At 48.8% G+C, this 57671-nt stretch carries 54 protein-coding genes (2 of these 54 cut by a window edge); all 54 read left to right on the top strand.

What is annotated here, in order from left to right; all coding sequences use genetic code 11:
* Positions 1-467, top strand: partial view of a flagellar type III secretion system pore protein FliP gene (gene fliP, locus ACFSUC_RS00535; protein ID WP_379927433.1) — the 3' portion only. 205 nt of this gene lie to the left of the window's left edge; only the last 467 of its 672 coding nucleotides appear in the window; its start codon lies off the left edge, out of view; the stop codon is at positions 465-467.
* Positions 468-598: 131 nt separating this feature from the next.
* Positions 599-868 (top strand): flagellar biosynthesis protein FliQ, encoded by a 270-nt coding sequence (gene fliQ, locus ACFSUC_RS00530; RefSeq protein ID WP_379927432.1) that lies wholly within the window; start codon positions 599-601, stop codon positions 866-868.
* A 15-nt stretch (positions 869-883) separates the two neighbouring features.
* On the top strand, positions 884-1666 hold the full coding sequence (gene fliR, locus ACFSUC_RS00525) for a flagellar biosynthetic protein FliR (RefSeq protein ID WP_379927645.1): 783 nt from the start codon (positions 884-886) through the stop codon (positions 1664-1666).
* Positions 1667-1688: 22 nt separating this feature from the next.
* Positions 1689-2774 carry a flagellar biosynthesis protein FlhB gene (gene flhB / locus ACFSUC_RS00520; protein WP_379927431.1) on the top strand — a complete coding sequence of 362 codons (1086 nt, stop codon included), beginning with the start codon at positions 1689-1691 and terminating at the stop codon, positions 2772-2774.
* A gap of 60 nt (positions 2775-2834) precedes the next feature.
* On the top strand, positions 2835-4868 hold the full coding sequence (gene flhA / locus ACFSUC_RS00515) for a flagellar biosynthesis protein FlhA (protein WP_379927430.1): 2034 nt from the start codon (positions 2835-2837) through the stop codon (positions 4866-4868).
* The gene (gene flhF, locus ACFSUC_RS00510) at positions 4865-6202 is read left to right on the top strand and encodes a flagellar biosynthesis protein FlhF (RefSeq protein WP_379927429.1); all 1338 of its coding nucleotides are present in this window, start codon (positions 4865-4867) and stop codon (positions 6200-6202) included. Before flhA ends, flhF begins: the two co-directional genes overlap by 4 nt.
* Complete coding sequence (locus tag ACFSUC_RS00505; protein ID WP_379927428.1) at positions 6195-7064, top strand: MinD/ParA family protein; 870 nt, start codon at positions 6195-6197, stop codon at positions 7062-7064. Before flhF ends, ACFSUC_RS00505 begins: the two co-directional genes overlap by 8 nt.
* A 37-nt stretch (positions 7065-7101) precedes the next feature.
* Positions 7102-8238, top strand: coding sequence for a protein-glutamate methylesterase/protein-glutamine glutaminase (locus tag ACFSUC_RS00500; RefSeq protein ID WP_379927427.1), 1137 nt, complete (start codon positions 7102-7104; stop codon positions 8236-8238).
* 58 nt (positions 8239-8296) lie between these two features.
* A complete protein-coding gene (locus ACFSUC_RS00495; protein ID WP_379927426.1) occupies positions 8297-10324 on the top strand; it encodes a chemotaxis protein CheW in 2028 nt (675 codons plus the stop codon).
* Positions 10325-10366: 42 nt separating this feature from the next.
* Entirely contained in the window at positions 10367-10828 is a 462-nt protein-coding gene (locus tag ACFSUC_RS00490) for a chemotaxis protein CheW (RefSeq protein ID WP_379927425.1), read from the top strand.
* On the top strand, positions 10828-11472 hold the full coding sequence (locus ACFSUC_RS00485) for a chemotaxis protein CheC (protein ID WP_379927424.1): 645 nt from the start codon (positions 10828-10830) through the stop codon (positions 11470-11472). Before ACFSUC_RS00490 ends, ACFSUC_RS00485 begins: the two co-directional genes overlap by 1 nt.
* Positions 11469-11963: a chemotaxis protein CheD gene (locus ACFSUC_RS00480; protein WP_379927423.1), complete on the top strand. Its 495-nt coding sequence runs from the start codon at positions 11469-11471 to the stop codon at positions 11961-11963. The genes ACFSUC_RS00485 and ACFSUC_RS00480 overlap by 4 nt, the downstream gene beginning before the upstream one ends.
* A gap of 3 nt (positions 11964-11966) precedes the next feature.
* The gene (locus ACFSUC_RS00475; protein ID WP_379927422.1) at positions 11967-12395 is read left to right on the top strand and encodes a hypothetical protein; all 429 of its coding nucleotides are present in this window, start codon (positions 11967-11969) and stop codon (positions 12393-12395) included.
* 14 nt (positions 12396-12409) lie between these two features.
* Positions 12410-13204: a FliA/WhiG family RNA polymerase sigma factor gene (locus ACFSUC_RS00470; RefSeq protein WP_379927421.1), complete on the top strand. Its 795-nt coding sequence runs from the start codon at positions 12410-12412 to the stop codon at positions 13202-13204.
* A 42-nt stretch (positions 13205-13246) separates the two neighbouring features.
* Positions 13247-14650 carry a FapA family protein gene (locus tag ACFSUC_RS00465; protein WP_379927420.1) on the top strand — a complete coding sequence of 468 codons (1404 nt, stop codon included), beginning with the start codon at positions 13247-13249 and terminating at the stop codon, positions 14648-14650.
* Between the two features lie 46 nt (positions 14651-14696).
* Positions 14697-15026 carry a hypothetical protein gene (locus ACFSUC_RS00460; RefSeq protein WP_379927419.1) on the top strand — a complete coding sequence of 110 codons (330 nt, stop codon included), beginning with the start codon at positions 14697-14699 and terminating at the stop codon, positions 15024-15026.
* Positions 15027-15105: 79 nt separating this feature from the next.
* Positions 15106-15657, top strand: coding sequence for a DUF6115 domain-containing protein (locus ACFSUC_RS00455; protein ID WP_379927418.1), 552 nt, complete (start codon positions 15106-15108; stop codon positions 15655-15657).
* Complete coding sequence (locus ACFSUC_RS00450; RefSeq protein WP_379927417.1) at positions 15644-16168, top strand: hypothetical protein; 525 nt, start codon at positions 15644-15646, stop codon at positions 16166-16168. Before ACFSUC_RS00455 ends, ACFSUC_RS00450 begins: the two co-directional genes overlap by 14 nt.
* Positions 16169-16382: 214 nt before the next feature.
* Positions 16383-17081 carry a 30S ribosomal protein S2 gene (rpsB, locus tag ACFSUC_RS00445; RefSeq protein WP_379927416.1) on the top strand — a complete coding sequence of 233 codons (699 nt, stop codon included), beginning with the start codon at positions 16383-16385 and terminating at the stop codon, positions 17079-17081.
* Between the two features lie 114 nt (positions 17082-17195).
* Positions 17196-17849, top strand: a complete 654-nt coding sequence (tsf, locus tag ACFSUC_RS00440; RefSeq protein ID WP_379927415.1) for a translation elongation factor Ts — start codon at positions 17196-17198, stop codon at positions 17847-17849.
* A 164-nt stretch (positions 17850-18013) separates the two neighbouring features.
* Entirely contained in the window at positions 18014-18739 is a 726-nt protein-coding gene (gene pyrH / locus ACFSUC_RS00435; protein ID WP_379927414.1) for a UMP kinase, read from the top strand.
* Positions 18740-18742: 3 nt separating this feature from the next.
* Positions 18743-19297 (top strand): ribosome recycling factor, encoded by a 555-nt coding sequence (gene frr / locus ACFSUC_RS00430; RefSeq protein WP_379927413.1) that lies wholly within the window; start codon positions 18743-18745, stop codon positions 19295-19297.
* Positions 19298-19360: 63 nt separating this feature from the next.
* Complete coding sequence (locus ACFSUC_RS00425; protein ID WP_379927412.1) at positions 19361-20122, top strand: isoprenyl transferase; 762 nt, start codon at positions 19361-19363, stop codon at positions 20120-20122.
* A gap of 23 nt (positions 20123-20145) precedes the next feature.
* On the top strand, positions 20146-20955 hold the full coding sequence (locus ACFSUC_RS00420; RefSeq protein WP_379927411.1) for a phosphatidate cytidylyltransferase: 810 nt from the start codon (positions 20146-20148) through the stop codon (positions 20953-20955).
* Between the two features lie 55 nt (positions 20956-21010).
* Complete coding sequence (locus ACFSUC_RS00415) at positions 21011-22183, top strand: 1-deoxy-D-xylulose-5-phosphate reductoisomerase (RefSeq protein ID WP_379927410.1); 1173 nt, start codon at positions 21011-21013, stop codon at positions 22181-22183.
* A 202-nt stretch (positions 22184-22385) separates the two neighbouring features.
* Complete coding sequence (gene rseP, locus ACFSUC_RS00410; RefSeq protein WP_379927644.1) at positions 22386-23633, top strand: RIP metalloprotease RseP; 1248 nt, start codon at positions 22386-22388, stop codon at positions 23631-23633.
* Between the two features lie 54 nt (positions 23634-23687).
* The gene (proS, locus tag ACFSUC_RS00405) at positions 23688-25136 is read left to right on the top strand and encodes a proline--tRNA ligase (RefSeq protein ID WP_379927409.1); all 1449 of its coding nucleotides are present in this window, start codon (positions 23688-23690) and stop codon (positions 25134-25136) included.
* Between the two features lie 159 nt (positions 25137-25295).
* Positions 25296-29600 carry a PolC-type DNA polymerase III gene (locus tag ACFSUC_RS00400; RefSeq protein WP_379927408.1) on the top strand — a complete coding sequence of 1435 codons (4305 nt, stop codon included), beginning with the start codon at positions 25296-25298 and terminating at the stop codon, positions 29598-29600.
* A gap of 203 nt (positions 29601-29803) precedes the next feature.
* Positions 29804-30241 (top strand): ribosome maturation factor RimP, encoded by a 438-nt coding sequence (rimP, locus tag ACFSUC_RS00395; protein ID WP_379927643.1) that lies wholly within the window; start codon positions 29804-29806, stop codon positions 30239-30241.
* Between the two features lie 66 nt (positions 30242-30307).
* Positions 30308-31459 carry a transcription termination factor NusA gene (gene nusA / locus ACFSUC_RS00390; protein WP_379927407.1) on the top strand — a complete coding sequence of 384 codons (1152 nt, stop codon included), beginning with the start codon at positions 30308-30310 and terminating at the stop codon, positions 31457-31459.
* Between the two features lie 30 nt (positions 31460-31489).
* Entirely contained in the window at positions 31490-31804 is a 315-nt protein-coding gene (gene rnpM / locus ACFSUC_RS00385) for an RNase P modulator RnpM (protein ID WP_379927406.1), read from the top strand.
* Complete coding sequence (locus ACFSUC_RS00380) at positions 31794-32120, top strand: YlxQ family RNA-binding protein (protein ID WP_379927405.1); 327 nt, start codon at positions 31794-31796, stop codon at positions 32118-32120. Before rnpM ends, ACFSUC_RS00380 begins: the two co-directional genes overlap by 11 nt.
* A 43-nt stretch (positions 32121-32163) precedes the next feature.
* A complete protein-coding gene (gene infB, locus ACFSUC_RS00375) occupies positions 32164-34551 on the top strand; it encodes a translation initiation factor IF-2 (RefSeq protein ID WP_449288684.1) in 2388 nt (795 codons plus the stop codon).
* Positions 34552-34589: 38 nt separating this feature from the next.
* On the top strand, positions 34590-34946 hold the full coding sequence (rbfA, locus tag ACFSUC_RS00370) for a 30S ribosome-binding factor RbfA (RefSeq protein ID WP_379927404.1): 357 nt from the start codon (positions 34590-34592) through the stop codon (positions 34944-34946).
* Positions 34943-35944: a DHH family phosphoesterase gene (locus tag ACFSUC_RS00365; RefSeq protein WP_379927403.1), complete on the top strand. Its 1002-nt coding sequence runs from the start codon at positions 34943-34945 to the stop codon at positions 35942-35944. The genes rbfA and ACFSUC_RS00365 overlap by 4 nt, the downstream gene beginning before the upstream one ends.
* Positions 35937-36848 carry a tRNA pseudouridine(55) synthase TruB gene (gene truB / locus ACFSUC_RS00360; protein WP_379927402.1) on the top strand — a complete coding sequence of 304 codons (912 nt, stop codon included), beginning with the start codon at positions 35937-35939 and terminating at the stop codon, positions 36846-36848. The genes ACFSUC_RS00365 and truB overlap by 8 nt, the downstream gene beginning before the upstream one ends.
* Positions 36849-36869: 21 nt before the next feature.
* On the top strand, positions 36870-37832 hold the full coding sequence (locus ACFSUC_RS00355) for a bifunctional riboflavin kinase/FAD synthetase (protein ID WP_379927401.1): 963 nt from the start codon (positions 36870-36872) through the stop codon (positions 37830-37832).
* A 161-nt stretch (positions 37833-37993) separates the two neighbouring features.
* The gene (gene rpsO / locus ACFSUC_RS00350; RefSeq protein WP_379927400.1) at positions 37994-38263 is read left to right on the top strand and encodes a 30S ribosomal protein S15; all 270 of its coding nucleotides are present in this window, start codon (positions 37994-37996) and stop codon (positions 38261-38263) included.
* Positions 38264-38480: 217 nt separating this feature from the next.
* The gene (gene pnp, locus ACFSUC_RS00345; RefSeq protein WP_379927399.1) at positions 38481-40589 is read left to right on the top strand and encodes a polyribonucleotide nucleotidyltransferase; all 2109 of its coding nucleotides are present in this window, start codon (positions 38481-38483) and stop codon (positions 40587-40589) included.
* 233 nt (positions 40590-40822) lie between these two features.
* Positions 40823-41845 carry a polysaccharide deacetylase family protein gene (locus ACFSUC_RS00340; RefSeq protein WP_379927398.1) on the top strand — a complete coding sequence of 341 codons (1023 nt, stop codon included), beginning with the start codon at positions 40823-40825 and terminating at the stop codon, positions 41843-41845.
* 114 nt (positions 41846-41959) lie between these two features.
* Positions 41960-43186, top strand: a complete 1227-nt coding sequence (locus tag ACFSUC_RS00335) for a M16 family metallopeptidase (RefSeq protein ID WP_379927641.1) — start codon at positions 41960-41962, stop codon at positions 43184-43186.
* Entirely contained in the window at positions 43164-43610 is a 447-nt protein-coding gene (gene dut, locus ACFSUC_RS00330) for a dUTP diphosphatase (protein ID WP_379927397.1), read from the top strand. The genes ACFSUC_RS00335 and dut overlap by 23 nt, the downstream gene beginning before the upstream one ends.
* A 205-nt stretch (positions 43611-43815) precedes the next feature.
* Positions 43816-44715, top strand: coding sequence for a dipicolinate synthase subunit DpsA (dpsA, locus tag ACFSUC_RS00325; protein WP_379927396.1), 900 nt, complete (start codon positions 43816-43818; stop codon positions 44713-44715).
* Positions 44712-45311 carry a dipicolinate synthase subunit B gene (locus ACFSUC_RS00320; protein ID WP_379927395.1) on the top strand — a complete coding sequence of 200 codons (600 nt, stop codon included), beginning with the start codon at positions 44712-44714 and terminating at the stop codon, positions 45309-45311. Before dpsA ends, ACFSUC_RS00320 begins: the two co-directional genes overlap by 4 nt.
* 104 nt (positions 45312-45415) lie before the next feature.
* Positions 45416-46453, top strand: a complete 1038-nt coding sequence (locus ACFSUC_RS00315) for an aspartate-semialdehyde dehydrogenase (RefSeq protein ID WP_379927394.1) — start codon at positions 45416-45418, stop codon at positions 46451-46453.
* 123 nt (positions 46454-46576) lie between these two features.
* Positions 46577-47824: an aspartate kinase gene (dapG, locus tag ACFSUC_RS00310; protein WP_379927393.1), complete on the top strand. Its 1248-nt coding sequence runs from the start codon at positions 46577-46579 to the stop codon at positions 47822-47824.
* A 13-nt stretch (positions 47825-47837) separates the two neighbouring features.
* Positions 47838-48707 carry a 4-hydroxy-tetrahydrodipicolinate synthase gene (dapA, locus tag ACFSUC_RS00305; RefSeq protein WP_379927392.1) on the top strand — a complete coding sequence of 290 codons (870 nt, stop codon included), beginning with the start codon at positions 47838-47840 and terminating at the stop codon, positions 48705-48707.
* A gap of 223 nt (positions 48708-48930) precedes the next feature.
* Positions 48931-50607, top strand: a complete 1677-nt coding sequence (locus ACFSUC_RS00300) for a ribonuclease J (protein ID WP_379927391.1) — start codon at positions 48931-48933, stop codon at positions 50605-50607.
* A 171-nt stretch (positions 50608-50778) separates the two neighbouring features.
* Complete coding sequence (locus ACFSUC_RS00295) at positions 50779-51561, top strand: ClpP family protease (protein WP_379927390.1); 783 nt, start codon at positions 50779-50781, stop codon at positions 51559-51561.
* The gene (locus tag ACFSUC_RS00290) at positions 51558-51788 is read left to right on the top strand and encodes a YlzJ-like family protein (RefSeq protein WP_379927389.1); all 231 of its coding nucleotides are present in this window, start codon (positions 51558-51560) and stop codon (positions 51786-51788) included. Before ACFSUC_RS00295 ends, ACFSUC_RS00290 begins: the two co-directional genes overlap by 4 nt.
* Positions 51789-51863: 75 nt before the next feature.
* Complete coding sequence (locus ACFSUC_RS00285) at positions 51864-54491, top strand: DNA translocase FtsK (RefSeq protein WP_379927388.1); 2628 nt, start codon at positions 51864-51866, stop codon at positions 54489-54491.
* A 184-nt stretch (positions 54492-54675) separates the two neighbouring features.
* On the top strand, positions 54676-55437 hold the full coding sequence (gene sleB / locus ACFSUC_RS00280) for a spore cortex-lytic enzyme (protein ID WP_379927387.1): 762 nt from the start codon (positions 54676-54678) through the stop codon (positions 55435-55437).
* A 236-nt stretch (positions 55438-55673) separates the two neighbouring features.
* Complete coding sequence (yfmF, locus tag ACFSUC_RS00275; protein WP_379927640.1) at positions 55674-56948, top strand: EF-P 5-aminopentanol modification-associated protein YfmF; 1275 nt, start codon at positions 55674-55676, stop codon at positions 56946-56948.
* Positions 56929-57671: the 5' portion of an EF-P 5-aminopentanol modification-associated protein YfmH gene (gene yfmH / locus ACFSUC_RS00270; RefSeq protein ID WP_379927386.1), read on the top strand. The gene runs 550 nt beyond the window's last position; 743 of the gene's 1293 nt are visible here — the first part of the coding sequence; its start codon is at positions 56929-56931; its stop codon lies off the right edge, out of view. Before yfmF ends, yfmH begins: the two co-directional genes overlap by 20 nt.

The raw sequence follows: 57671 nt of genomic DNA, 5'->3' as shown, positions 1-57671 counted from the left end.
GCCTGGCTTTATTTTTAAGTCTCTTCGTTATGGCGCCTACATTGTCGCAGATCAATGACGAAGCATTGCAACCGTATTTAAGGGGGGAAATTGAGAGTCAGACTGAAGCTCTCGAAAAGGCCAGCATTCCGATGAAGCAATTTATGGCCAAGCATACGAGGGAAAAGGACTTATTATTATTTTTGAATTATGCCAATACGGAAAGGCCGGAGAATGTAGAAGGCATTCCGCTCACGGCATTGATTCCAGCTTTTGCATTAAGTGAATTGAAGACAGCATTTCAGATGGGATTTATGATTTTTATCCCGTTTCTGATTATTGATATGGTCGTCGCCAGTGTCCTCATGTCGATGGGGATGATGATGTTGCCGCCAGTTATGATTTCATTGCCGTTCAAGATTTTGTTGTTTGTTCTGGTGGATGGCTGGCATCTGGTGGTCAAGTCCCTGTTGCTCAGCTTCAATTAGCGAACAGAAGAGACTACTGCATACGCGTTGTTAGAGGCGAGCTGTAAGAACAAGGAACAAGCAGCTGACACCAGAGAAAGCAGCGATTATCGTAAGAGGATACAGAAGGTGAGACAGACAGGGGGGATGGCATGAGCTCTGAATTTATTATTCAATTGGCAGGACAAGCTGTATATACCGTCTTGAAGATCAGCATGCCGCTCATGGTCATTGCACTCGCTGTAGGTCTTCTGATCAGTATCTTTCAGGCTACGACCCAGATCCAGGAACAGACGTTGGCGTTCGTTCCCAAAATCATTGCGGTGATGGTGGCCCTCTTGTTTTTCGGACGCTGGATGATCACCAATATGGTGGATTTCACCTATCAACTGCTTAATAATTTGCATAAATTCATAGGTTAGGCGATGGCGAGTGTGATCCAATTATTCTTTCAATATCTGCCTTATTTTTTGCTTGTTTTCTGTCGAATCACCTCTTTTTTTGTCGTAGCTCCCATTTATTCATCACGCGGAGTGCCGATACAATTCAAGATCGGGTTCTCTATTTTTGTGGCTTTGTTTACGTTTTTTACCTTATCTATCGAAACCAGTGTCTCTTGGGATTTATTAATCATCCCCTTGATTCTGAAAGAGGTATTGATCGGGTTATTGCTAGGTTTCGTGGCCTATTTGTTTTTTATGGTGGTCCAAATATCGGGATCATTTGTAGATATGCAGATGGGTTTTGGTATCGCCAATGTCATCGATCCCATGACGGGGACACAAAGCCCGGTTTTAGGTAATTTCAAATTTTTTATCATGACCTTGATTTTTCTGGCGATGAATGGTCACCATTTACTGCTCAGAGGCATTATGCAAAGCTATGAGTGGGTGCCCATCGATCACAAGATATTCCAGTCCATTGAGGATGGCACGATCAGTGCATTTTTGGTAGAGAGTTTTACCCTGGTTTTTGCTTCCGCTTTTCAGATGACCGCCCCCCTGATCGCAGCACTGTTTCTAACGGATGTGGCGCTGGGGATACTGGCGAAAACGGCCCCGCAGTTCAATATCTTCGTGGTCGGGATTCCACTGAAAATTATCGTCGGATACGTGATGCTTCTGCTGCTGGTTCCAGGTTTTCTGTACTTGTTTACCCAACTCTTTGAAACCATGTTTAATGAAATGAGCAGATTGCTGGATCTGATAGGCAGCACGTAATTCGCTTTGAGGAGTGGTCTGTGTGGCAAAATGGGCAATCAATCTACAGCTCTTTGCACAAGAAAAAACCGAAAAAGCCACACCAAAAAAGCAAAAGGAAGCTAGAGACAAGGGACAGGTCGCCAAAAGTTCGGATTTGCCCGGTGCCATGATTATGCTGTTTTGCTTTTTTGCTTTGTTTATGATGGGTGGGTATTACACGGACGGTGTCCATGAATTGTTTATGTATGCCTTCAAGCAGATGGTGATCGAGGAGTTTACGATGGATCATACACTGCTCATGATGAATGAGCTGATGATGAAAATGATGATCCTGCTCTTACCCATTATGTTTGTAGCGATGGTCGTCGCCTTTCTAGGCAATTACATTCAGATCGGCCTGCTCTTTACAACAGATCCACTCAAAATGAAGCTGGAAAAGATCAATATGCTAAAAGGATTTAAGAAGATTTTTTCCTTGCGTTCCTTGGTGGAATTTTTCAAATCCATTTTTAAAATATCGATCATCGGCCTGATCGTCTATCTCATCCTGCTTCGGGAAAAGGATCATCTCCTGGCACTGTCCACCTTGCCGCTAGGTGAAATGCTGGAGTATATTGGCGGACTTACTCTGATGCTCGGCCTGCTGATCGGTGCCATGCTGGTTATACTGGGCTGGGCTGATTTCTTCTATCAACGATACGAGCACAACAAATCGCTGAAGATGTCCAAGCAGGACATTAAGGACGAGTATAAAAAATCAGAAGGGGACCCTCAGATCAAAGCCAAAATTCGCGAAAGACAGCGTCGAATGGCGATGCAGCGCATGATGCAGGAGGTTCCGAAAGCCGATGTGATCATTACGAATCCGACTCACTATGCGGTCGCCATTCAGTATGACGGCACACGGATGGAAGCCCCGGTGGTCTTGGCTAAAGGGCAGGATTATGTGGCACTGAAAATCAAGGAAATGGCCAAAGAGCATCACATTCTGACTATGGAAAACAAACCTCTGGCACGGGCGTTGTATGCCCAGGTTGAAATTGGTGAAGCAATTCCGGCTGATTTGTTCCAGGCTGTCGCAGAGGTATTAGCATACGTGTACAAATTGAAAAACTCACCATCATGATAGGTAACCACATACGGAGCGCCAGCGTATGAGTGAGCGTGAAACGGAGGGCTAAGCAGCGTGAAGATCAGAGATCTATTAATCTTAATTAGTATTATCGGTATCGTAATGATGATGGTGGTTCCGCTGCCGACTGCGCTGCTCAGCGTGCTGCTGATCATTAATATATCGCTGGCACTTACGATTTTGCTGTTAGCGATGAATACGCAGGAAGCCCTTCAATTTTCTATTTTTCCTGCCATATTGCTCGTAACGACACTATTCCGGCTCGCCTTGAATATTTCGACAACACGGATCATCCTCTCTACCGGTGAAGGTGGAAACGTCATCGAAACATTCGGCCGATTTGTAGCTGGTGGACAGCTTGCCGTCGGTTTTGTCGTGTTTCTTATCCTCGTCATTGTACAGTTCCTGGTTATTACCAAAGGTTCAGAACGGGTGGCAGAGGTAGCAGCAAGATTTACTCTCGATGCCATGCCCGGGAAACAGATGAGTATAGACGCCGATCTCAATGCCGGACTGATCAATGAATCACAAGCGAAGGAACGCCGGCACAAAATTGAGAGAGAAGCCGATTTTTACGGGGCAATGGATGGGGCGAGCAAATTCGTAAAGGGAGATGCGATTGCCGGTATTATTATCTTGCTGGTCAATCTAATCGGAGGATTTGTCATCGGAATGGCGGTACAAGGCTGGGACTTGCAGACGTCTCTGGAGACGTATTCCATCTTGACCATTGGAGACGGTCTGGTCAGTCAGATTCCGGCACTCCTGATCTCTACCGCGGCCGGGATTATTGTAACTCGATCTGCTTCAGAAGGAAACTTCGCGCATGATGTGTCTTCCCAGTTGCTTAGCTATCCGAAGCTGCTTTACGTGGTGGCAGGTACCATTGCTTTTCTCGGCATTTTCACGCCGATCGAGCTTATTTTAACGATTCCGATTGCGGTTATCCTCGCTATTGCGGCATACCGTATGCAAAAGGCGATGAACATGCGCCAGGTCGAAGCAGATCAGATGGAAGAAGAGCAGGAGATTGAAGAGGTTCGCAGTCCGGAAAGTGTGATGAATCTGCTTCAGGTCGATCCGATCGAATTCGAGTTCGGTTATGGACTCATTCCATTGGCAGATGCACAGCAGGGGGGAGATTTGCTGGATCGCATCATTATGATCCGACGCCAGTGCGCTCTTGAAATGGGACTCGTTGTACCCGTCATCCGAATTCGCGACAATATTCAACTAAAACCGAATGAATATGTCATAAAAATTAAAGGAAATACCGTAGCCAATGGTGAATTACTACTTAATCACTATCTGGCAATGAGTTCAGGGATCGAGGACGAATCGGTCAGCGGTATTGAAACGACAGAACCTGCCTTTGGCCTGCCTGCGCTGTGGATAGATGAGCAGACGAAGGAACGGGCAGAGTTGTCAGGATACACCATTGTCGATCCGCCATCTGTCGTTGCGACGCACTTGACCGAAGTGATCAAGCGTCACGCTTACGAACTGCTGGGCAGACAGGAGACGAAATCCCTGATTGATCATTTGAAGGAACACTCCCCGGCTCTTGTAGAGGAAGTGGTACCCAATCTTCTGTCGGTGGGTGACATCCAGAAAGTGTTGGCCAAGCTCCTGAAGGAAAAAATTTCTATCCGTGATTTGGTCACGATATTTGAATCTTTGGCAGACTACGGTTCCTACACGAAGGATCATGATGTACTGACCGAGTATGTCAGACAGGGACTGTCCAGACAGATCACCCAGCAGTATGCAACCAGTGGGGAAGTGCTGAAAGTGGTGACGGTCAGTCCGGCTGTAGAAAAGAAAATTGCCGAAGCGGTTCAGCAGACGGATCAAGGCTCTTACCTGGCGCTGGACCCTGTCACGAGCCAGACCATTATTCGCAAATTAAATGAGGAACTGCAAAAATTGCTTCAATTGGGACATCAGCCAATCGTTCTCTCCTCTCCGACCATTCGCATGTATTTGCGTCATTTAACGGATCGTGTGCTATCCGATGTGCCGATCTTGTCCTACAATGAGTTGGAGTCGAATGTTGAGGTACAAAGTGTAGGGGTGGTGAACACATGAGAGTGAAGCGATATTTGGTAGACACCATGCCAGATGCGATGCAAAAAATAAGGAGCGAGCTTGGCAAGGATGCCGTCATTCTAAACACTAAAGAAGTGAAAACCGGTGGTTTTCTCGGCTTGTTCAGCAAGAAGAAGATCGAGGTGATCGCGGCGATTGATTCCGCATCACAGTCTTCCTCTTCAGTCAAGTCAACAACTGCTGTATCGGGAAACCAGCCTCCCGTTTCCATGGAAGGCAAAGGACGGTACCCGATGAATGCCTATGCTTCGATCCATCATGGCAGTACGCAGCCAAAGCAAGCTGCAACCCAGGAGTCACAAGCTTCAGCTGTAGCGCTGCTCGAACAGGAGATGGATAGACAAGCGCCTTCAAAAGCGGCTGTCGAGCAAAATCAACCCGCTGAAAGCGCCGTCAACGCCTCCTCTGCTAAGGGGTCATCGCCGGAGACCATGAACAGTCAGCTGTGGACAGAGCTCAGGCAATTAAAAGAAATGCTGAATGAAATGAACCAGGATCGCCATGCACAGCGGCATGCCCTTCCGGTCGAACTGATCGGCTATCAGTCTCGGCTGAAGCAACATGGTGTTTCAGAATCGCTGGTCAAACAGATCATGAAGCAGGCATCGGAAACGCTGAAACAAAACTCGGATTCGTCAGAGCGTGCTGCGCGAAGCGCGGTTGAGGCCGCGATCCATGCCATATTGTCCAAGGAACGAGTCCAGGGCGTGAGAATGGAAACCAAAATTGTCAATATCGTCGGACCGACTGGTGTGGGCAAGACGACAACGATTGCAAAACTCGCTGCAGAACAAGTGCTGCGCCATCACCGGAAAGTCGGATTTATTACCTCCGATACGTACCGGATTGCTGCGGTCGATCAGCTTCGGACCTATGCCAACATCTTGAACGTCCCGATGGAGGTCGTCTTCTCACCACAGGAATTCGTGAAAGCCTTTGAGAAACTTCAGGATTGTGACCTGATTTTCATGGACACGGCTGGAAGAAACTACCGGAATGAAATGTATGTGTCGGAATTGAATAGTTTATTAGCTGCACAGAAAGAAAATGAAACGTTTCTGGTCCTGAGCATTTCCGCCAAATATGAAGATATGAAAGTGATTACGGAGAACTTCTCCAAGTTCAAACTGGACAAAGTGTTGTTCACGAAAATGGATGAGACAGATTCCTATGGCTCTATTCTGAATCTGGCGCATGATTTTCCGCTTCAATTCTCTTATTTGACGAATGGACAGAACGTGCCGCAGGATATTGAGAAGCTTGATGTAGACAGATTGATAGACAAGCTTTTGGGGGAACAAACGGATGGCTGATCAGGCACAAAGCTTACGAAACTTAATCGATTCCTCGCCACTGGAGTTAACAGAACACACCAAGGTCATCGCCGTTACCAGCGGAAAAGGGGGGGTTGGGAAATCCAATTTCACCTTGAATTTTGCACTGGCCTTGCAGGAGAAAGGCCACAAAGTGCTCGTATTTGACGCCGATATTGGGCTCGCGAATCTGGACGTTCTGATGGGAATCTCCCCGAAGTTGCACCTTTATCACCTGCTGAAGAAAGAAAAGGGAATAGAGGAAATCGTCCAGGAGGGACCGAACGGGCTTCGGTTTATTGCAGGTGGATCGGGCTTTAATGACTTGCTGACACTTAGCGAGGATCAGCTGCAATATTTTATGGATGAGGTCGGCAGCTTGAATGGGGCGTATGACTATATCCTTTTCGATACGGGGGCCGGGCTCTCGAAGGAAACACTCAATTTTATATTAGCGGCAGAACAGTCCATCGTGGTGACGACGCCCGAGCCGACCTCCATTACGGATGCGTACGCCATTATCAAAATGGTAACCAACATGCAGTACAAAATTAACTTCAATCTGGTGGTGAACCGGGTGACAGATTCACGTGAAGGGAAAGCGACGGCCGATAAAATCTCGCTTGTTGCGAGAAAATTTCTCGATCTGGACATCCCGACGCTAGGCTATATCAGCGACGATCAGCATGTGTCAAAAGCCGTTAAGAAACAAGTGCCCTTCACGATCGCATTTCCTGGCTGTCACGCATCGAAAGACATGCGAGAGCTCGCCCGACAATTCATGATGGAGCGCTCTCAACCAAAAACCGAAGTGGGAATGAAGGGCTTTATTCATCGCATGATGCGATTCATGAAATCATAGTAAGGATCAGGGATCAAGCTTCTAGGGAGTGTATGGTATGAAACAGTATAAAGTAATGGTGGTCGATGACTCTGCGTTTATGCGGAAAATCATCTCAGACTTAATCAACGAAGATCCGCAGTTCAACGTCATTTATACTGCGAAAAATGGTAGAGAAGCGATTGAGCAAACCAAACTGCTGCAACCTGATGTGATTACGATGGATGTGCAAATGCCGGAGATGGATGGCATTGAAGCTTTGAAAATCATCATGGATGAGCACCCCGTACCGGTCGTGATGCTTAGCAGTGTGACCAATGAGGGAGCGGAAACGACGATTCAGGCTCTAGAGATGGGCGCAGTTGATTTTGTGCAAAAGCCATCAGGCTCCATTTCTCTTGATTTGTATAAAGTGAAGCAAACCTTGATTGAGAAACTGAAAATCGCGGCTATGAACAGCTCGGCAGCAAGTGAAAAGAGCCATGCTTCCAGTCCGAACGCGGCACCGCTTGTGCAGCGATTGACCCGCTTCTCCAAGGAAATGGCTTATGAGCGTTCTGTCAGAAGCCAGGAAGCAACTCCTGACAAAGCGGTTCGATCGGTGTCTACAACCTTTCAGAAAATTGTGGCAATCGGCACCTCAACAGGAGGTCCCAAGGCACTACAAGAGGTATTGAGTCATATTCCCGGTGACTTCCCGGCTCCAATCGTGATCGTTCAGCATATGCCGCCAAAATTCACCCTCTCGCTGGCGCAGCGACTGAACAGCAGTTGTGCGATACAAGTGTATGAAGCGGAGGATCAGACGAAGTTGCTTCCCGGCTGTGCCTATATTGCACCCGGTGGTTATCATATGTCGATACAAAAACGTGGCAAACAAGATTATCGAACGGTGATCACTCGTGAGGAGCCGCGTATGGGTCATCGACCTTCCGTCGATATCCTGTTCGAATCACTGCGACCGTTGACTGAACTGGAACAATACGTGGTCCTGATGACGGGGATGGGGAGTGATGGAGCAAAAGGGATGAAGACCTTAAAAGAACATGGCGCCAAGGCCACGCTCGCTGAATCAGAAGAAACTTGTATTGTTTACGGGATGCCCCGCTCAGCAGTTGAACTGAACGGAGTGGATCATTTGCTTCCCTTATACGCAATCGCTCCAAAACTGGTTGAACTCGTAGGCTCTACTTAATGCTTCTTGCATGCCATACATTCGTATGCACCCAAAACTCAAGGAGGTGTGTGGATAAATGGAAATGAACCAATATTTATCCATGTTTATCGACGAATCTAGAGATCATCTGCAGGCGATGAATGACAACCTGCTGAACCTGGAAAATGCACCTGAAGATATTTCAATTGTACAAGCTATCTTTCGATCTGCGCATACTTTGAAAGGGATGTCCGCGACAATGGGGTTCGAAGATCTGGCCTCATTGACTCATGAGATGGAAAATGTACTGGATTTGGTCCGCAACGATAAGCTTCACATGTCCGCCCCGATTTTTGACGCCTTGTTCCAGAGTCTCGATCATTTGGAATCCATGGTCACCGACATCATTAACGGGGGAACGGGTAAAGCCGATGTGGCCGATACCGTGAAATCCTTGCAGGCGATTGTTTCCGGGGACGTGGGGACGAAGGAAGCATCTGCCTCTGCAGAAGAGGCGTCAGCCATTGATCTGGATGAGTTTCAGTTCAACATTCTCAAGCAGTCCATGGAGTCAGACCACCATGTCTATTATATTCATGTCCTTGTAAATGAAAATTGTATGTTGAAAGCTGCCAGGGCGTATATGGTATTCGACGCGCTGGAGAACAACGGAGAGATCGTCAAATCCACTCCTTCTGTGCAGGATATTGAACAGGAGCAGTTTGATCGCCAGTTTTCCGTTTATTACATAACCCATCTTGAAGCTGATGCTCTGAAAAAGCTGATCGAGAATGTATCTGAAATTGAAAAAGCGGAAGTAACCGGCCTGACCGAGGAAACGTTGGATGAGATGTTCAAGGCTAAAAATGAAGCCGCTGCCGCAGTAGCACAAGCACCTAAAAAAGAAGCAGCTCCCACTGCAACGGATAGCAATGGCGCTCCGGCCAAACCGGCTGCACCGAAAACAGGTGCCCAGGTAAACCGTACAATCCGTGTCGATATTGAGCGGCTGGATCAGTTGATGAACCTGTTCAGTGAAATGCTGATAGACCGGGTTCGGCTTGAATCACTCTCTTCCGAAATTCAGCGTACCGATCTGACTGAAACGGTTGAGCACATGGCTCGGATCAGCTCTGAGCTGCAAAACCTTGTACTTAAACTTCGGATGGTGCCGATCGAGACGGTCTTTAACCGATTCCCTAGAATGATCCGGGATATTGCCAAATCCCTGGAGAAAAAGGTGGATCTGGTGGTGACGGGCGCAGATACCGAACTGGATCGCACGGTCGTGGATGAGATTGGAGATCCTTTGGTGCATTTGCTTCGTAACGCGGTAGACCACGGTATTGAGACGCCGGGTGAGCGCAGTGGAGCCGGAAAGCCGGAAATGGGGACCATTCATTTGCGGGCTTACCATGGCGGCAATAATGTCTTTATCGAAATTGAAGAAGACGGCAAAGGAATCAACCGTGACCGAGTGCTGAAGACAGCTATCAAGAACGGGGTCGTCACCCAAGAAGCAGGCGAATCTATGAGCGACAATGAAGTCTACCAGCTTCTATTTGCAGCAGGATTCAGTACCGCTGACAAAATCACAGACATTTCTGGCCGGGGTGTTGGACTGGATGTCGTCAAATCCAAAATTAATTCCTTGGGCGGACAGGTGCATGTGGAGTCCAAACTGCATCAAGGAACCAAATTCACCATTCAACTGCCTTTAACGCTCTCTATTATTACCGCCATGCTGATCCGACTTGGGGATGAGAAATATGCGATTCCACTTTCGGCGATCGTGGAGACCATGCTAGCAGAAAAAACGCAGCTCAAGCATGTACATGGCAATACGATGATTGAATACCGGGAAGGCATGATTCCGGTCATTTCCCTGAAAAAGGTGCTGGAATGTCCGACGGCGGATGAAGAGGCCCAGGAATACCACCTCGTTATCGTGAAAAAGGGAGAAAAGCATGCAGCGCTGATGGTCGATGAATTTATCGGACAGCAGGAAATCGTGCTGAAGACGCTTGGACAGTATCTCAAAAATATCTTCGCGGTTTCAGGCGCCACGATCCTGGGTGACGGTCAGGTTGCCCTCATTATTGATCCTTCTGTATTGATTAAATAATTATCCATTAACGTTACGCTCAATTATAAGGAGGTCATTCACATGGCAGAAGAATTGAAAGTGATTGTGTTTTCACTTGGAGAAGAAGAGTATGGTGTGGAAGTAGACAAGGTGCAAACGATCGAGCGGATGTCTCCGTTGACACGTGTACCGAAAACGCCTGACTTTATTAAAGGGGTCATCAATCTTCGAGGTGTTGTGGTTCCGGTGATAGATTTGAGAGGACGATTCAACTTGCCGGAGACGGATCATACAGAAAGCACGCGCATCATCATCGTCGCAGTGAATGACATTCAGGTCGGGATGATTGTAGACGCAGCCAATGACGTGATCGATGTGGATACCGATCATATCGAAGATCCTCCGGAAGTCGTAGGCGGCATCAAAGCCAAGTACCTGCGAGGCGTTGCAAAAATCGGAGACGGCAGACTGCTGATTATGCTGAACTTGAGCGAAGTGCTCAACAAGCAAGAGATCATTCAATTAGAAAAAATTGAGGAGTAATGCTTGTGTATTTATTCGATCATATGGAAGAATTCCAGTTTGATGTCCTTCGTGAAGTAGGCAATATTGGAGCAGGAAATGCGGCAACCGCTTTATCCAAACTGTTGGAGAAACCAGTCGATATGATGGTTCCACAGGTCAAGCTGATTCCGTTTGAGCAAATACCGGATATTGTAGGCGGGGCGGAAGAAGTGGTCATTGCCGTATTCCTGAGAGTGGTGGGAGATGCTCCGGGCAATTTGTTTTTCCTTATTAGCCGGGAATCTGCCGTTCAGTTGCTGTCCAAGGTTGTGGGGTCCCAGGAGCTGATGAAAGCGCTGGAAAACGACAGTTTGGACCTGACTGAGCTTCAGGTTTCGGCTTTGCAGGAAATGGGCAATATTTTGGCGGGTTCCTACTTGTCTTCTCTGGCTGATTTTACGCAACTGTCCATGTCGCCAACCGTACCTTCCCTGGCGATTGATATGGCGGGAGCGATTCTGAGTTACGGATTGATTCAATTTGGAGAAATGGGGGAGCATGCGGTACTGATTGATACCACTTTTCATGATGGAGAAGACCAGGTTGAAGGTCATTTCTTTCTCATTCCTGACCCTGAATCATTCGGGAAAATATTTGCCGCGTTGGGAGTGCCGCTTGAATGACAGAAGAGAATCTGGTCAAAGTAGGTATGGCAGACCTGAAAATCCTTGTGGCTACCGGTTCCTTGCGTACAACAGGACTAGGCTCTTGTGTAGGGCTTACCTTATATGATCCTGTGACGAAAATTGCCGGTATGGCTCATGTGATGCTGCCATCTGCTTCGATTGCGAAAGAAGGGAATTTAAACAAGGCGAAGTATGCGGATACGGCGATACCCGAGCTGATCGAGCAAATGGTACAGGCCGGAGCAGTGCAGAAGCGCTTTGAAGCGAAAATGGCAGGAGGTGCGCAGATGTTTGCATTTAGCGGGAACAGCGATATGATGCGAATTGGCCCCCGAAATGTGGAAATGTGTACCGAACTGCTGGAAAAACTTCGGATCCCGATCAAATCCGAGGATACAGGCGGAAATTATGGTAGAACCATTGAATTGAGCAGCGATTCCGGCATGCTGAGCATCCGGAGTGTAAATAAAGGAACAAAGGAAATATAGAAGATGAAACAAAGACTGCAGATTAGCTACTTAATTTCTGTCATTGGCATGTGTGTGACGTTCTTTTTTTCCATGTTGAAAAATCCGATCATGACGTCATTGATTCGAGCGATTGTCTGCTTTGGACTCTTTTTCGTCGTATCGTTCGTCTTTATTAAATTGATGTCCCTTGTGTTTCAGCCGCTTAAATCCATGCAGCCTCAGGATGCGGAGCATCTGGGCCAACGCGTGGACCTGTCGACACCGGATGATGTAACCTTGCCGGACCAAAACTCAGCTGAACCAAGAAGAGATCAAGGCGGCAGCCAGGACAAGCAACCAGAAGAGGGATTTGCTCCTCTGAATCTTCCTCACTTGAAACGCAATGAACAAACGGCAAACCCTGAGGAAATGGCAAAGGCGCTTCGTCATCTCTCCGATTCCGATGAATAAGGGTGGTGATTACCATGAATTCAGGTGCAGAGAAACAGACACCATTATCCGAGCAGGAGCTGTGGCTCGCTTGGAAAGAACATCAGGACCTGAATGCCAAGCGTTCGCTAATTGAAAAGCATCTGCCTCTGGTCGATTACGTGGTGCATCGCCTGGCTATAGGCATGCCGGGCAATGTATCGAGGGATGATTTGAGCAGTCATGGTGTGATGGGATTGATTGATGCCGTAGACAAATTTGATCTGTCTCGTGGATTGATGTTCGAAACGTATGCCACCTGGCGAATCAGGGGGGCCATCATCGATGGGCTTCGCCAGGGAGACTGGGTTCCGCGGTCTGTGAGAGACAAGGCCAAAAAGCTGGAAGAGGCCTACCAGGTACTGGAACAACACCATTTGAGAACCGCTTCCGATCAAGAGGTCAGTGAGCATCTGGGTATTGAACTGCATGAATACCATCAGATGCTTCAGGAGGTGGCAGTCACAACCCTTACGTCGCTGGAAGAACCGCTTCGAGAAGAGGAATCAGAGACTCGCCTGTCCATGCTGACTGATGATAACGTGAAACGTCCTGATTCTACCGTACACGATGTTTATCTGAAGCAATGTCTTGCAGAAGGAATAGAGCGATTGACCGAAAAGGAACGCACCGTCATTACCCTCATGTATTTTGAGGATTTGACCTTGACCGAGATTTCCGAAGTGCTGTCTTTGACCCCTTCGCGAATTTCTCAGTTGCATTCCAAGGCTATTCTGAGATTGCGTGGCGCCCTGCAGAGGATGAAAGAACAACTGCTTAATGAAGTGTAGAAATGAGCGTGCAGAGCTTCATGTTAGGAGAGTGGAATAGACATGAATAGACAGTTGGAGCGATGGATTCAAGTCGATGTCAGCTCCGATCGCCTGGAGGCTGATTTGGCTTTCAAACCTGCCGATGACGACGAGATGGTGTTGACCGTTGGGGAAGTCGAGCAATTTTTGAATGCGAAGGGCATCAAGCATGGCATCCTGTCCGATGTGCTTGCGCAAATATGTGCCGATCCTTCGTCTTACTACCTCACCAAATCCACCATAGCGCTTGGACAGGCTCCAGTGGATGGCAAGGACGGCATCATTGATTTGATTTATCCGACTGAGAACGAAGAACTGGCTCCGAGGAAAACGGGTGATGGAGCGGTGGATCTCAAGGAAGTGCGTCGTCTGAACAATGTAAGCAAGGGACAGCCCATCGCCAAAAAGATTCCCCCTGAGGAAGGAACACCTGGTATTTCGGTATCTGGAGATGCGATTCCATGCAAAAATGGCAAAGAAGCCCGGTTCAAAATCGGGAAAAATGTAGTCTGCGACCCGGATGGTAGTACCCTGTATGCCGCTATTGACGGCTTGTTCACCTTTACGGATGATGGAAAAATGAACGTATTTCCAGTCTATGAGGTGAATGGAGATGTGGATTACAGTGTCGGCAACATCGATTTTATCGGCAATGTCGTCATCAGAGGAAACGTGCTGGATGGATTTAAAATCAATGCGGCAGGGGACATCCGTGTCATAGGCGGCGTAGAAGGCGCCGTTTTGGAAGCAGGAGGCTCCATCGATATTACAGCGGGCATTCTCGGGCATAACAAAGGGCACGTCCGTGCGGCCGTCAATATTAAGAGCGCATTTATCCAGGATGCTCATGTGGAGGCAGGCGAGGAAGTCATCGTTTCTCAGAGTATCATGCATTCTCATATTCGGGCTGGCAAATCGGTTGTCTGCTCCGGCAGCAAGGGGCTGATCGTGGGCGGCGTCATCCAGGCGGGTGAACATGTCACGGCTCGATCCATCGGAAACTCCATGTCTACGGCGACGACGATAGAGGTGGGCGTACTGCCTGAACTGCGGAATGAGTTAACCGAATTGCGCAAAAAAATCACGGAGTTCAAAAGCAACATGGACAAAACAGAAAAAGCGCTGAAGATTCTCGATCAACTGGCTTCGACCGGTCAGATAGACAAGGACAAGCTGGCGATGCGGATCAAGCTGAACAATACGAAAAAACAGCTGGAAGAAGATACAGCAGAAGCCAAAGAACGCATGCTGATGATCGAAAAGGCGTTGGAGGAATCAGTCGATGCCTATATTGACGTTCAACATACGATCTATGGTGGAGCCAAGATTGTCATCGGACGCCAGGTGAAGTTTATCAAGGATGAGATGAAGTATATTCATTTCCATCTGCATGAAGGGGAAATTGCTTCGACCGGCAAGTCGTGATGCCTGATGGAATCCAGTCTATTCAATGGAAAGGAGGGCAATCGGGATGAACCTTAAACCGATTGAACTGCAAATCGCGCTCCCTCGAACCTCAGAAGCTGGTGCACAGCAAAAACAGCAAATGGATCGTCCGACCATAGAGCAGCAAATGCTGGCCGCATCTACCGTGAAGCAGAATGACCGCAGAAAGAAAGCGACGGAGGAATTGGAGCATACAGACGGGGCTATCATTCGTGATGACGAGTCCGCCTCCCGTCATGGTCAGGAAGGCAGCTCATCCAACAAGAAATCACCTTCCAAAAAGGGAGATGATCAGAAGAGCCAGGACAAGTGGGTGCATCCTCACAAGGGAAAGCATATTGATCTGTCCCTGTAGATGCATAGTCGCACGTTTATATCCCGGCGGTTGAGCCATTCAGACGAAGCAAAATGAATGCGGATAAAGGAGTACCCATATGGAAGAATCATGGCAGCTAATTGCATTGCTCGGAGCTGTTATTGTCGTGTTTTCTGCAATACAAAGCAAGAAACAGCATAACCAGGCACCTTCGGATCTCATTCGAGAGATGGAGGATGCCTTTACGCAATTTTCGTCGGATATTTCGGAAGACAATGAACGAGTGGTTCAGCATGTTGATCAGACCAAATCCAGACTGGAAGATGAATTGCATGCATTGAAGGAGCAGATGCATGACCTTGTGAAGGAGAATGAGCGTCTGTCAACGGAATTGAGTGAGCTTAAGCATGCGCACGCCATCACCGCAGAGCGTATAGAGCAAAGGCCGGTGAATCAGGCAGATACAGCCCTTTCTGCTGAACCTTCCGTCCAGTTGGACAGTCAGCCCGATCCGGACTCGATCGCCGTGCGTTACGAAACCCTGCTTGATATGCATCGTCAGGGAAAATCGATTGAGCATATTGCCAAAAGCCAGGGGATAAACAAGGGCGAAGTTCAGCTAATTATTACTCTAGCCGCACAGGAGGAACAGGAACGTGCTCAAAAATAGCTTGTTTTTGCGTGGACTGGGCATCGGCATGTTTTTGGCTGCAATTCTAATCTTTCTGATGAATGCAGGCAGCAGCAAACTGGATTCATTCAAAGACAACGAGCTGGCTCATGATCCAGGCAACCTGAGCCTGGAACAGCTGGAAGAGGCAGCAGACAGGCTAGGCTATGAAGTGAAGCCGGCTGGACAAGCAGACGACGCTGCCGGGGAAGCCGGGTATACCCGAGATGAGGTGGAGGCGGAGATTGCAAAAGCGAAATCCGAATGGGAAAAAGGCAGGTCATCAGATGATCCGACAGGTAAATACGTACGCTCCTTTTATATTTCTCCTTCGATGACGTCCAATGAAGTGGCTAACGTGCTGCTTGATCTTGATCTGATCACAGACAAGTCTGCCTTTATTTCCATCTTCGATGAGAGACAGCTTCATTCCAAAATTCAACTGGGTGTGTACGTCTTTGAAGATGACCCCGAAATGGAAGACATTATTGCCCGAATTACGAGGTCCTGAGCGGTGTCTGGATGGACAGACACCGCTCAGGATCTTTTTGTTAGGTGAATGAAAAAACGGAGTTGCAACCCCTATTCAGATATGGTATATTATTTGACGGTGTTAATACACACGCTGTCCAATTTTGACAAGGGTGCTTCGATATTGGAAGTCTTGTCGAAAGATGAAGATAGCGGAGGAAAACAAAAACCATTCATAGAGGAGGTGCGTGAGGATGGCAGTAATCTCCATGAAACAGCTTTTGGAAGCTGGGGTACACTTCGGTCATCAGACTCGTCGTTGGAATCCGAAAATGGATCGATACATCTTCACCGAAAGAAACGGCATTTACATTATTGACCTGCAAAAGACGGTCAAGAAAGTAGAAGAGGCTTACAACTTTGTTAAGTCCATTGCAGAAGACAATGGAACGATCATGTTTGTAGGTACAAAAAAACAGGCTCAGGACTCCGTTAAGGACGAAGCAGAGCGTTGTGGCATGTACTACATCAACCAAAGATGGTTGGGTGGTACTTTGACAAACTTCGAAACGATCCAGAAGCGTACGAATCGTCTTCATGAACTGGACCGTATGGAAGAAGACGGAACGTTTGAAGTTCTGCCTAAAAAAGAAGTCATCCTGCTTAGAAAAGAAAAAGCTCGTCTGGAGAAATTCCTCGGCGGCATTAAGCATATGAAGAAGCTTCCAGATGCATTGTTTATCATCGATCCTCGCAAAGAGCGCATTGCAGTAGCAGAAGCGCGCAAATTGGGCATCCCAATCGTAGGCATCGTGGATACAAACTGTGATCCGGATGAAATCGACTATGTGATCCCGGGTAATGATGATGCGATTCGTGCCGTGAAATTGCTGACAGGCAAAATGGCGGATGCAGTCATCGAATCCCAGCAAGGTGAGCAAACTACAGCGTAAGCATGGCATGTAAAGGGGTGGTTGGAAGGTTATTACAAACCTATCACCACCCTTTTTTTGAAAAAAGGTACGTACACACAAACATATCGGGTTGAATATAAAGGAGGAACCATCATGGCAGTTAATGCAAGCGCAGTAAAGGAACTGAGAGAAAAAACAGGTGCAGGCATGCTGGATTGCAAGAAAGCACTGGAAGAAGCAGAAGGAAATATCGACAAAGCGATTGAAGTGCTTCGTGAGAAAGGTCTATCTGCTGCAGCGAACAAAGCAGGCAGAGCAGCAACAGAAGGAGCGGTTGCATCGTACATACATGCAGGCGGTCGTATCGGCGTTCTGGTTGAAATCAACTGTGAAACAGACTTTGTTGCGAAAAACGAAGGTTTCCAGGAATTCGTTAGAGATATCGCGATGCATATTGCAGCTTCCAATCCTAAATTTGTGCGTCGTGAAGAAGTGCCACAAGCTGAGCTGGACAAAGAGCGTGAAATTCTGCGTACCCAAGCTCTGAATGAAGGCAAGCCGGAAAAAATCGTGGACAAAATGGTCGATGGCCGCATGAACAAATATTACGAGGAATACTGTCTCCTTGAGCAATCTTTCGTCAAAGATCCGGACAAAACCGTGGCAGAACTTGTCAATGAAAAAATCTCTACCATTGGTGAGAATATCTCTATTCGCCGCTTCGTTCGCTATGAGCTTGGAGAAGGCTTGGAGAAAAAAGAAGACAACTTCGTTGATGAAGTCATGGCGCAAGTAAAAGGCCAATAATTCCATATCGCATGGTGCAAGAAGATGGAACACCCGTGTGTTCCTTCTTTTTTACCATCTTCGTGAATGGAAAGACGAGACAGCAGGAGGATCTGCTTGTTGACGCATGGACAGGATAGCAGCCTGATTATATTGGAAGTGGAATGGATTGGAGGATTGGTTCTTTGGAACAACCTAAATATAAACGAGTCGTGTTGAAGCTAAGCGGTGAAGCGATGGCAGGCAACCAGGGCTTTGGAATTGAAGCGAATACGATTCATTCTATCGCTACACAAGTGAAAGAACTAATTGAACTGAATGTGGAAGTGGCAGTCGTCGTGGGTGGCGGCAACATTTGGCGCGGCATTTCAGGCAGTTCGCAGGGAATTGATCGTGCGACAGCGGATTATATGGGCATGCTCGCTACCGTAATGAATTCACTGGCGCTGCAAGATGCGCTGGAGACCATTGAAGTGCCGACCCGTGTTCAGACCTCCATTGAAATGCAGCAAATTGCTGAGCCATACATTCGCCGGAGAGCCATTCGGCACCTGGAAAAAGGAAGAGTGGTCATCTTCGCTTCCGGTACAGGGAATCCGTTCTTCTCCACCGATACGACAGCTGCACTTCGCGCTGCTGAAATTGAGGCGGAAGTGATTCTCATGGCTAAAAACAATGTGGATGGCGTTTATTCTGCAGATCCGAAACTGGACCCAGATGCCCAAAAATACGATCAACTCACTTACATGGAAGTGCTCAACAAGAATCTGGGTGTCATGGATTCGACAGCTTCTTCACTTTGTATGGATAATCATATTCCGTTGCTCGTGTTCTCTATTATGGAGGAAGGCAATATCAAGCGGGCAATATTAGGTGAAAAAATTGGGACGCTTGTAAAAGGGAGTGTATAGATCATGCCGCAAAGCATAAAGAAAAACGGGGAAGAAAGAATGCAAAAGGCGATTCAGTCGCTGAAAAGGGAACTGTCCGCACTACGTGCAGGCAGAGCCAATCCGGCACTGCTTGATCGCATCCAGGTAGACTACTATGGTTCACCAACCCCGTTGAATCAGATGGCCAACATTGCCACACCTGACGCAAGAACGTTGTTGATTCAGCCTTGGGACAAAACGACCGTAGCTGAAATCGAACGCAGCATCCAGAAATCTGATTTGGGTATTACCCCTTCAAATGATGGAACCGTAATTCGCATTGTCATTCCGGCCTTAACTGAGGAAAGACGGGCGGAGCTGGTGAAGCTCACGAAGAAATTCGGCGAGGAAGCCAAGGTGGCCATCCGTAACGTACGTCGTGATGTAAACGATGATATTAAAAAACTCGAAAAATCGGAGATTTCTGAAGATGAATCCCGCCGTCATCAGGAGGATGTTCAGAAATTGACAGACAAGTTTGTTGCGGAAGTAGATCAAGTCCTGGCTGCCAAAGAGAAAGAAATTACAGAGATCTAACCTCATGTGCCCCGCGTAACGTGGGGTTTTGTGTATTGTTGAATCCTTAATGGAGGATTAAAGATGAAACAACTGCTGAGAAGACTAAGGCAAAACAAATTGACGGCAGAGCAAGTGCGACAATCTGGAAAGGTCCCGAGTCACATTGCCATCATCATGGATGGAAATGGCCGATGGGCCAAAAAATATGGTCTGCCCAGAGCAGCAGGACATCATACCGGCATGAAAAATGTTCGTAAAATCGCAGTCGCAGCCAGTGAGATCGGTGTCAAGGTATTGACGCTGTATGCGTTTTCCACCGAAAACTGGAAACGGCCCAAGGAGGAAGTGGAATTTCTGATGAAGCTCCCTCAGGAATTCTTTCCACTCGAGATTCAGGAGCTGCTTGATCACCATATTCAAGTGCGCATGATCGGCAGCAAGGAACGTCTTCCCGCTTACGCGCTTGAGCCGATCGAAGAAGCGATCGAGCGGACGGCTGGCAATCAGGGGTTAATCCTGAATTTTGCGATTAATTATGGCAGTCGAATGGAAATCATGGAAGCGACGAAGCAGATTGCCCGGGATGTCGCGGATAACCGATTGCGTCTGGAGGATATCGACGAATGCACGATGAGCGAGCGAATCCTGACCGCGGATCTGCCAGACCCCGATTTACTAATCCGAACGAGTGGCGAGCTTCGTCTTAGCAATTTTATGCTCTGGCAGCTGGCTTACAGTGAGTTTTGGTTTACACAGGCATTCTGGCCAGATTTCGATGAACAGTTGTTTTTTTCTGCCGTGAGGGAATACCAAAATCGAAAACGCAGATATGGCGGTCTGTAATTCGAACAGGGAGGGATTTGCGAATGAAGCAGCGTGTCATCACGGGAATATTGGCGGCAATCCTTTTTTTAGGCTTACTTACCGTTGGTGGAATCGGGTTTACGCTCCTGATTCTGTTGCTTGCTCTTATCGGATTTTTTGAATTTGTCCGCCTCAATCAAATCGCACCTTTCAGCGCTTCAGCCATTTTCGGGTATATCAGTGTGGCGTACATTGTCATCCCGTGGCAGCTTTATGACTGGAGTCATTTCTCGAATTTTCAGATCGTGTGGATCACCATGTTTATATTTCTAACCATCACGGTAGTCAGTAAAAATCGGGTACATATCGAACACGCAGCCATGTTAACGCTTGGTGTTTTTTATGTAGGCATTGGCTTTCACTATATGCTGTTAACCAGGCTGGCGCCTGAACAATGGGGGGACAGTGGCCTCTACTGGTCCTTGCTCATTTTTGTATGTATTTGGCTCACGGACATCGGAGCCTATTTTTCGGGTATGGCGTTTGGAAAACGGTTGCTGTGGCCTTCTATCAGTCCGAAGAAAACGATCGAAGGCGCGCTTGGTGGGTTGACTCTTTCCATTGCGGCGGCGCTGCTCTTCGCCTGGTATTCACCTGACCGACTTGAGCTGGTAGAAGCACTATGGATTGGACTTGCGGCAGGGGTTGTGGGACAACTCGGAGACTTTATCCAGTCCGCATACAAGCGGGTGCGAGGTGCGAAGGACTCGGGCATATTGCTGCCTGGTCATGGCGGTGTGCTGGATCGTTGTGACAGCTGGATTATCGTGTTTCCATTTGTACACATGGTGCAATTGCTTCCCTTCACCTAGGCACACACGACTTCACATGATACGAAACCCATGAAGGACCTATGAGGAGGAAGTTATGACGAAACGGATTGCGATCCTGGGATCAACGGGATCAGTTGGGACACAAACGCTCGAAGTCGTGGACCAGCATCCCGACCATTTCAAAGTGGAAGTGCTGGCTGCGGGAAGAAATGTGGACCTGCTGGAAAAACAGGTTCGCAAATATCAGCCAAAGCTGGCCGTGGTCGCGGATCAGTCGCTGGCTGATACACTGGCTACGCGACTGGCCGGTGCTCAACTTCCGACCACGATTATGTATGGAGCGGACGGATTGGTACAGGCTGCCGGACATGCAGATAGCGATATGGTGATCACCGGCATTGTAGGCAGTCAGGGATTAAAGCCTACACTCGCCGCGATTGAGGCTGGCAAGACGATCGGTTTAGCCAACAAGGAAACACTCGTGAGTGCGGGTCATCTTGTGATGGAGGCAGCCAGGAATAAAGGTGTAGACATCATCCCCGTGGACAGCGAGCATTCCGCGTTATTCCAGAGTCTGAATGGCGAAAAGCGAAGTGCGATAGATAAATTGATTCTGACTGCATCTGGCGGTTCATTCCGAGATCGAAACAGAGAAGAGCTGCGTAATGTGACCGTGGCGGATGCACTCAAGCATCCGAACTGGTCCATGGGAGCGAAGATTACGATTGATTCAGCGACCATGGCCAATAAGGGGCTGGAAGTGATTGAAGCCAGATGGCTGTTTGACATCCCCTATGAGCAAATTGAGGTAGTCATTCATCCGGAAAGCATCATCCACTCCATGATCCAATATGCGGACAACTCCCTGATTGCTCAAATGGGACTACCCAATATGACCTTGCCGATCCAGTATGCCATGACCTATCCAGAACGGATGCACAGTCCCGCGCCTGCGATGGACTTTTCCAAGTTATGGACCTTGCATTTCAAACCGATGGATCTGGACCGGTTCCCGTGTCTGAGACTGGCCTATGAGAGCGGTCGGGCAGGCGGCACAGCCACGACCGTATTCAACGCTGCAAATGAAGAGGCTGTATCCTTATTCTTAAAGGAACAGATTTCATTTTTGGAGATCGAAACGTTGATTGAGCAGGTTCTGCATATGCATGACACGGTTTCGTCACCGAATCTGGAAGCAATCATGCATGCCGATACATGGGCACGGCAGCAGACGATTGCTCGCGCTGCACGTCTGGGTCAACAATAAGTCGCCGACATAAGCCAGGATAAACTATCAACATGGATAAGCCGGCATATGCACGGACATGTGTGACGCGAGGGTTAGGAGCGAGAACGGTTTCTAGAAAAAGGGTTCTCTTGTGTTTGGTCCGGGAATAATGATAATCTAAGGACATGCGAATCATAGAGGAGGCTTCCGGACCTTGACGATTGAAGGTATTTTGCTAACAATGCTCATGTTTTTCTTTCTCGTTGGTTTTCATGAGTGGGGACATTTCTATTTTGCAAAACGGGCGGGTATTCTAGTTCGGGATTTTGCAATCGGGTTTGGTCCCAAAGTATTTTCCTATAAAAAAGGTGAGACCAGATATACGATCCGGCTGTTTCCTATCGGTGGCTTTGTGCGTATGGCGGGCGAAGATCCCGAGCTTGTGCAAGTCAATGCGGGACAAACCATTGCCATCAAGTTGGAGAACGAATCTGTGCAGCGTATGTATCTCGATCGGCTGGACGAAAGACAGGACTGCATCATCGGGACCGTTGAACAACTGGATATGGAGCATGAACTGAAGATGACGCTGGATGTGGATGGGGAATTGCAAACCTATGACATCCATCCTGCTGCTCATATGGTCACCAGAAATACAGAGACACAAATTGCACCCTGGAATCGTCAGTTTGGCAGCAAATCGGTCGGGAAACGGGCGATGGCCATTTTTGCCGGGCCATTAATGAATTTTGTGCTTGCCTTTTTGCTCTTTTTTGCATTCGTGTATATGACAGGCATTCCGATTAATGATCCTACCCACTTGTCGATCGGGGAAGTGGTGGAGCCATCTGCGGCTGCTGAGGCAGATATTCGTACCGGAGATATTGTAAAAACGGTGAACGGAGAGCAGATCGAAGGAAACTCGGAAAAACTGATCACGATGATCCAGGAATCGCCCAACCAGATGATGGAGTGGGTCGTTATTCGAGACGGAAAGCCAAAGCGTTTGCAAGTGACGCCGAAGGAAGAAGATGGAGTGGGTCGCATTGGCACCGGCATTCGGGCTGAGGGTGTTGAATATCGTTCACCTTCTCTGGGTGAGGCATTCTCTGATACGGCTTCCATGATGAAAAATGCAACCGAGCAGATCCTCATTGCCCTGAAAAAGCTGATTATGCTGGACTTCAAGCTGGACGATCTTGGTGGACCCGTACGAATAACGGAGTTTACGAATGAAGCAGTCAGTTACGGGCTGAACGTATACATTTCATGGGCAGGTATCCTCAGTTTGTACCTGGGTATCTTCAACCTGCTGCCATTTCCTGCGTTGGATGGAAGCAGGCTGCTGTTTATCGGCCTTGAAGGATTACGGGGCAAACCGATCGATCCCAACAAGGAAAGTATGGTTCACTTTATCGGGTTTGCCATGCTGATGCTACTCATGATTGCGGTCACCTATAACGATATATTGCGATTATTTCAAGGCTGAGGCACGATGATATAAATGGAAGTTGATGCAACTTGTCAGGTACAGGAGGTAGCTATGTCGAAGGATAAACAGTTTGTCAAAGAAATTACACCCCAAGCCGAGGATTTTTCTCGCTGGTATATTGATGTGATCAAGAAAGCGGACCTGATGGATTATTCCCCGGTCCGCGGCTGTATTGTTTTCAAACCGGACGGCTATGAGCTATGGGAGCTTTGTCAGCGCGAGCTGGATGCCCGATTCAAGGAAACCGGACATCGCAACGCCTATTTCCCGCTGTTTATTCCAGAGAGCTTTTTCCAGAAGGAGAAGGAGCACGTCGAAGGATTTAATCCAGAACTGCCTTGGGTGACCGAAGCAGCTGGTGAACAGCTGGAGGAAAGACTGGCGATTCGTCCGACTTCAGAAACGATGATTGGTCATATGTACGCCAAATGGATTCAATCGTATCGCGATTTGCCTGTACTAATCAACCAATGGGCGAACGTCGTTCGTTGGGAGAAGCGGACGCTGCCATTCCTGAGAACGAGTGAGTTTCTGTGGCAGGAAGGCCATACGGCCCATGAAACAGAAGAAGAAGCGAGAAAAGAAACCCTGCAAATGCTGGAAATCTATCGGGATTTTGTAGAGAACTTCCTCGCGATTCCGGTCATTGTCGGTCAGAAAACACCATCAGAGAAATTTGCAGGTGCAAAGGATACGTACTCCATTGAAGCGATGATGAAGGATGGACGAGCTGTTCAGGCTGGAACATCTCATTACATGGGCACAAACTTTGCAGAAGCCTTCGATATTAAATACCTGGACCGTGACAATCAGCTCCAGCATGCGTTTACCACTTCGTGGGGAGTCAGTACCCGATTGATCGGCGCCTTAATTATGGTGCACGGGGATGATCGCGGATTGAACCTGCCGCCAAAGGTGGCACCGACACAGGTTGTGATGATTCCGATTGGCCCTGCCAAGACCCGTGACCAAGTGGTGGCACGTACCGATGAATTGTTTGCGGAGCTGAAGCAGGCGGGAATTCGGGTCAAAGTAGACGATCGCAGCGATCAAAGTCCAGGCTGGAAATTCAATGAATATGAAATGCGCGGCGTGCCGGTTCGCTTGGAACTGGGGCCAAGAGATATGGAAAAAGGACAGTGTGTACTCGTCTCTCGCGTAACGGGTGAGAAACGAATGGTTCAGCAGGATCAGCTCGTTGAAGAAGTTCAAAAGCTGCTGGATGAAACCCAGCAAGAGCTGTATGAGCGCGCGAAGCAGTTCATGGCAGATCGATTCCGTTCTGTGGATGAACTGGATGAGCTGAAAGCAGCGATGGAAGAAGAACGAGGATTTTTCTTGGCAGGATGGTGCGGGTCAGCTTCCTGTGAGCATCAGGTGAAGGAAGAGGCTGGCGCAACTAGCCGGAACATTCCGTTCGAAGTGACCGAACATAAGAGTAAATGTCTGGTTTGTGGGGAAAACGCCCAGCATACCGTTGTATTTGCCAAGGCGTATTAATGCAATGATAAACACATTTCATCTCGATCCACACCGCGGAGAAGAAGCGTGGATACCGCTTCACCTCTTGTTCAGGCTGTGGTCGAGAAGGGATGTGACAGAAGACTCCGTGAGGAGTTTTTCTTGTTTTATATCCATTTTATTCATGGGGGAGATGGGATGGTGCGTTCAGAAGATAAACGCAATCGCTTTGAACTGCTCATGGAGCAGGCTTCGATACCACAGGACTGGATCTCGCAATATTTCCAGGATGGGCACATTGAGCGAGTGATCACCAGTCGATCCAATCAGGAATGGATCTTTCATTTGCAGAAGGAACAGCTTGTCCCTGAACAAATCTATCGGTCTTTCAGTAAACGCATCCAGGACCAGTTCGCGCACATTGCCAAAGTCAGTTTCATTATGGAATATGCCGATCAGGTCGCACACCGGGAGCTGGTACAAGAATATTGGCCGTTGTTCTTGGACTGGATTCAGCGTGAAGTGACCGCCATCAATGGATGGATGCTCAAGTCACAGGTTGACGTGCAGGAGGATATCTTGCAAGTCAGCCTGTTGGATCAGACGGGCATTGAGCTGGCCAAGCGCCGTCAGATCGATGAGAAGCTCATCCAGTTTTTTGAGAACTTTTTTTGTCGTACATTTCGGGTCACATTCCGGGTCAGTGAGCAGCGCGAAGAAGAATTTGAGCGCTTCGCCAAGCAAAAGGCTGAGGAAGAGCGCACGGTTACGCAGACGATGATGGAGGCCATTGCCCAGGAAGCTTCAGAAGAGCAGGGGGAAGAGCCATCTGCCCTGCAATTTGGTTATGCCATTCAGGACAAGCCGGTACCGATCCAGCAGATTGTCGATGAAGAAAAAAGGGTGACGGTACAAGGAACGGTGTTTCAGCTGGAAGAAAAAGAACTGCGCAATGGCAGTACATTATTCCAGTTTTACGTGACGGACTTCACGGATTCCTTGCAATGCAAAGTATTCGCGAAGACGAAGGAAGACGTCAAAATTCTGCGGCTGATGAAAAAGGGCTCTTGGATCAAAGCCAGAGGCAAGGTCGAATACGATCGATTCATGCAGGTTCCTGAACTGGTGATGATCCCCAATGATCTTCATGAAGTACCCTCACCACCAGCCCGTAAAGACGAGGCCAAAGAAAAGCGTGTTGAATTCCATCTGCATACGAATATGAGCACAATGGACGGCATGACATCCGTTTCGGATTACATCAAGACGGCTGCCAAATGGGGCCATGAAGCGATTGCCATTACGGACCATGCAGGGGTACAGTCTTTTCCCGAGGCGTATCATGCCCAGGAAAAGAACGATATCAAAGTCATATACGGGGTAGAGGCGAATGTGGTCAATGACTCCGTTCCGATCGTGATAAACCCCATTCCGATGCCGTTAGAGGATGCTGAGTTCGTCGTATTTGATATTGAGACCACCGGTCTATCGGTCATCAATAATAAAATTATCGAGATTGCGGGCGTGAAGATGAAGAACGGTCAGGAGATTGACCGATTCTCGACATTCATTAACCCGCATGAAAAAATTCCGTACCATATTTCACAATTGACCAACATTACCGATGACATGGTTCACGATGCGCCTGAATTGGAGCCGAAGCTGCGCGAATTTGTCGAGTTTGTGGACGATGCTGTGCTTGTGGCACACAATGCCAGATTTGATATGGGCTTCATGCAGGCCAACCTGAGGCAGTTGAAGATGGCGGAGCTTTCCAATCCCGTTCTGGATACGCTGGAACTGGCAAGGTTGCTGTTTCCAACGATGAAAAACCATCGTCTCAATACGCTGTCTGATAAATTCAAAGTCAGTCTCGACAATCACCACCGGGCGATTGATGATTCCATTGCACTCGGTCATGTACTGTATCATTTGATCAAGGAAGCGTCCGAGCAGCACATATATGATTTAAATCGATTGAACGATTTTGTCGGAAAAGATCTTCGCAACACGCGTCCGTTTCATTGCAACATCTATGCCAAAAACATGACGGGCAAAAAAAATCTGTTCAAGCTGGTCTCCCTTTCCCATACCGAATATTTTCATCGTGTCGCTTGCATCCCGAAGAGCAAGCTGACGGAACTGAGAGAAGGACTACTGATCGTATCGGGCTGCGAGAAAGGCGAATTTTTCGAAGCCGTGTTGAACAAGTCGGTGGAAGAAGCGGAAGAGATCGCCCAGTATTACGATGTGCTAGAGATTCAACCGATTGGCAATAACATGCATTTGGTGGACAAAGGTTTGGTTGGCAGTGCCGCTGAACTGCAGGATGCCAATCGCAGAGTGATTGAAATAGCCAGGAAACAGAACAAGCCCGTCATTGCCACTGGGAATGTGCATTACTTGCATCCGATCGACAAGATGTCCCGAGACATTACCATTCATGGCATAACCGGCTTCAGCCCGCTCAAAAATCAGCAGAAGCCGGACGTCCACTTCCGGACTACCACTGAAATGCTCGAAGAATTTGCTTATCTGGGGGAAGAACTGGCGTACGAAGTAGTGGTGAATAACACCCGAAACCTGGCAGAACAGTTCGAAACGATTGAAATGTTCCCGAAAAAGCCGTTTTTCCCTGTGATTGAAGGTGCAGACCAGGAGATCCGTGACACTTGTTACCGAACCGCGGAGAGCATCTATGGGCAGCCTTTGCCGGAAGTGGTGGTGGAGCGGTTGGAGAAAGAGTTGGAGCCGATTATCAAATTCGGCTTTGCTGCTCTTTATCTGATTTCCGAGCGACTGGTGAAGAAATCGAATGAGGACGGCTATCTCGTCGGCTCCAGGGGTTCCGTCGGCTCTTCTGTGGTCGCGATGATGCTGGGTATTTCCGAGGTTAATCCGCTGCCGCCGCATTATGTTTGCAGCACGTGCAAACAGAGCAAATGGTTTACAGACGGCAGTGTGCCCAGCGGCTTTGACCTGCCGAATGAGGCATGTGAAGGCTGTGGCACGATGATGAAAGGGGACGGACAAGACATTCCGTTCGAGACCTTTCTCGGTTTTAAGGGAGATAAAGTTCCCGATATCGATCTGAACTTCTCAGGCGAATATCAGCCGCATGCGCACAACTATACGAAAGTGCTGTTCGGGGAGAAAAATGTATACAGGGCTGGAACGATCGGCACGGTAGCCGAAAAAACAGCTTTTGGCTATGTGAAGAAATATGAGGAAGAGCATGGACATAAATGGCGAACGGCTGAGGTACTCAGACTGAGCGGCGGATGTACAGGTGTGAAACGGAGCACAGGTCAGCATCCTGGCGGAATCGTTGTTGTCCCGGATTATATAGAGGTGGAGGACATTACCCCGGTTCAGTTCCCGGCCGATGATACGAGTGCGGATTGGAAAACCACCCACTTTGATTATCATGCCTTTGACGCCAACCTGCTCAAGCTGGATATTCTCGGACACGATGATCCCACAATGATGAGGATGCTGCAGGATTTAACGGGGGTCGATCCGACGACCATTCCGATGAACGATCCGAAGGTGATGAGTATCTTCCATTCCACGGATGCACTGGGTGTTACCCCTCAGCAGATCCGTACCCCTGTTGCTACGTATGGCGTACCGGAGATGGGGACCAAGTTCGTTCGCCAGATGCTGGATGAGACGAAGCCGTCTACGTTTGCCGATCTATTGCAAATCTCGGGACTGTCTCACGGGTCCGGCGTATGGCTGGGAAATGCACAGGAACTGATCAAGAACGGGACGTGTAACATTAAAACGGTAATCGGTTGTCGGGATGACATCATGCTGTTTCTTATCTATAAAGCCGGACTGGATGCAAGCCTGGCTTTTAAAATTACGGAAAGTGTGCGGAAGGGTAAAGGGCTGTCCGATGAATGGATTCAGATTATGAAGGATCACAAGGTACCAAAATGGTATATTGATTCCTGTCTGAAAATCGAGTACATGTTCCCGAAAGCGCATGCCTCGGCATATGTCATCTCTGCTGTGCGAACCGCATTTTTCAAGGTTTATCACCCGATTGAATACTATGCGACCTATTTTACCGTCCGAGCTGAGGATTTTGATCTCGAGTTGCTATGTGCAGGGTATGACCAGATTATGAAGCGGATCAAGGAAATTGAAGAGAAAGGGTTCCAGGCTGCTCCGAAAGAAAAAGCCAGCCTGCCAGTGCTGGAAATGGCGCTGGAAATGACGGCCAGAGGCTTTTCGTTCAAGCCGATTGACCTGTACCGCTCGGAAGCAGAGCGATTTGTCATTGAAGGGGATGCCCTGATCCCGCCCTTCTCCGCTATCGCCGGAGTGGGCGTGAATGCAGCGAGGAATATCGCCGCTTCCAGAGCAGACGGGGAATTCCTCTCGGTCGAAGACTTCCAGAAACGTTCGAAAGCTTCCAAAACGATCGTGGAGATTCTGGGGTCCTTTGGTTGCTTCCGGGGACTTCCGGAATCCAATCAGCTTTCCTTGTTCTGATCCGGTTAGAAGCCTGTAGCGGGGGCCCCTCCCCTTGTAAGAGATTGTATGCTATGTTATAATCTCAATTAGAACTACATGTGCCTTAGAAGAGAGTGGGGAAACCCACTCTTCTCTTTTGCCGAAAAACAAGGAGTCATTATCCAGATGAAGGGGGCCGACATCCAGTGGGTCAACATTCGATCAAAGAAGTAGTAGAAGCGATGATTCAGCCTTATTTGGACGAGAACGGATTTGAACTGGTTGACATCGAATATGTCAAAGAAGGTGCGAATCGATTCCTTCGAATCTTTGTCGATAAAGAAAACGGGATTGATATTGAGGAATGCGGGCGGATCAGTGAATATATCAGTGCCAAGCTGGATGAGAAAGATCCGATTACTGAAGCCTATTTTTTGGAGGTTTCCTCACCGGGTGCGGAGAGACCGCTGAAAAAGCCGAAAGATTTTGAAAGATCCATCGGAAAATATGTCAACATTACTACGTATGAACCTATAGACGGATCCAAGGAATTTGAAGGTACACTGCTCGCTTATGATGATCAATTCGTAACGGTGGAGATCAAAGTAAAGCAAAAAAAGCAAAAGGTGGAGATTCCGCAAGCCAAAGTGGCAAAAGCCCGACTCGCCATCGAGTTCTAGGTTAAGCGGCAAGCATAGCAAGTAGCAAACAAGGTGTCACATATTGAGAGGAGGACGGTTTTATTTATGAACACAGATTTCATTGAAGCGTTGCATGAGATTGAACGAGATAAAGGGATCAGCAAGGATATCTTGATTGAGGCGATTGAGGCTGCCCTGATTTCTAGCTACAAGCGTAATTTCAATACAGCCGCAAATGTGAGAGTGGATATTAATCGCCAGACTGGCGTGATCAAGGTTTATGCACGCAAGACCGTAGTGGAGGAAGTGCTGGACCCGAGACTGGAGATTTCACTTGAGGCGGCCCATGAGATGAACGGGAACTTCCACCTGGACGATATTGTGGAGATTGAAGTGACGCCGAGAGATTTCGGACGTATTGCTGCCCAGACAGCCAAACAGGTGGTTACGCAGCGGATTCGCGAAGCGGAACGCGGGCTGATCTACAATGCCTATATCGACAAGGAAGAAGATATTATTAACGGGATTGTACAGCGGGTGGACCCGCGCAATTTTTATGTGGATCTCGGCAAAGTGGAAGCACTGCTGCCGATGAACGAAGTCATGCCCAATGACAAGATTGGTCAGAGCGATCGGATTAAAGCCTACATAACGAAGGTGGAGAATACGACGAAAGGACCTCAGATTTTCTTGTCGCGCACACATCCCGGCCTGCTCAAGCGCTTGTTTGAGCTGGAGGTGCCGGAAATTTATGACGGCATCGTTGAAATCCGCTCCGTCGCACGCGAGGCTGGCTATCGTTCTAAAATCGCGGTGTACTCAGAGAATCCGGACGTCGATCCGGTCGGTTCCTGCGTAGGACAGAAAGGCTCTCGTGTTCAGACGATTGTAAATGAGCTCAATGGCGAGAAGATTGATATCGTTCGCTGGTCTGAAGACGTGGAGGAATACGTGGCGAATTCGCTGAGTCCTTCCAAGGTCATGCATGTGGAAGTGAGGGAACAGGAGAAGATGGCACGGGTGATCGTACCCGATCATCAATTGTCCCTGGCGATTGGCATCAAGGGGCAGAACGCCAGACTGGCAGCCAAACTGACAGGATGGAAAATCGATATCAAGAGCGAGAGCCAAGCGGCAGAAGCCTATGGCGATATGGATGAGCCGGAAGAAAATGAGACCGATTTGCTGGAAGAGACAGTGGAAGAATTTGAGAACGAGAACTTGGACAGCGAAGAGTTTGATATAGATCGCAGCTAAATCGGTTCATGTTGTAAGGAGGGGTTCAGAATGAAACAAAAGCGAATTCCTTTGCGTAAATGTGTGGCCTGTCAGGCGATGTTGCCCAAAAAAGAATTGATTCGGATCGTCAAGACGCCGGAATCGGACATTTGCTTGGATTTTACCGGAAAGCAGTCAGGGCGCGGCGCCTATATTTGCGGTTCGGTGGACAGTATCAGACTGGTCCAGAAAAACCGGGGCGTTGAACGGGCACTGGAGGTTTCCATCTCGAACGAGACCTATACGTCGATGGAAGCTGAAATCCGGGAAAGCCGAAGAACGGTTCATTGTGCGAGGGAAGCGGGCGAATCCAATGAAGGATAAATTGCAGTCTCGAATCGGCCTTTGCCAACGCGCAGGCAAGCTGGTGGCAGGCGATGAGGGTGTGCTCAAGGCGGTTCGCAGCCAGGAAGCCAAGCTCGTGATTGTAGCGACGGATGCTTCTGACAATACACGCAAAAAGTATCGCGATAAATGCAACAGCTATGAGGTCCCGCTCATTGAAGTGCTGGATCGCTATACGCTGGGGCATTGTACGGGTAAAGATCTCAGAGTTGTAGTAGCCGTCACAGACGAGGGGTTTGCCCGAATCATTGAGGAGAGTGCGAAACAAAACACGGAGGTGGACGGTATTGAGTAAAAACGAAAAACAAAGGGTTTACGAATATGCAAAATCAATGAATATGAGTAGTAAAGAAATCATTACCATCATGAAACGATTAGAGATTCCTGTGAACAACCATATGAGCGTAATGGAAACGGACGCGATTAATAAAGTCGAGCAGTTTTTCAAGAAACTGAAAAATAATGCTGCGGCAAAGCGGGATGAACAGGCAAAATCTAACGTACAGAAGAGTGAGGCGGTCGCATCCGTGCAAAACAAGAAAGAAACGTCGAATCCATCATCACAGCAAGCTCGTCCACAGAGACAGCAGAATGCGAGAAGTCAAGACACTCGTAACCAGCAGGGAGCATCCCGTTCCCAGCAGAAACCGTCTCCGAGACCTTCTGCCGCTGCAGGTGCTAGCAAGCCGGCCCCGAGAAATCAATCTGGACAGGGCGGACAGACCAATCCGTCTGCTGCTGGCAAGCGCAACGAAACCACAAATGCTGCCGGCAGCCGTACAGAGCATCGCAATCAGGCTGATTTGGACGCGAGTAAAGGGAAAACGACGAAGAAGAACAAAGCAAACAACAAACGTTTTGACGATAACAAAGCCAGCAATTTCCGCACGGGCGGAAATCGAGGTGGCAAAGGCGGCAAAGGAAAAGGTCGCTACCAGAACCGCAACCTGCCGCCAAAAGAGAAAATTGACAACACTCCGAAAAAAGTCATTGTCCGTGGTGAGATGACGGTCGGAGATCTTGCGAAGCTCCTTCACAAGGACGCGTCAGAGATTATCAAGAAACTGATGTTCCTGGGTGTCATGGCGACGATTAACCAGGAAATCGATCTCGATACCATTCAGCTGATTACCCAAGAGTACAACATTGAGATTGAGTTGAAGCTGCCTGTGGAAGAAGATCCGTTCGAAATCGTTGAAAAAGCCGATGAAGCGGATAAAATGCAGGATCGCCCGCCAGTTGTCACCATCATGGGTCACGTTGACCACGGGAAAACAACCTTGCTGGATGCCATTCGCAAATCCAATGTCACCGAAGGAGAAGCAGGCGGTATTACGCAGCATATCGGTGCCTATCAGGTAGAAGTGAACCAGAAAAAAATTACGTTCCTGGATACACCAGGTCATGAAGCGTTCACGACGATGCGTGCACGCGGTTCCAAGGTGACGGATATTACGATTCTGGTCGTCGCTGCGGATGACGGCGTTATGCCCCAAACGATTGAAGCGATCAACCACGCCAAGGCAGCAAATGTGCCGATCATCGTGGCCGTGAATAAAATTGATAAGCCGGACGCGAATCCCGATCGGATCAAGCAGGAACTTACAGAGTATGAGCTTGTCCCGGAAGAGTGGGGCGGAGATACGATCTTTGTGAATATCTCGGCTAAAAACCGGATGAACCTGGAGGAACTGCTGGAGATGATCTTGCTCGTGGCAGAAGTTCAGGAATACAAAGCCAACCCGGACAAGGAAGCACGAGCGACAGTTCTCGAAGCCGAACTGGATAAAGGAAAAGGGCCGGTTGCCCGTATTCTCGTTCAGGAAGGAACCTTGCGTGTTGGAGATCCGTTTGTCGCTGGCGTATGCTTCGGACGTGTTCGGGCTATGGTTAGTGACAAGGGCCGTCGTCTGAAAGATGCGGGGCCATCTACGCCGGTTGAAATTACCGGATTAACGGAAGTGCCACAGGCTGGTGATCGCCTGATTGGATTTGAAGATGAGCGCAAGGCGAGAGAAATCTCTGACAAACGTGCCATCAACTTGAGACAGAGTGAGCTGAACGCAAGTTCTCGTGTCACCCTGGATGATCTCTACAAGCATATCAAAGAAGGCGAAATGAAAGACCTTTACGTCATCATCAAGGCAGACGTGCAGGGCTCGGCTGAAGCATTGAAAGGCTCTCTGGAGAAAATTGATGTGGAAGGCGTTCGCGTTAAAATTATTCATACCGGTGTCGGGGCGATTACGGAATCGGATATCATCTTGGCATCTGCTTCCAACGCCATCATCATCGGCTTCAATGTCAGACCGGAGCCGGCTGCCAAAACGACAGCAGAACAAGAAAAAGTGGATATCCGTCTGCACCGCATCATTTACAACGTCATCGAGGAAATTGAACAGGCGATGAAAGGGATGCTGGATCCGGAATTCAAGGAAGTTGTCACCGGTCAGGCTGAAGTCCGCAATGTGTTCAAGATCAGTCGTGTTGGGACCGTTGCAGGCTGTATGGTCACAAGCGGCAAGATTACCCGTAATGGTCAATTGCGTGTAATCCGTGACGGCATTGTCGTATACGAGGGCGAAATCGATGCCCTGAAACGCTTCAAGGATGATGCCAAGGAAGTGGCACAAGGTTACGAATGCGGAATCTCTGTCAAAAACTTTAATGACCTTAAAGAAGGAGATATCTTCGAAGCATTTGTGATGGAGCAAATAGAGCGATAAGACTATCGGATGTGTCAACAGATAAGAGGTGATGAGAAATGGCCAAAAATCGAGTAGGACGGGTAGGCGAGCAGATCAAGAAAGAACTGAGTATGCTGATCCAGACAGAGCTCAAAGATCCGAGAGTCGGGTTTATTACTGTGACAGGCGTTGAAGTGACGAATGATCTCTCACTGGCACGCGTGTACCTCTCTGTTCTTGGAAAAGATGAGCAGATTGCCGCAACCCTGAAGGCACTGGATCACGCAAAAGGCTTTCTGCGTTCGGAGATTGGCAAACGTGTGCGACTGCGACATACACCGGTAATTGAATTCCGTTTTGACAGCTCGATAGAGTATGGAAGCCGCATCGAGGCGTTGCTGCAGGAAATCAACGAGAAGGACGATCGCCTATGAGCGGTCCTTCTCTTACTTCATCGTACAGTGCGCAATTCAGCGAAGCCGCTCAGTTTATGCAGCAGCATGATTCCTTTCTGGTTGTTTCTCATATCCACCCGGATGGGGATGCAGCCAGTTCGACCTGCGCAGTAGGACTGATGCTGGATCAGCTGGGCAAACGCTACACGCTGTTGAACGACGGAGCGGTGCCTCAGAAATTTGACGAGGTATGCGGTTCGGATCGCATTGTGAACGCTCAACTGCTGTCTGAATTGCCGGCAGCGCAAGCCATTATTGCCGTGGATTGTGCTGATTTTGAGCGAATCGGAGAGGTTGCGGCCAGATTTCCAGCCGGACTTCCGTTGCTCAATATTGACCATCACCCTACGAATGATTTGTACGGGACAGCTAATCTGGTCATCGCAGACGCCTCCGCGACAGCGGAAATTCTGTATGATTTGATTACGTTCATGTCCTTGTCCTGGAACAAGCAACTGGCAGATTGCATTTATACCGGCCTGTTGACAGACACGGGCGGATTCCGTTATGCCAATACTTCTTCTAAAGTGATGAAAATGGCTGCAACGCTGCTGGACTATGGCACGAGCGCCAGTGAGCTGGCTGAGATTCTGCTGGAATCCACCACTTCTGCGCATGTCGAGCTGCTGAAGCGGGCGCTGAACACGCTGACCTTCTCACCGAAGCAAGATATTGCCTGGGTGATCGTCGAGAAGGAAGATATGAGCGAGACAAAGGCCAATCATGAAGACTTGGAGGGCATCGTCAATTATCCACGGAATATTGAAGGGGTACAGGTGGGTATGCTCTTCAAGGAAATGAAGGACGGCACGGTGAAATGCAGCTTCCGTTCAGCTGGCAAAGCCAATGTAGCGGCACTTGCCCAACAATTCGGCGGGGGCGGACATGTACGGGCTGCTGGCGCAACACTGGATGGACCCCTGTCCGAAGCTATTGCATCCGTCGTTCGAGAAGTGGAGAGGGCTTTATATGGTTGAAGGAATTATTCCCATCTACAAGGCAGCCGGGATGACATCTCATGATGTTGTTGCCAGAGCCAGACGCATTTTAGGCACTCGCAGAATCGGGCACACTGGTACACTTGATCCGCAAGTGACCGGGGTGCTTCCTTTGTGTATAGGACGCGCAACCCGAATGGTGGAATATATACAGGAGCTGCCAAAGGAATATGAAGCGGAAATGATATTGGGGTTTGCGACAGATACGGAAGATGTGACGGGTAAAGTGATCGCAAAGTCGGACAAGCCGGTGGTAATTGAAGAAGCTGCCATCTTACGTGCATTGACAGAGATGGAAGGACAGATTGAGCAGACACCACCGATGTATTCCGCTGTCAAAGTAGATGGCAAGCGATTGTATGAACTGGCCCGGGAGGGCAAGACCGTGGAACGCAAGGTGAGGAAAGCGTGGATTTATCAGATTGAGCTGCTTTCTTATGACGCTGCCTGTGCAGAACCGAGATTGAAATTTCGTGTCCGCTGTTCCAAAGGCACCTATATTCGCACCTTGTGCGTGGACATTGGCAAGTCGCTTGGCGTACCGGCTGTGATGAGTGAATTGGTACGTACACGTACCGGTCCGTTCACGACAGCGGACTGTGTCACACTGGAGCAACTGGAGCAGCATGTGCAATCTGACCAACTCGCCTCGTGTCTGCTTCCACCTGATCAGGGAGTCGTGCATTTTCCATCTGCCCATGTGGACCAACAGACGGCAGAGCGATTGTGTGACGGCCTTCGCAAACCGATCACCAATCACGAGGGCTGGCCTGTCGATCAGCTAGTCAGAGTGTATGGTCCTGCCGATACGTTCATCGGAATCTTTCGGCTTGACTCCTCCAGCAGACTATCACCTGTAAAGGTGTTCCGGCATGATGATTGAATGAAGGCAGGTGATGAGAGTATGCGGGTAATCCATCTTACGACACCGGAATCGGTCAAAGCAGCAGCAGCAGACCTCCATCCACATGCGATGGCGATTGGTGATTTTGACGGCGTTCATCTGGGTCATCAGCAAGTGATTCAGACCGCCGTCCAGACCGCCGGGAGATCGGGTCTTCGGTCTTCGGTGATGACCTTTCACCCTCATCCGCGTGAAGTATTGGGAAACAGCGTGTATGCGAAATTTTTGGCCCCTTTTGAAGAGAAGCTGAAGCAATTTGAACGGTTGGAGATCGATCACGTCTTTATCGTGTCGTTCCATGCTGATTTTGCGAAGCTGTCACCGGCACAATTTGTACAGCAATATATCGAAGAGCTGGCTTGCGAGGCTGTTATCGTCGGTTTTGATTTTACGTTCGGCAGCAGAGGGGCCGGGACGGTAGACACGTTGCGAGAGCTGGCAGGCCAGCGGTTGAATGTGCAGGTGGTTCCTCCCTTTCAACTGGATGGACAAAAAGTAAGCAGTACGTATATCCGTGAGCAGCTGCATCTTGGAGAAATCGGGGAAGCCACGCGTTTTCTCGGGAGAAAATATGCCTTGCAAGGCAAGGTCGTACATGGAGACGGCAGAGGCAGCAGCATTGGTTTTCCAACCGCAAATGTGGAACTGGACAGCGCGTTTGTCTTGCCAAAGCGAGGCGTGTATGCGGTACGGGTACACCTTATGGAAACAGGGACGGTTCAAAACGGCGTGATGAACATCGGACGCAGGCCTACCTTTCATGACCATCAGACAGAAGACAGTATCGAGGTTCATCTGTTTGACTATTCCGGAGATCTGTATGGTCAGGGGCTCCGGGTTGAAATCATGGCCTATGTCCGGGATGAGCGCAAGTTTGCATCTGTAGATGAACTGGTCGAGCAGATCCGGATGGATGCTGAACAGGCGAGACAAATGCTTCTGACCGATAGAACCCTTACATGAAAGCGGGAAAGCGCCGTACGTAGGGAAAGAAACGTTTACTTTTACAGCGAAGATGTGGTATACTAATTCTCGTTGTGACAAACATGGAACCGTAGCTCGGTCTACCGTCTCACCGTCGGATTCTGGGCTAGCGGCGATTAAGTATCGAGGAGGTGAACAGGATGGCAATCACACTAGAGCGTAAGCAGCAATTAATCGAAGAGTTCAAGACACATGAATCAGACACAGGATCACCGGAAGTACAAATCGCTATCCTTACTGAGAACATTCAGAACTTGACTGAGCATCTGCGTACCCACAAAAAAGATCATCATTCCCGTCGCGGATTGTTGAAAATGGTTGGTCAGCGCAGAAAGCTTTTGGCTTATCTGAAAAATAAGGACGTCAGTCGTTATAGTTCTCTCATTGAGAGACTTGGATTGCGTCGTTAAGTCTTGATAAAAAAACAACCTCTCCGTTTGGAGGTTGTTTTTTTATACATACCAGCGCGTTGGCAGGGAACCCTGTTGACAGGCGGGCATGGACGGGATTGTAAAGAGTGTGGACGCACAGTAATTTTTCCCATCGGGGAAGGAAATACTGTATACTATGAAGAATAACTATGAAGTTATGCCAACAAGCTGATTGTGGAGTTACAGGAGGGAATGTATGGAACAACGTATTGAGATGGAGCTTGCAGGACGCAAGATGACATTGGAAACTGGCCGCTTTGCCAAACAGGCGAATGCAGCCGTAACGGTTCGCTATGGAGAGACGGTCGTTCTGTGTACAGTGACGGCTTCCAAAGAACCAAAGGATCTTGATTTTTTCCCGTTGACGGTGAATTATGAAGAGCGCCTTTATGCTGTAGGGAAAATTCCAGGTGGATTTATCAAGCGCGAAGGACGTCCGAGTGAAAAAGCCATTCTGGCCGGACGTTTGATTGACCGACCGATTCGTCCTTTATTTCCAGAGGGATTCCGGAATGAGGTTCAGATCATGTCTTTGGTCATGAGTGTGGATCAGGACTGTTCACCCGAAATGGCAGCGATGATCGGTACGTCTGCCGCGCTGTCGATTTCTGATGTGCCTTTCCAGGGACCCATCGGAGGCGTGGCTATTGGCCGTGTGGACGGCAAACTCATTATCAATCCAAACGTGGAACAGGATGAGAAGAGTGACTTCTACATCGTAGTGGCTGGAACGAAGGATGCCATCATGATGGTAGAAGGGGAAGCGGATGAGGTTCCGGAAGAAGAAGTACTGGAAGCGATCATGTTTGGACATGAGGAAATCAAGAAGATTGTAGCCAAGCAAGAGGAAATGGTTGAGAAGTGCGGCAAGCCGAAGATGGAAGTCGTGTTGAAGGAAGTAGCAGCGGATATCAATGGAGACGTTCGCGGCTTTGCCCAGACACGTCTGCAAAAAGCCGTCCAGATTCAGGAAAAGCATGCGAGACAGGATGCCATTGATGAGATTTCCGCTGAAGCGATGGCCCATTTCACTTCGGTATACGAAGAAGATGCGGCTAAGCTGAAGGATGTCAAGGAAGTGCTCAGCACTATCGTGAAGGAAGAGGTTAGACGCCTCATTACGCATGATAAGGTTCGCCCGGATGGACGAGCACTGGATGAGATCAGACCGATTGAGTGCGATACGAAGCTATTGCCGAGAACGCACGGTTCTGGACTATTTACCCGTGGTCAAACACAGGCTCTGAGCATTTGTACATTGGGTGCACTGGGAGATGTCCAGATTCTCGATGGACTGGATTTGGTAGAATCCAAACGTTTCATGCATCATTACAACTTTCCACCGTTCAGTGTCGGCGAAGCCAGACCGCTTCGTGCACCGGGACGCAGAGAAATTGGACATGGGGCTTTGGGAGAAAGGGCACTGGAAAAAGTCATTCCGCCTGAAACCGAGTTTCCTTATACGATTCGTCTCGTTTCAGAAGTGCTCGAGTCCAATGGTTCGTCTTCGCAGGCCAGCATCTGTGCCAGTACGCTGGCGATGATGGACGCAGGGGTACCGATCAAGGCGCCGGTTGCAGGTATTGCAATGGGTCTGATCAAGGATGAGGAGCATGTATCCATCCTGACAGATATCCAGGGCATGGAAGATCATCTCGGAGATATGGACTTTAAAGTAGCAGGTACGGCTGCAGGAGTGACCGCCATTCAGATGGATATTAAAATCGATGGCATCAATCGTTCCATTTTGTCGGAAGCGATGACCCAGGCGAAGCACGGACGTTTGTTCATCCTGGACAAGATGCTTGCCGCAATCCAGCAGCCACGCAAAGAGCTGTCCCCTTATGCGCCGAAAATCATGACCATGAACATTAACCCGGACAAGATCCGTGATGTGATCGGAACAGGCGGCAAGGTGATCAACAAAATTATTGAGGAAACAGGTGTGAAGATCGATATCGAGCAGGATGGTCGCATCTTTATTGCTTCTACGAACCAGGAAATGAATGAAAAGGCCAAAGAAATCATTGAAAACCTGGTGAAAGAAGTTGTCGTTGGCGAGACGTATCTAGGTACAGTCAAGCGCGTCGAGAAGTTCGGCTGCTTTGTAGAAATTTTGCCAGGCAAAGAGGGACTGGTCCATATTTCACAGCTTGCGCATGAACGTGTAGGCAAGGTGGAAGATGTGGTGGCCGTCGGAGACTCCATCACCGTCAAGGTAACGGAAATTGACCAGCAAGGTCGCGTGAACCTATCCCGCAAGGCGACGCTTCCTGCGCCACCAAAAGCTGAGAAGCCGTCCTAAAACCACATCGCACTTTACATCTGAAAAAACCAAGGAAAGAGTCAGACATGCATCTGTCTCTTTTTTTATTCCATATGTTTTCCTTATCTTCATCAACATGATCTTCTTTATCATTTTCTTTATCATCTTCTTCGGCTTGTACTAGCAGGCCGCTCTCCATCATACATATAAGCTAGAAAGCGATCATCGCGGGACAGCGAAATGGAAGCATTTCGAATGAAGGAGTAGGAAGGATGAAACAAAAGAGAACATGGATCATGTTGTGGATCGTGATGAGCACGATCCTGTTGATGAATCAGTTGCCTGACCTGGGAGCGTATGTACAGACGGTAAAAGTGCTGCATGCAAGGGATGCCTTTTCCTATGAGTGGCCCCCTTCGACTGAGACATACAAGGCGATGCCAGTAAGCGATGAAAGGGATGCGTGGATGTCGCGTATCGCAGATGAGGCCGATACGATCAATGAACCCGCTTCGAACGCCCGCATTGATCGGGTCTGGAAGGCGATCCCGCCATACAAAGGCTTAAAGGTCAATCTGGAGCAAACCTATCAGGTCTCGCGCAAAGGAAAGGGCGACATCTACTGGGTATTGGAAGAAGTCGAGCCACAGATTGAACTCTCTGATCTGGGTGCTCAGCCGATCTACAGAGGAAATCCAAGAAAGCCAATGACCGCATTGATGATCAATGTCGCGTGGGGCGAAGAATATTTGCCCGCGATGCTTGAGACCCTCGACCGGGAAAATGTCAGCGCCACCTTTTTTCTGGACGGTTCCTGGCTGTCCAAGCATATGGATACGGCCAGGGAACTACTGCGCGCTGGTCATGAGCTGTCCAATCATGCCTATAGCCATCCGAATATGAGTGAGTTGTCTGCTTACCGGGCAAGGACGGAAATAGAGAAGACAGAGAAGCTGCTGCGGGAACTCGGAGTGGACAATCAGCTGTTTGCACCGCCTTCTGGTGATTTTGATCAAGAGACAGTGAAAATCGCAAAGTCCCTTGGCCTATATACGATTTTATGGACGTTAGATACGGTCGATTGGAGGCATCCGCCACCCGCTCAAATCGTGCAAAAAATTCGTACACAAGTGGAGCCGGGTGCGCTGATCCTGATGCATCCGACCGATTCCTCCAGTGCTGCTTTGCCTGAGATGATCAAGGAAATAAAGAAAAAGGGGCTGCACATCAGTACCGTTTCGGATCTGATTTCTCCGAACCGCGTTGATTCTGTTGAGGTACCCTTGCAATTTTGATAAGATACGAGTGAAGAATGAATGCCACACCCATTCAGAGAATGGTCACTTGTTGTTTAGGAGGATGCTGCATACGTGAATGTATATCGACTTCAAAATGGACTTCGCATCGCCATGGAAACCATCCCGACGTGCAGATCGGTTTCTTTTGGCATTTGGGTGAAAACCGGCTCGCGGAATGAATCCGCAGCTCAAAACGGGATATCCCATTTGATTGAACATATGCTGTTTAAAGGAACGGACCGGTTTACAGCAAAACAGATTGCAGATTATTTCGATGGCATCGGCGGATTCGTCAATGCGTTTACTTCAAAAGAATATACGTGCTATTATGCGAAAGTGCTGGATGAGCATTTGAACGGCACGCTTGATGTGATGTCCAGCATGTTTTTCGACTCGCTGATGGATGAGGAAGAGCTTCGCAAGGAAAAGAACGTTGTCCTGGAAGAGATCGCCATGTACGAGGATACCCCGGATGACCACGTGCACGATTTGATCGCACAAGCTTCTTACGGCGATCATTCCCTCAGCTATCCGATTCTGGGAACCGAGGACAATCTGGCGGCATTTACACCGGCGGATTTGAAACAGTATATGGATGAGCATTACACGGTGGATCAAACGGTCATCAGTCTGGTCGGCAATGTCGATGAATCGGTACTGCCGCTTCTGGAGCAATACTTTTCCCGCATGACTTCCGGTGCAAAGGCTACAGAGCTGACCTTGCCTTCTTTTGCCCCGAATCATGCTTTTCTGGATAAAACAACCGAGCAAAATCATATCTGTCTGGCGTTTCCCGGTCGTTCGATCAAGGATGAAGACTTGTATGCCATGGTACTCCTGAACAATAACATCGGGGGTGGAATGAGCTCCAGACTGTTCCAGGAAATCAGAGAGAAGCGCGGACTGGCCTATTCCGTTTATTCTTATCATTCTGCCCATATGGACAGTGGTTTGTTTACGATTTACCTGGGAACCGTTCCGAAGCAGACCGATGAAGCGCTCAAGGTGACGCGGGAATTGCTGGTCAAGCTAATCGAGGATGGGCTGACAGAAGAGGAACTGCAGCGCGGCAAGGAACAGATGAAGGGCAGTCTGATCCTGAGCCTGGAGAGCAATAGCAGCAGAATGAACCGAATCGGCAAAAATGAATTGCTGTTGCAAAAGCACTACACCCTGGATGAAATGATCGAACGAATCGAGGCCATTGAGATGGAGACGGTCGAGAAGATGATTGGGGAAGTGCTGGCTAAACCATTCGCCTCTGCCATGGTTGGTCACACCGTTGAGGAATTTGATCGGGTAAGGAGAGAATATCATGCAAGCTACGGTACAGATTAAACGATTGGAGGGCGGCGAGAATCTTCCGTTGCCCAAACAAATGTCCGAACTAGCCGCAGGATTTGATCTGTATGCAGCTGTGACGGATACCGTTGAGCTGAAGCCGGGAGAACGGGCGCTCATCCCGACCGGGTTCGCCCTCAGTATGCCAGCTGGGCTGGAAGCGCAGATTCGTCCGCGCAGTGGACTGGCGTACAAGCACGGGATTACCTGTCTGAACAGTCCGGGCACGATCGATGCGGATTATCGGGGTGAAGTGAAAGTGTTGCTCATCAACCACGGACAGGAATCATTCCGGATTGAACGTGGAGAACGCATCGCACAAATGGTGTTTCAGTATGTACCCCGCATTCAACTGGAAACCGTCTTGGAGCTGTCCGAGACCGTGCGCGGCAGCGGCGGATTTGGACATACAGGCCAATAGAGTGATATCAAATCCAACAAATGAAACAGATCAAGATCAGTCAAGAGCACCTGCTGCGAATTCCGCTGCGAGGTGCTTTTTTTCGTTCCGACAGCTATCCATCTACAGCCAACAGGAACGGGTCAGGGGAGCAGGAGATCAGGCACGGATAAATGGGCGCACGCATAGTATGTGATGTGAAGCGTCACAGAAAGGAGTGTGAGCCATGTTAACAGGCATTCAAGCGGTCGTCATTGGTGGAGATGCCAGGCAACTGGAAGTCATTCAGAAGTTCTCTGAAATGGATGCATCCGTTACCCTGATCGGATTTGACAACTTGCAGACACCGTTTCCCGGCGTGCGCACAGCCTCGATGTCAGAAGAGATTTTGTCGGAGGCCGACGTGATTATTCTGCCTGTGGTCGGGACCGATGACCAGGGGAAGATCAATGCGGTGTTTTCTTCGGATGAAATTGTCCTGGAGCAAGGTCATTTCAACGTACTCAAACAGCAATGTGTCGTTTATACGGGGATGGCAAAGCCCTTTCTTCGAAATATATGCACAGAGCATGCGATCAGACTCGTGGAAATACTGGAACGAGATGATGTGGCCATCTATAATTCCATTCCGACGGCGGAAGGCGCGATCTTGCTCGCCATTCAAAACACGGATTTTACGATACATGGATCGACATGCATGGTGCTGGGAATGGGTCGCACCGGGTTTACACTGGCCAGAAGCTTGCAGGGACTGGGTGCACAGGTGCATGTTGGCGTGAGAAGGAAGGAACAATTCGCACGGGCCGAAGAGATGAACTTTCATCCCTTCTATACCCACACGATCACGAAGCATGTCGCACAGGTGGATCTGCTCTTCAATACCATTCCGGACAGGATTGTCACCGCCCAGGTCATTGCGGCCATGCCTCATCGTGCAGTGATCATTGATCTTGCCTCGAAGCCGGGCGGGACTGATTTTCGATTTGCCGAGAGAAGGGGAATCAAGGCGATGCTGGCACCGGGCTTGCCAGGCATTGTCGCCCCGAAAACTGCCGGAAAAATCATTGCGAATTGTGTGACGGATCTCATCCTGGAAGAACAGCGAAAGAAAGGGGCCAGCTCATGAACTGGAACGGAATCAATGTTGGTTACGCCTTGTCTGGATCTCACTGCACCTTTGAGGAAGTGATGCCTCAGATCAAGCGATTTGTAGATGCAGGAGCCAATGTGTACCCTATTGCCTCGTATTCTCTCATTCAAACAGACACCCGGTTTGGAAAAGCAGAAGATTGGCAAAAACAGTTGAAAGATATAACCGGTAATGATATTATTGCTACAATCGTGGATGCAGAACCGCTGGGACCATCCAAACTGCTCGATGTATTGACCATTTCTCCTTGTACAGGTAACACGACAAGCAAGCTGGCGAACGCCATGACAGACAGTCCGGTGCTAATGGCCGCGAAGGCACAGATGCGAAATCAGCGTCCGGTTGTACTTGGCATTTCTACCAACGATGGACTTGGATTTAATCTCGCTAATATCGCCAAGCTGATTACCGCCAAACACATTTATTTTGTACCGTTTGGGCAGGACTCGCCAGAAGGCAAGCCGAATTCGCTGGTTGCCCGCATGGAGCTGATCATGGAGGCCTGTGAGGCCGCCTTGCAAGGAAAGCAACTGCAACCAATGGTTGTAGAAAAGTTCAATTATATGCAGTGAAGCATATACAGCAGAGCAATGCTTGTAGATAGGTAAAGCCTGCGCAGGTGGGCACACGTACACGATCGGTAGACACATATTCTTGAAAAGGGGAGCAGAAAAATATGTCGAATCAGAAATTGTTTCATCTTGCAGTAGTAGGAGCAACAGGTGCAGTAGGTCAACAAATTTTAAGATTGCTAGAGGAAAGAGACTTCCCGATTCAATCCCTGAAGCTTTTGTCTTCAGCACGTTCTGCAGGCAAGAAGGTCGCTTTCAAGGGTGAAGAGATTGTGGTAGAGGAAGCCAAGCCGGAGAGCTTTGATGGAGTGGACATTGCATTATTCAGCGCGGGAGGATCGGTCAGCAAGGCACTGGCTCCACATGCGGTGGAGCGAGGCGTCATCTGTATCGACAACACCAATGCCTACCGGATGGACCCCGACACGCCGCTGGTGGTGCCGGAAGTCAATGTCGAGAAAATCAATGAACACAAAGGCATCATTGCCAACCCGAACTGTTCCACCATTCAAATGGTGGCAGCTTTGAAGCCGCTTCATGATCGTTATGGCATCAAGCAAATTATCGTTTCTACCTATCAAGCAGTCTCAGGTGCCGGACAAAGCGCGATTGACGAAACGCTTCGTCAAAGCAAGGCGGTTCTTGACGAGCAAGACGTTAATCCGGATATGCTGCCAGTCGGAAGCTTGCCTAAAAAGCATCAGATTGCTTTCAATGCGATTCCGCAAATTGATGTCTTCCAGGAAAATGGATTCACCATGGAAGAGATGAAGATGATCCGTGAAACGAAGAAAATCATGGGAGATGACTCGATTGGCGTTACCGCTACTTGCGTACGGATCCCGGTTGTTTATGGACATTCGGAGTCGCTGTATGTGGAATTCAAGGAAGATTTCGATCTGGCAGAAGTGCGCTCGATTCTGGAGAATGCACCAGGCGTTGTCTTACAGGACAATATGGATGAACAGCATTATCCGCTGGCCACTGAAGCAGCAGGCAAACTGGATGTGTTCGTGGGAAGACTGCGCAAGGATTTAACCAATGAAAAGGCATTGAATATGTGGGTTGTCTCTGATAATCTGTTAAAGGGCGCAGCATGGAATGCGGTGCAAATTGCCGAATACATTGCAAAAAAATCATAGACTGATCTGGTTTGCAGATATTTTTATATAGGGCGATGACTTTTGAATCACGATCATTGAACTTGTACCCGCACAGTCATGACCCGATACTACCAGGAATGACAGCAACAGGAGGGAGACCAAGTGCGTATATTGGTGCAAAAATATGGCGGGACTTCGCTCGGAACAGCTGAAGCCCGTCAACATGCCCTTGGACATATGAAGAAAGCACTCGAGTCCAATTACCAGCTCGTCGTGGTGGTTTCCGCAATGGGGCGAAAAGGCCAGCCCTATGCAACGGATACATTGCTGGAAATGGTTCAGGCCGATGGAAACCACTTGCCGGAGCGGGAGAAGGATCTGCTGCTTGCATGCGGGGAAACCATTTCCGCTACCATGATGTGCAATCTTCTGCTCAGTCAGGGCATTGAGGCAACGGTTCTTACCGGTGCTCAGGCAGGTGTTATCACCAATGGGTGTTACGGAAATGCCCAGATCGTTTCGATTCAGACCCATCGTATCCGGCATTTGCTGTCCGAAGGCAAGGTCGTGATCATCACGGGATTTCAGGGAAAAGTAGACTCCGATGACATTGCCACGCTCGGAAGAGGGGGCAGCGATACTTCTGCCACGGCGATCGGAGCAGCGCTTCAGGCGGATTGTGTCGATATCTTTACGGATGTGAACGGCATTCTGACTGCTGATCCCAAAGTGGTGAAAGAAGCGCGACGGCTGAACATGGTTAGCTACGCGGAAATATGCAATATGGCCCAGCAAGGGGCAAAGGTCATCCATCCAAGAGCCGTGGAAGTGGCGATGCAAGCCCACATTCCCATTCGGGTGCGATCGACCTTTTCTGATGATGAAGGGACACTTGTCACGTCTGAGGAACATTTGTCCAGAATGAATCGCATGGTCAAAGACCGATATGTAACGGGCATTGCAAGTGTGTCTGGTGTCACACAAATTCAAATTATGGCGGCTGAAGGGCAATATGACCTTCAGTTAAAAGTGTTTAAAGCGATGGCGAACCATCAGATTAGCGTGGACTTTATTAACGTCAACCCTTCCGGGGTAGTGTATACGGTATTCGATCATCAACGTGAAAAGGCCATGTCGGTACTTCAAAGTTTGGGATACGAAGCCATCAATTATCCAAACAGTGCAAAGATATCCGTCATTGGCGGAGGGATGAATGGTGTTCCTGGCATCATGGCCTCCATCGTAGAAGCTCTCACCGAAGCGGATGTTCAAATACTACAATCAGCTGATTCGAATACGACCATTTGGGTTTTGGTCAGCGGCGATCAGATGGAAACCGCTGTGCAGGCCTTGCACGCCAAGTTCCATCTTCATATTATGGACGAAACGGCTGCGGGCCGACTTGGATGAGGGGGAAGGTAATGTGGATTTTGGGAGATTGATTACGGCGATGGTGACGCCGTTTGATGCGGACTTGCAGGTCGATGAAGCACAAGTGGAAAAGCTTGTGAATTATTTAATCGAAGAACAGCAATCCGATAGTATCGTGGTGTGCGGCACAACTGGGGAATCCCCGACCTTGACAGATGAAGAAAAGATCAGGTTGTTCCAGCTCGTCGTCAAAGCGGCCTATGGGCGCTGTAAAGTCATTGCGGGCACGGGCTCCAACAATACCGCACACTCCATTCATTTGACCGAGGAAGCAGAAAAATGCGGTGTGGACGGAATATTGCTGGTTGCACCTTATTACAACAGACCGACGCAGGAAGGAATGTATCAGCATTTCAAAGCGATTGCAGATTCCACCAGCCTGCCGATTATGCTGTACAATATTCCGAAGCGTACTGGTGTACATTTGACGGTCGAAACGACGGTCCGGTTAGCGCAGATTCCGAATATCACCTCGACCAAAGAAGCATCGGCGGATCTGGATCAAATGACCAAAATTGCCGCTATGACGGATGATTCCTTTAAAGTATATAGCGGTGATGACAATTTGGCTCTGCCTTGCTTGGCTGTGGGCGGCTATGGGGTAGTTAGCGTAAGTGGCCACGTCGTGGGTCGGCAGATGAAACAAATGATCAACAACTACCTTTCCGGCAACGTCATGGAGGCGTCCAAACAGCACAGCGAGCTATTGGATATCTTGACGGGGATGTTTATTTGTCCGAACCCGGTTCCGGTCAAGTACGCCCTCTCCCTGCACGGCGTGCCGGTTGGCGGAGTAAGGCTGCCTCTCGTGGAAGCGAATGAACTGGAAAAGGAATTTATTCGTCAGCTTTTCGCGGTTTAGACGATAGACAAACAGCCTGTTTTACAAAATGAACCGATGCAGCGGAAGCATCGGTTCACCTTTTTTCGGGAAGGGTAATACATACAAGAGGTTTTCGCAACTTGTTTTTTGGTTCGCGCTTCATGTATAATAATTTTCAAGTGACTGGGTACGGTTCAAAAAATTCTCGAGTTTCAATGTTTATATAAAAAGTCGTCAACCAAAATTATAGGAGGGTTATGATTTGTTTAAGAAAAATCAAGATAAATGTACGATTTTCGCTCTTGGCGGCTTGGGTGAAATCGGAAAAAATATGTATGTGATTCAATATGGTCAAGATATTGTGGTGGTTGATTCTGGTCTCAAGTTCCCAGAAGAGGATATGTTAGGCGTCGATGTCGTTATTCCGGATATTTCTTACTTGCTGGAGAACAGAGACAAGGTGAGAGGCATTCTCATTACCCATGGACACGAAGACCATATTGGCGGTTTGCCATACGTGCTGAAGCAGTTAAATGTTCCCATCTATGGAACAAAGCTTACGCTCGGTCTGATTGAAGCGAAGCTGAGAGAAGCCAACTTGCTTGGGGAGACGAAACGAATTCTGATTAACGCGGATTCTGAGGTCAAGCTGGGTAAATTGGTCGCGACCTTCTTTGCCACCAATCACAGTATTCCGGATTCAGTTGGTGTCTGCATCGATACACCAGAAGGTTTGATTGTGCACACGGGGGATTTCAAGTTCGATCATACACCGGTAAACAATCAGTATGCAGACCTGCACCAGATGGCCGATATCGGAAGCCGTGGTGTACTGGCACTGCTGTCAGACAGTACGAATGCTGAACGTCCTGGCTTCACGCCTTCGGAGAAAAGTGTAGGGGTGGAACTGCAAGAAGTGTTCCGCAATGCGGATCAGCGAGTGGTCGTAGCGACCTTCGCTTCCAATATCCACCGGATTCAGCAGGTCATCGAAGCAGCTTACAAGACGAACCGCAAGCTGGCCGTTATGGGACGCAGCATGGTCAACGTCGTTTCCATTGCGACAGAGCTTGGGTACCTCAATATGCCGGACGGCATGCTGATCGAACCGGATGAAGTGAACAAGCTCCCGGCAGATCGTGTCGTGATCTTGTCTACCGGATCTCAGGGTGAGCCGATGTCTGCCCTGACCCGTATGGCGAGATCCACCCACAAAAAGGTGGACATTCTACCGGGTGATACCGTTATCATCGCGGCTACACCGATTCCGGGCAACGAGAAATTCGTCGGACGTACGGTCGATGAGTTGTTCCGACTGGGTGCCAATGTCATCTATGGACCGGGTAGCGTTTCGGGTGTCCACGTATCTGGACATGGCAGTCAGGAAGAACTGAAGCTGATGCTGAACTTGATGAAACCGAAATACTTTATTCCGATCCACGGTGAATACCGTATGCTTCGTCATCACGGTCTGCTGGCAGAAGGGATCGGCGTAGAGAAAGAAAACATCTTCATTATGGATAATGGGGATACCGTGGAGATTCAGAACGGTGTCGCACGCAGAGGCTCCAAAGTCCAGTCCGGTAATGTCCTGATCGATGGACTCGGTGTGGGCGATGTAGGCAATATCGTGCTTAGAGACCGCAAGCTCCTGTCTCAGGACGGCATCTTGGTTGTGGTCGTGACACTGAGCAAGCAGGAAGGGAAGATTCTATCCGGTCCGGACATTATCTCCCGCGGGTTTGTTTACGTCCGGGAGTCTGAAGGATTGCTGGATGAAGCGAACCGCATTGTCTCTTCCACACTGAACAAACTCATGAATGAAAATGTGAATGAATGGGCATCCCTGAAAACACATGTCAAAGAAGCTTTAGGTCGCTTTTTATATGAACAAACTCGTAGAAGACCAATGATCTTACCCATCATTATGGAAGTATAGTGAAATACCACAGTCACTTAAGAAACCGAACAGTCAACAAGCAGTTCTCCTCGGGAAATATCCCCTGGAGAACTGTTTTTTTATGTTCTGATTTCTGAGTCTGTATAAATCATCCGGATTATTCAAAGCATAATACGGTAATCCAACATTCAAATAAAGGAGTTCTGCCTGATGAATCGCTATCAACCCCCGGGAGTCGGATTCGGACAAGATCCCAGAATGACACAGCCTCAGGTGCAGCCGCCTCAACCCCCATCACCTGGTGACAAGAAAAATCCCGTTACAGAAAATATTCAGCAACTCGGTCAGACAAACGTGCCTCAGATGGATTCCAATATTCATTGCGTCACGATTATCGGGCAGGTAGAAGGTCATATCGTATTGCCTCCACAAAACAAAACAACCAAATACGAACATATTATTCCACAGCTCGTTGCCGCGGAAACCAATCCGAAAATCGAGGGTGTACTGATCATTTTAAATACGGTTGGCGGGGATGTGGAAGCCGGGTTGGCTATCGCCGAAATGATCTCCTCCATCTCCAAACCGACCGTGACGATCGTTCTTGGTGGCGGTCACAGCATCGGGGTGCCGATCGCTGTTTCATCCAACTACTCCATCATTGCCGAGACCGCAACGATGACCATTCATCCCATCCGCATGAATGGACTGGTGATCGGTGTTCCGCAAACGTTTGAATATATTGATAAAATGCAGGATCGAGTGGTACGGTTTGTCACCGCCCACTCCAATGTAACCGAAGAAGTGTTCAAGAAATTGATGTTCAAAACAGGAGAGCTGACGCGAGATATTGGGACAACTGTCATTGGTGAGGATGCCGTTCGTCATGGATTGATTGATGGTGTCGGAGGAGTAGGCGAAGCCATTCAGATGCTGAACAGACTGATCGAGCAGCAAAAGCTGACGGGCATGCAAGGGAGAGTCATGCAATGATCCTGTATACCCCTGTACCGCTCGAACAAATATGGGAAGGAATGGACGAACAGACGGAGCACTTTCAGGAGATAGAAGTAGAGGGTATTACCATGCAAGTTCAGGCGGTGGATGCACGCACCGCTACCATCGTCCGTATCATTTCTTCTGATCCTGCCCATTATATGCACCCCAAACTGCAGCCGGGGTGTCAAGTGTCCTACAGACCTGCTTTGGCACAGGATTAGAGACGGTTTCCTAGCGTGTAGACGGATGCCAAGCCTTATCGGATTGTGATATAATGACAACCGGGGGTGGAAGGCTTGGCAAAACGACGGAAACGCAAGAAAAATTTGAGTCACAGCTTGAAATTTGAAGTCTACGGCATTCTGCTCATTGTTTTTTCCTTTATTTCTTTGGCCGGGAAGGATTCGGTTCCCGGAATTGGCACAGTAGGCCGAGGTCTGAGTTATATGTCCCTCCTGCTGGCGGGTCATCTGTATTTTATTGTACCGATTATCGGGATTTACATAGGGTTGTTTGTCATGATCAAACGGAAATTTCCGACTGGATGGTCGTACAAAAAAACCGGGATTGTGCTCTTTGTGTTGGCCTGTGCCATCCATTTGCACGTAGACTTGTTTGAAAGTCGCTATCCGTACGGAGGACAGACTACCATCGAGATCTGGACACAGCCGTTTACGCTTCTGTCGGACAAGATGTCCGGCAGTATCACAGAGAACGCGTATCTAGACAGTTTAGGCGGAGGGTTTATTGGTGCTCTGAGCTATGGCCTGCTCTATGTACTCTTTGACAATCTCGGTGCGCAATTGATCAAGTGGACGCTGATTGCCATCGCCCTGATTTGTATTACAGGATGGTCCTACTCCGATATGCTGAGAAAAGGAAGAGCGTCGCTCCAATTGGTAGGCAAACAGCTTAAACTGCGGCTGGGGGAAGCCCATGCCGCCTACAAAAGCCGAAAGTCCGAGTCTGTCCCGTCTGAGGTGGAAAAACACATTGATGTAGAAGAAGACCTGGATGAGGAAAATTGGACAGAAACGTCAAAGCCGGCTTCGACAAGCAAGCGGAAGCTGTTCTTCTCTTTGTTTCAGTCTTCTGACAAAAACCAGCATCCGGATGGGAATGAAAAGGGAGAGCTTGTTTCAGAGGAAGGTGAGGAACCTGTCTCTGCTGCTCCCGAAACGTCCACAGATGCTCCCGAAGAGACCGTGTATCAGGCAGAAAGTGGCTATGAACCGTTGTTCCGCGACTTTCAGGAACAACTGCATACTGGTGCCGCTCAACCAGATGAAGACCCATCCCGTTTACAACCTGATGCCGGCCAATCCATCGCAAAAGGGACGGAAGAAGGGGCCCAAGCTCAATCGAATGAGGGGATACGCACAGCTGATGAGGGGGAAATCCCGCCTTCATCTCCAGTCCTGCATACTGAGGTGCAATCCCATGAGCCTGAAGGGGAGGGAGAGGAACGGACGGTTTCGGCTCCACCTGCTCCTCCGCCCAAACCGTATCGCTTGCCTGCCTTTGAATTGCTGAGCAAGCCGGATGAAGCCGCTCTTGCCGGAAGTCGTCTCGACTATCGGGCGAATGCCAGAAAGCTGGAAGCAACACTGGAGAGCTTTGGCGTGCGGGCAAGGGTACTGGAAGTAGTCAGAGGACCTTCGGTTACCCGCTACGAGATTCAGCCCGATATTGGCGTGAAAGTTAGCCGGATTGTCAGCCTGACGGATGATATCGCCCTAGCTCTGGCGGCAAAGGACATTCGGATGGAAGCGCCGATCCCTGGCAAATCCGCCATCGGGATCGAAGTGCCCAATTCAGAGGTATCCGTGGTTACGATGCGGGAAGTGATGGAGACACAGTCCTTTCAGAAATCGGATGCGAAATTGTCCATTACACTCGGACGGGATATTTCCGGTCAGCCCATCGTGGCAAACCTGGCGAAAATGCCTCACTTGCTCGTTGCAGGCGCTACAGGCTCAGGTAAATCGGTCTGCATAAACGGGATTATTACCAGCATTTTATATAAAGCAAAGCCGGATGAAGTGAAATTTCTGATGATTGATCCGAAAATGGTAGAGCTGAACGTCTATAATGGCATTCCTCATTTGCTGGCTCCGGTCGTCACAGACCCGAGACGGGCATCATTGGCTTTGAAGAAGGTCGTGAAGGAAATGGAACAGCGCTATGAACTGTTCTCCAAATCCGGTACGCGTAATATTGAAGGCTATAATCAGTACCTTGCCCAGTCAGAGCAAGGTGGCGATCCGCTCCCGCTTATCGTCGTCATTGTCGATGAGCTGGCTGATCTGATGATGGTGGCAGCCAATGATGTGGAGGATGCGATTTGCCGACTGGCACAAATGGCTCGGGCAGCTGGTATTCATCTGATCATTGCGACACAGCGTCCTTCTGTCGATGTCATTACGGGTGTCATCAAGGCAAACATCCCGTCTCGTATTGCCTTCGGTGTCTCTTCCCAGGTCGATTCCCGCACCATTCTCGACATGGTTGGGGCGGAAAAGCTGCTCGGTCGAGGAGACATGCTGTTTATGCCCGTCGGTTCCTCCAAGCCGACTCGCGTGCAAGGTGCCTTCCTGTCCGATCAGGAGGTAGAGAAAGTGGTTACCTTTGTCCGGGATCAACAGGATGCCCAGTACCAGGAAGATATGGTGCCTCAGGTAGATGACATGCAGGACGCTCAGCCCGAGTTTGAGGATGAGCTGTTCGATCAGGCGGTTCAAATTGTGCTCGAAGCCAAGCAGGCCTCGGTCTCCTTGCTCCAGCGCAGAATGAGAGTGGGCTACACACGTGCTGCCCGCCTGATTGACAGTATGGAAGCGAAATCCATCGTCGGACCATACGAAGGTAGCAAGCCGAGAGAAGTGTTAATCAGTCTGGAGCAGTACCAACAGATCAGCTCCTGATTTCATAGTCGAACAGTGCAAAGGCACAGTCCAACCGAGGACTGTGCTTTTTTTTATAAACGGTGAATGATTCAAATCCAAGGTGCAATATACGAACATGCGCGACATGGACGACTAAAAGAATAGAAGCGAGGAGGGGTTGTCATAATAAGGATACATCATGGAAAAAGGAAGGCGGATCGACATGAAATATCGCTTGATATGGAGTACCTGCTTGATTCTGGTGGTTCTGTTCTCCGCTTTGCAGTTCAAGCTGCATACACAGTCCAATGAAACATTCAGCAAAAATGAGATGGCATATGGGGCGCAGGGGAAGGATGTACGAGAACTGCAAGGGCGTCTTCACTTCCTCGGCTTTTATGACGGGAACGTGGATGGCGATTTTGGTACAGCTACTTTGCAATCCGTTAAGACGTTTCAGTCTGAATTCGGACTGGAAGTAGACGGGATCGCCGGAGACCGAACCAAGTTAAAGTTATGGGAAGCGACAAAGCAGTGGAAGCCTGGACACAATCCGAACAAGCAGGCTCCGGATCAAACGCAGCAGCAAGGCGGGGATGCACAAAACCTTCAACCCGCAGCCCAGGGGCTCTCTCAAAATGATCTCAAACTGATGGCCAATGCGGTTTATGGAGAGGCTCGCGGTGAATCCTATGAAGGACAGATTGCGGTCGCGGCGGTCATTTTGAATCGCATACGCTCCAAAAGCTTTCCAAACACCGTTTCCGGGGTTATCTTTCAGCCGGGCGCCTTTACAGCCGTCGCGGATGGACAAATATGGCTGACCCCGAATGAAAAGGCTAAAAGAGCCGTTCAGGATGCGCTCAATGGCATGGACCCAACCGGAGGCTGCATTTATTATTTCAATCCCGACACCGCCACCTCCAAATGGATCTGGAGCCGACCGCAGGTGAAACGCATTGGCAAGCATATCTTTTGTATGTGACAGCTTGAGCAAGGATAAGCAAGTTTAAACAGAGGAACGAAGATCAACCAGCATACAAGGTGTATGCTGGTTTTGTTTTTATCCGCATACCGTTAAACGGGTTTGGCAAAGGAGGGATGAAAATTGGATTGAACTCGTAAAATAAGGTAGAATGACGGTGAAAGGTAAAAAGTGACAGAATCATAAAGGAGGCTACCCCTTTGAGCGAGTCCTTTCAAAGAACATCGGTAAAAGGCATGAATGTGCATGTATGGCCAACCGATCGCTTTAAGACATTTTCCATCTCGGTATATATCGGTACGAAGCTAGATGAAGAACACGTAACCAAAACCGCGTTGTTGCCCTTCGTCATGAGAAGAGGGACGCAATCGTACCCGCAAACGAAACAGTTTAGAGAACGGCTGGATGAATTGTACGGAGCCGGTTTTGGTTTCGATATTTATAAAAGAGGCGATTATCAGATCGTGCAGTTTAAAATGGATACGATTCATCCGCAATTCGTTCCTTCGGAGCAGCAAGACCTGCTTGCAGCGTCGATATCTTTTCTCGGCGAAGCCTTGACCAGGCCGCTCATTGAAAATGGTTCCTTTCGTGAGAGCTATGTAGAAGCCGAAAAAAACACGCTAAAAAACCGCATCCAGTCTATGATCAATGACAAAATTCGTTATGCGGCAGAACGTTGCACGGAAGAATTGTGCAAGGATGAACCTTACCGGCTGCATCCGCTCGGACAGCTCTCACAGATTGAGGCGCTGACGTCTGCCGAGCTGTATACCTATTACAAGCAGTGGATCGAACAATCCATGATCGATATTTATGTGGTGGGCGACACCAGGCTGGAAGAAGTAACCGCCCATCTGGAGAACAGCTTTGACCTGTCGCATCGGAATGAGGAGGTTCGCTCCTATTTGCCAGCGGAACCCGTTCTCTCCAACCAGCCGATCCGGACTGTCGTCGATGAGCTGGAAGTCGGGCAAGGGAAGCTGAATCTCGGTTTGCGCTCTGCGATTACATTTGCCCATCCTTCCTATCCGGTCATGCTGATGTATAACGGCATCCTGGGGGCATATCCGCATTCCAAGCTGTTTGTCAATGTCAGAGAGAAGGCCAGTCTTGCTTATTATGCAGCCTCCCGCTACGAAGGACATAAAGGTATATTGACGATTCAGAGCGGCATTGAAATCGATCAGTTTGAAAAGGCTGTGGATATTATCAAGCAGCAGTTGCAATGGATGAAGGATGGCGACATTTCGGAACTGGAACTGAATCAAACCAAAGCGATGATCATGAACCAGTTGCGTGAGCTGAATGACTCCTCCTTCGAAATGATGGCATTTGATTTTAATGGCATCCTTTCCGGCAAGCATCGCAGTCAGGAAGAGCTGATCGGGCAAATCAACCGCATTCAAAAGACCGACATTCAACAGATTGCCGACCAGCTTCAGCTGGAACTCATCTATTTCTTGCGAAATCGAAAGGAGGCCGCTGCACATGCAAGTGAAACATTATGATCTCATTCAGGAAAAGCTGTATGTGGAAACGTTGGCCAATGGCTTGACGGTCTATGTACTTCCCAAGAAAGGGTTTCAAAAAACGTATGCCACCTTCGCCACCCGATATGGCTCGATTGATCGTGATTTCCAGGTAGAAGGGAAGGAGCGGGTTCAGGTTCCGGATGGTATTGCCCATTTTCTGGAGCATAAAATGTTTGAAGAGCCAAAGGGGGATGTCTTCGCACAGTTTGCCTCACAGGGTGCTTCTGCCAATGCCTTTACCAGCTTTGATCGTACCGTCTACTTGTTTTCTTCCACCAACGAGGTGTTCAGCAATATCGAAACGCTGCTCAATTTTGTTCAAAATCCCTACTTTACAGACGAAAATGTGGAAAAGGAGAAAGGGATTATCGGGCAGGAAATCAATATGTATCAGGACAATCCAGATTGGCGGGTCTATTTTGGGCTCATCGGTGCGATGTATCAGAAGCATCCGGTCTATATTGACATTGCCGGTACGATTCCGTCGATTACGGCCATCACCAAGGAAATGCTGTATGAATGCTACCGTACCTTCTATCATCCGACCAATATGGCTTTGTTTGTAGTGGGCGCAGTAGACCCCGAGGAAGTCATGCTGCTCGTGCGCGATAATCAAAACAAGAAAACCTTTGGCGAACAAGGCAAAATTGCGCGCTTCTATCCAGATGAGCCACTGGACGTTCGGGAAAAAATGAGGAA

The organism is Marinicrinis sediminis (genome assembly GCF_042685085.1).
Lineage (GTDB): Bacteria > Bacillota > Bacilli > Paenibacillales > KCTC-33676 > Marinicrinis > Marinicrinis sediminis.
This window is presented reverse-complemented; position numbering and strand designations above follow the sequence as displayed.

Coding starts and splice junctions, on each gene's coding strand:
- fliQ (WP_379927432.1), top strand. CDS start 599: ATGAGCTCTGAATTTATTATTCAATTGGCAGGACAAGCTGTATATACC.
- flhF (WP_379927429.1), top strand. CDS start 4,865: ATGAGAGTGAAGCGATATTTGGTAGACACCATGCCAGATGCGATGCAA.
- ACFSUC_RS00505 (WP_379927428.1), top strand. CDS start 6,195: ATGGCTGATCAGGCACAAAGCTTACGAAACTTAATCGATTCCTCGCCA.
- ACFSUC_RS00500 (WP_379927427.1), top strand. CDS start 7,102: ATGAAACAGTATAAAGTAATGGTGGTCGATGACTCTGCGTTTATGCGG.
- ACFSUC_RS00495 (WP_379927426.1), top strand. CDS start 8,297: ATGGAAATGAACCAATATTTATCCATGTTTATCGACGAATCTAGAGAT.
- ACFSUC_RS00490 (WP_379927425.1), top strand. CDS start 10,367: ATGGCAGAAGAATTGAAAGTGATTGTGTTTTCACTTGGAGAAGAAGAG.
- ACFSUC_RS00485 (WP_379927424.1), top strand. CDS start 10,828: ATGCTTGTGTATTTATTCGATCATATGGAAGAATTCCAGTTTGATGTC.
- ACFSUC_RS00480 (WP_379927423.1), top strand. CDS start 11,469: ATGACAGAAGAGAATCTGGTCAAAGTAGGTATGGCAGACCTGAAAATC.
- ACFSUC_RS00475 (WP_379927422.1), top strand. CDS start 11,967: ATGAAACAAAGACTGCAGATTAGCTACTTAATTTCTGTCATTGGCATG.
- ACFSUC_RS00470 (WP_379927421.1), top strand. CDS start 12,410: ATGAATTCAGGTGCAGAGAAACAGACACCATTATCCGAGCAGGAGCTG.
- ACFSUC_RS00465 (WP_379927420.1), top strand. CDS start 13,247: ATGAATAGACAGTTGGAGCGATGGATTCAAGTCGATGTCAGCTCCGAT.
- ACFSUC_RS00460 (WP_379927419.1), top strand. CDS start 14,697: ATGAACCTTAAACCGATTGAACTGCAAATCGCGCTCCCTCGAACCTCA.
- ACFSUC_RS00455 (WP_379927418.1), top strand. CDS start 15,106: ATGGAAGAATCATGGCAGCTAATTGCATTGCTCGGAGCTGTTATTGTC.
- rpsB (WP_379927416.1), top strand. CDS start 16,383: ATGGCAGTAATCTCCATGAAACAGCTTTTGGAAGCTGGGGTACACTTC.
- tsf (WP_379927415.1), top strand. CDS start 17,196: ATGGCAGTTAATGCAAGCGCAGTAAAGGAACTGAGAGAAAAAACAGGT.
- frr (WP_379927413.1), top strand. CDS start 18,743: ATGCCGCAAAGCATAAAGAAAAACGGGGAAGAAAGAATGCAAAAGGCG.
- ACFSUC_RS00425 (WP_379927412.1), top strand. CDS start 19,361: ATGAAACAACTGCTGAGAAGACTAAGGCAAAACAAATTGACGGCAGAG.
- ACFSUC_RS00420 (WP_379927411.1), top strand. CDS start 20,146: ATGAAGCAGCGTGTCATCACGGGAATATTGGCGGCAATCCTTTTTTTA.
- ACFSUC_RS00415 (WP_379927410.1), top strand. CDS start 21,011: ATGACGAAACGGATTGCGATCCTGGGATCAACGGGATCAGTTGGGACA.
- rseP (WP_379927644.1), top strand. CDS start 22,386: ATGCTCATGTTTTTCTTTCTCGTTGGTTTTCATGAGTGGGGACATTTC.
- proS (WP_379927409.1), top strand. CDS start 23,688: ATGTCGAAGGATAAACAGTTTGTCAAAGAAATTACACCCCAAGCCGAG.
- ACFSUC_RS00400 (WP_379927408.1), top strand. CDS start 25,296: ATGGTGCGTTCAGAAGATAAACGCAATCGCTTTGAACTGCTCATGGAG.
- rimP (WP_379927643.1), top strand. CDS start 29,804: ATGATTCAGCCTTATTTGGACGAGAACGGATTTGAACTGGTTGACATC.
- nusA (WP_379927407.1), top strand. CDS start 30,308: ATGAACACAGATTTCATTGAAGCGTTGCATGAGATTGAACGAGATAAA.
- rnpM (WP_379927406.1), top strand. CDS start 31,490: ATGAAACAAAAGCGAATTCCTTTGCGTAAATGTGTGGCCTGTCAGGCG.
- ACFSUC_RS00380 (WP_379927405.1), top strand. CDS start 31,794: ATGAAGGATAAATTGCAGTCTCGAATCGGCCTTTGCCAACGCGCAGGC.
- infB (WP_449288684.1), top strand. CDS start 32,164: ATGAGTAGTAAAGAAATCATTACCATCATGAAACGATTAGAGATTCCT.
- rbfA (WP_379927404.1), top strand. CDS start 34,590: ATGGCCAAAAATCGAGTAGGACGGGTAGGCGAGCAGATCAAGAAAGAA.
- ACFSUC_RS00365 (WP_379927403.1), top strand. CDS start 34,943: ATGAGCGGTCCTTCTCTTACTTCATCGTACAGTGCGCAATTCAGCGAA.
- truB (WP_379927402.1), top strand. CDS start 35,937: ATGGTTGAAGGAATTATTCCCATCTACAAGGCAGCCGGGATGACATCT.
- ACFSUC_RS00355 (WP_379927401.1), top strand. CDS start 36,870: ATGCGGGTAATCCATCTTACGACACCGGAATCGGTCAAAGCAGCAGCA.
- rpsO (WP_379927400.1), top strand. CDS start 37,994: ATGGCAATCACACTAGAGCGTAAGCAGCAATTAATCGAAGAGTTCAAG.
- pnp (WP_379927399.1), top strand. CDS start 38,481: ATGGAACAACGTATTGAGATGGAGCTTGCAGGACGCAAGATGACATTG.
- ACFSUC_RS00340 (WP_379927398.1), top strand. CDS start 40,823: ATGAAACAAAAGAGAACATGGATCATGTTGTGGATCGTGATGAGCACG.
- ACFSUC_RS00335 (WP_379927641.1), top strand. CDS start 41,960: ATGGAAACCATCCCGACGTGCAGATCGGTTTCTTTTGGCATTTGGGTG.
- dut (WP_379927397.1), top strand. CDS start 43,164: ATGCAAGCTACGGTACAGATTAAACGATTGGAGGGCGGCGAGAATCTT.
- dpsA (WP_379927396.1), top strand. CDS start 43,816: ATGTTAACAGGCATTCAAGCGGTCGTCATTGGTGGAGATGCCAGGCAA.
- ACFSUC_RS00320 (WP_379927395.1), top strand. CDS start 44,712: ATGAACTGGAACGGAATCAATGTTGGTTACGCCTTGTCTGGATCTCAC.
- ACFSUC_RS00315 (WP_379927394.1), top strand. CDS start 45,416: ATGTCGAATCAGAAATTGTTTCATCTTGCAGTAGTAGGAGCAACAGGT.
- ACFSUC_RS00295 (WP_379927390.1), top strand. CDS start 50,779: ATGAATCGCTATCAACCCCCGGGAGTCGGATTCGGACAAGATCCCAGA.
- ACFSUC_RS00290 (WP_379927389.1), top strand. CDS start 51,558: ATGATCCTGTATACCCCTGTACCGCTCGAACAAATATGGGAAGGAATG.
- sleB (WP_379927387.1), top strand. CDS start 54,676: ATGAAATATCGCTTGATATGGAGTACCTGCTTGATTCTGGTGGTTCTG.
- yfmF (WP_379927640.1), top strand. CDS start 55,674: ATGAATGTGCATGTATGGCCAACCGATCGCTTTAAGACATTTTCCATC.